Origin of the sequence: Dyadobacter psychrotolerans, assembly GCF_004349265.1 — a bacterium.
Classification (GTDB): Bacteria; Bacteroidota; Bacteroidia; order Cytophagales; family Spirosomataceae; genus Dyadobacter; species Dyadobacter psychrotolerans.
Genome location: NZ_SMFL01000026.1, coordinates 1 through 50278, shown reverse-complemented (window position 1 = coordinate 50278; position 50278 = coordinate 1). Strand labels below are relative to the sequence as shown.

The following is a 50278-nucleotide window of genomic DNA, read 5'->3' as shown; positions in this document are numbered from 1 at the left end:
TATTTAGGTTCATTTGAATCTGCAGACTGTAATACTGTCAGTGGTTGGGCCTGGGACAAGAATTATCCCAATGGGGAAGCTTTAACAGTTGAACTCGTAGAAGGCAATACTGTTTACGCAACCGCTATTGCTGGTACTTATAAAGATTATGTAAAGACTGCTGGCTACGGTACTGGCAATTATGGTTTTAATATACCCTTACCAGTAAGTTTAAAGGATGGGAATACACATTCGTTATCAATACGTATTAAGGGGAGTACTACTCTTTTACCAGGTCCTGCAAGAGCTGTTGCGTGTGGATCTGCAACTTCGCGGCAGTCTTTTTCAAGCAATACTATCCAAACTATTGAGAAACAGGAAATTAGTTTAGGGCTTGCTTGCTTCCCTAACCCGACCGATGGTATAATATATATCAGTTATGGAACAAGTGAGGGGCAAGTATCGTTGTTATCAATTTCAAACATTGTAGGACAGGTTGTGTGGAAGATGCCGGTAGTAGGAATTGGCCAAACCCATGGACAATCATTTGATTTAAGTACACAGGCTGATGGTATTTATCTTCTTAGGCTTCTAATTGATGGTAGATCAGAGGTCAAACGTATTATGCTTATAAAAAAATTATAAAGGCGAATTGAATTATGGCTTTCTTTCATACCGGTCTTGCGGCAATTTTATAAGACTCCGTCGAACAGCTTTTATTAGGTTAAAGCGTATAAAGAAAATGTCATTTAGCCAATTGAACGTATGCTGAGGTGGCTCCAAAAAGCGGCACAAATTTTTGCACATCGTGATGCAGAATGAGAGTAAGCAGTCGGCTGTCCCCCTGTTTTTTTCTTAGAGGTATAATATAGAGACTACTAATTCAGTTTCCAGCGATTTGGAAGAAGATCTGAGAATTTACCTTCGTAGTTTGGATCGTTCATTGTTCGAAGAATGTCCAGTAGCCAGTCTTGTGGATTTACATCGTGCTTTTTACAAGTCGCAAAAAGAGAGTAAATTATAGCAGCATTTTGCGCGGTCTCATGCGTACCTGCAAAAAGGAAGTTGCGCCGACCCAGGGCAATGGGTCTGATCGCATTCTCGATTTGATTATTATCGATTTGCAAATCTCCATGAAGAGCATATAGTCTCATGCTTTCCATAAGCGGAAGCGCATATCCTATCGCTTTTCCAATAGGGCTCTGCGGCAGTACCTTGGGATATTCACCCTGCATCCATTCGTGTAATTGGGTCAGGATCGGCAGCGATTGCGTCATCCTTTTTTCAACAATCTCACCTTCACTGAGTGGTGGCGTATGTTCACGGATTTCCTTTTCAATCCCGTAAAGTTGACCTATAGTTGCGACCGCCCAACTCGCTCTTTCGCTGTCATATTTAACCGCTTCATCGAAGCGACGGCGGATATGGGACATACAAAAGTAATGATAGATAGATTGATTTTTCTCAAAAAGGCTCTGATATACATTGTATCCATCAGTCTGGATTACGCCGGAAAAGTCTTTTAATATTTTTTCCGGCCCGGTTTTATTGCGGCCCGGACAATAGTCAAAGAAGACAAGTCTATCCGCAGGCGCATGATAAGCCCACAGGTAGCCCTTGTGAGAACTCCCTTTCTTTCCACTGTTTTCCAGGACCTGTATGCTGGTCTCGTCAATCTGTAAATACAGATTGGTCAACACTTCACGCTTCAAAGCATTGTAGATCGGTTCCAGGGATTTACATGCTGCATTGGTATTATCTGTTAGTGTCGCAGGCGGGATTTTCATCCCTATGCGCTCGAACATTTGTTTTTGCCGGTACAAGGGCAAATGATCCACGAACTTACTGGTAAGAAGATGTGCAAGGACAGATTCGTCAAAAAGACCTCGTTTGATTGTCCGGGAGGGTATCGGTGCAATCAGTACACCTTTTGCATCTGAATTAACAGGATCTTTCAGTGCCCATTTCCGGCGGATAATTCTTCGAACCTTAAAAGAAGCAGGAATCATTACCAGTATTTCAGTCACTTCCTGACCGATTATTTTATAATCAGTCAGATCACCTTGTGGATCGATGATGATCTCTTCTCTTTCCAGCCCATCTGGCAATACCATTCTTGTGCGCCCTGCTTTCAGGCGCTTTTCGCCTTGCTTGTCTTGCTCCTGGTTAAGCCTCTGAGCTTCACCAGCGGTAAGCTCTTCGGAGTTTTGTATGTCCTCAGATGTAGCACCCAAAGGAAACAGGTCAAGTTGTCCTTCCAAGTGTTTTTTAACTCTGTTATCGGATCTTATTCCAAATAGTTTTCGGCGTAATTCATTAGCATCCAGCAGCGCCAGCCTAAGTTTTTGCTCGGTTTGCTCCAGCTTCTGCTGGGCCTGTTCATATAGCAATTTATAGTCTGGTTCGGCTGTGATCATACTATAAAAATACGCAAAAAAAGTGGCTTATCAACGTGTGAAGGCCACTTTCTAAAAAATATTATGCACTTTTTAATAGATGGACAGTTGTTTATAACGCTTGCGCAGCTGAACGGATTTTAACTTAACACCTTGTAAAATCAGCGTCAGTTCCCTTGTAGAGATCAGTAATTTTTTATCTGACGGGCGCTCAAAGGTACCTGCCTCTAATCGTTTTGAATAGAGTGCGTAGCCGTCGCCATCCCACTGTAGCAGGCGCACCTGATTAGCCCGTTTTCCGATAAATACAAAGACATCACCTGATAGCGGGTTCAGCTTTAAACCGTTCTGTACTAGACCTGCGAGCGAATAGAATCCGCAGCGCATATCCACAGGGTGGTTGTACAAGAAGTAACGTGTCGAAGAAGATAAAGACAGCATCGGTTAAGCCAGCAATGCTTTTACCCATGCGGGCTCTGGTAACTCATAGAAAATCAGCGCACCTTTATCAGTTAGCCGTAGTTCGGCAAGTGGTTGAGAAGACTTTACTTCGATCTTATCAACTTTCATTTCAATGAACTCATGCTTGGGAAGAGCACTGGCTTTAAACTTTTTGGCCCAATACCAGAATGTCGAATACTTGATTGACTCCTGCTCGCAGAATACACGAGCACCTTTGCCGCTACTTTTCCATCGAAGATAGAGCTGGCGATATCGTTGTTGGGATTTGTGTTGTTCTTTTTTCATATCTCAAAGCTCAAATTGGTGGTTAGCCCTGAAAGATGGATATAGGCGATTGCTTACGAATGAGAGTTCAAAAGGGGATCAAGACCACAAGGAGTTATGACGCTGATTTTAAGCAGGAAGTAATAAGGTTGCTGGCTTCCGGAAGGAGTGCCAAGGAAATTTCAGAGACGTTTGGAATTGCTGAAAATCTTCTTTATCGTTGGAAGAGAATGGCAACTATGAAGACAAAAACAACCATTTCCCCAGCCTTGTAAGTCAAAGTAAAATCAGGACGACACAAGTATTACTAATGAATTAATTTTTCACTCGGACAGAGGTATCCAATATGCCTGTAATGAATTTAAAAGCTTATTGGACAAAAATAAGCTTTTAATAGAAGCATGAGCCGGAATGGGAATTGCTGGGATAATGGTGTGCCACGAAGGCTTTTTAGAAAGTTCGAAAGACGACTAGAAAGTCATGCTGCATAAATGATGAGGGAAGGCCCCTCGAAGTCTGGGTACAGGCCCTGGCTTCAAACCACCACGAGCTGCTAAGATCAAAAGTCTTGGTAGTGAGCGTCGTTGGAAAAGGCATAAAAAAAAAATGTCAGGTAAGAATTAAGAAGATGAACGAAAGTGAACAGTCGATGACATATCGAAAAGCAATTCAACTAACGTCAAAACCGGGAGGCGTTGTTATTCCGGGACAAATCCAGACAATACCTGTTTATGGGCTGGGTGGCGTTCGGTGTAGAGGCTGCATGATCTTAATTCAGGCTTTTATGTGGAACGTGGGAACCTGCTGGTTTAATGTAAAGGGAAGAGGTTCCGAATGTTATGGAACTGCAAGTACCAATGTGAACCAGAGGGGCGGAGTAACCCGTAGTAGTGAGGAGATCTGTGAAAGCAGATGGAGCGAAGGGGTTACGTTATTCGGTCAAAACTATTAGTCAACCAATAAAGGGAGGAACTAAGAGTAATGGCAAGGTCATTTAATATCAGTAGGCAAATGGTTTGGGATTCCTATCTTAAGATTAAGGCTAACAAAGGTTCAGCTGGTATTGATAGGCAAACAATGGATGATTTTGAAAAAGACCTGCGCAAGAATCTATACAAAATCTGGAATCGGTTAACATCAGGAAGTTACTTTCCCCCAGCTGTCCGCAGAGTTGATATACCGAAAGGATATGGTAAAACCAGACCACTTGGTATACCGACTATTTCTGATAGGATAGCCCAAATGGTTGTGAAGGATATCTTGGAGCCTATCATAGATCCAAGTTTCCATCATGACTCGTACGGATATCGTCCTGGAAAGTCTGCACTGGATGCTGTTTCAACAGCAAGACAGAGATGCTGGCGGGATAACTGGGTTCTGGATATGGATATTCGCGGTTTCTTTGATGCAATCGATCATTCTTTGGTTATGAAAGCGATATCTACCTTCACTAACGATCGGTGGGTGCTGCTGTACATTAGAAGATGGTTGGAAGCAGATGTCATGTTTCAGGATGGTACTGTGGAGAAAAGGACAAAAGGTACACCACAAGGAGGTGTAATCAGTCCACTTTTAGCCAACGTATTTCTTCACTTTGTATTTGATAAATGGATGGAAAAGCAATTTCCAAACGTTCATTTTGAAAGGTACGCTGACGATATCGTTGTGCACTGCCGCAGTTACAAGCAATTAAAACTAGTGGAAAGTAAGCTAAGAGATCGCTTCCATGCTTGTAAACTGGAATTATGTACGGAGAAAACCAAAATTGTCTATTGCAAGGATTCGAAACGTACGGAAAACTTTGAGTGCTGTAGTTTTGACTTTTTGGGATTTACATTTAGACCAAGAAGTACTCGCAATCAAAAAGGTCAGTTTTTCGTAAGTTTTTCACCAGCTGTATCGCAAAAGAAATTAACCTTAATGCGGAGCACGATCAGAAGCCATCCTATCATTTCAGGAAGCTACAGTAACAGTATCGAAGAGTGTGCCCATGATTTAAATCCGTTCATTCGAGGTTGGATTAATTATTACGGTAGGTTCGGAAAGTCTTCATTAAAAGCTCTTTATCGCTATATCAATGATAAGCTAACAAGATGGATAATGAGGAAATTCAAATCTTTACAAAGAGGTATCACACGAGCGGGGAAATGGTTGAAGAATCTGTATTTGCAAAATCCTAACTTATTTGCACACTGGAAACATTTCAAGTGGGTGACTGAATAACAAGAGCCGTATGAGTCGAGAGGCTCACGTACGGTTCTGTGAGAGATTTAGGGGTGAGATTCCCCTTTATCTACTCGACCAGTTGCAGAAAGCTTTTTTAAGACTTTAAAAGCAGAATGTGTTTACCAAAATAAGTTTATAAATAAGCAGCAGGCAGCAGTAATTGTATTCGAATATATTGAAATCTGGTATAATCGAAAAAGGCAGCATTCAGCTCTGGGATATGTATCTTCAACAGAATTTGAAGAATTTTTAAATAAACAGAAAATTGCAGCTTAACCTCTTGTCCGCTTAACTATTGCAATTCCAGTGATGCTGTTATAATGCCCTCGCCATTAGCATGGGCATATTTGTAACAGACATATCGCTTCACATAGAACTCAGCAGAAATCATATCCAACACCTCAGTGACCTCTTCTCCGCTTATGGTGCAGCCGGTAACAGCTTCCGTGGGTTCAATAATGATGATTTCACGGCGTAGGTTCTCAGGAAGCATCATTCTCACCGTGCCTTTTTCACGTTTTTTTGCAGGAGCTTTTTCCTTGGTGGATATTCCGGAGCAAAGAGAGCCACTTATTCCGGACAACTTGAGCCAGTGATTCCGGGAACTTGAGCCATCTTATCGGAAAGTTTTTACAGCAATTCCGGCAACTAGAGCCAATCGGTACACTGACATTCCGGCATAATTGAGCCACTTGTGATTGTCGGTCAAAGTTATTCCGGGAAAGTGAGCCAGTGAATTTTGGTATTGAAGTAATTATAACCACCATCTTTTGTGAAAAACAAAGCAACGGATGGCAAACAAAGTTACTTCAATGCAGACACTGCGCATGATCATACAGATGCTGGATCGGAACATTTCGGAACGTAAAATATCCAGGCAACTCAATCTTTCCCGTAACACGGTTAAATATTACCGTGAACGCTTACTTCAAAGCGCACACAGCTTCAAAGAACTGCAAGCCCTTGGCGACGCAAGTTTGTCTGCTATTCTATATTCTGATACACCTTCGGTTCAGGATGAAGACCAAAGGAAGGAGGATTTTCGGCAGCAAGTACCTTATTTTCTTTCTGAACTCAAACGTACCGGCGTAACCCGTCAACTTCTCTGGGAGGAATATTTTGAAAAACATCCTGCGGGATACCGCTATTCCCAATTTTGCCATTACCTCAATGAGCTTAGCAAAGTTCTGCAACCTAGTTTCCATGCGACTTACAAGTCTGGGGAAATGGTCATGACGGTCCGCCGCGCGGTGGACTTTGCGGGCAGCATGATGCATTATTTTGACAAGTCCACCGGTGAGCAAATAAGCTGTCCTGTGCTCGTTTGTGTACTACCTTTCAGTAATTTAACTTACGTAGAAGCGCTGCCGAATGCCAGGCTTCCTTATTTGCTGGCAGCTTTGAATAACTGTCTTGGGTATTTTAAAGGTGCCCCATTGTCTTTAAAGACGGATAATATGAAACAGGTCGTTCAAAAGGTCAATCGTTATGAGCCGACTTTTACAGAGCTTATGCAGCAATGGGCGTTGCATAACAACATGGATCTGGTTGCCGCAAGGCCATATAAGCCAAAAGATTATGTGTAAACTTTTAATATGTAAACTACCCATCACAACTCGCTCTTTTTTAGCAACTTATTGATTAAATAGTTTACATAAAATTTCACTCTTTACCAAGGCTCTCTAACCAATCCAGTAAACCCTTATTACTTTGCCACACCGGTAGTTCAGTTGATTGAGGCGTGAGACTTGTTTTTTCAAGTGCTTCTCGTTTTTGCCTGTTATCTATCCTTGCATATATCTCGGTAGTTGTGACGGATGCATGACCAAGGAAGTCCCTGATTGCGAATATGTTTACTTCACTTTGCTGAAGTAGCATTGCCTTGGAATGACGAAGAGAATGAGGGCTAATACCGGCTGGGATAATGGATGGATCAATTAATCGTGCCGTCATTGAATATTTCCTGATGATGGCTGTGATTCCCATCCGAGTCAGTTTGTCTCCCCGTCCATTGCTGAACAATGGATAGTCAGTCGCCTGGTCACGAAGCAATCCATTTTCTTGCATGTACCGCTTCAGTATCGCTGTCATCGGTTCAGAAATAGGTACCAAGCGTGTCTTATTGCCTTTTCCTTTTATCGTAAGCAATGCGGGCTTGCCAAAATTAATCCTTGATGGAACCAGGTCAGCAATCTCCTGAACCCTTCCTGCGCATTCAAACATTAGGGATATTAGCACCTGGTCACGCCTCCCTTTCCTTTTTGATGTGTCAGGCTGGGCCAGCAGGAGTTTTACACCGTCAGCGGTCAGGTAGATCACTTCCGGGGTATCGCACTTTTTGATTTTTAAAGAGAGTATGGACTGCCATTCTTTCAAGTGATCCGGATATTTATAGGTAAGAAACCTAAAAAAGGAATGAAGTGCAGCCAGTCTGGCATTCCTTGTGGAGATGCTGCAATGCCTCTCGGCCTCCAGCCAACCCAGGAATGAGATTATCCGCTCGCGGGTTATATCCTTGAACTCAATCCGGTCCGCATTAATTCTGTGAGCATCTCGCATATAGGTCAGCAGAAGGATTATCGAGTCACGGTATGCACTGACCGTATTGCGGGAGTATCCTCTTTCATCGACCAGGTAGCTTACCATGAACTGGGTCAGGTATTTTGCAAAGGATGTCTGTTTCATGTTATCACTGGTGATTTAGTTCAGAGAATATGTAAGAACAGATGCTGTCGGTTTTTCCCAATAATTCAGGGTACATATCTGAGGTCATCCGGACATACCGGTCTGTGGAAGCCAGTGACTTATGACCCAGGTAGGTTGACAAAATCGGCAGGATATAATAAAGATCCTTACCTTCTTTAAGCAAATGTGCCAGTGATTTAATACAGAAGGTGTGACGCAGGTCGTGGATCCTTGGCCCAATGATCAGACCACGGTGCTTAATACCCGCTATTTTCAATATTTTTGTCCACCATCCGCAAAAGCCGTTTGCCCGACAGTAACATCCGTTCAATTTAACAAAGAAGAAGTCACTGTTAGCCGGCAACAGTTTTCGGTACTTCAGGTATTGTTTGCATATGTCTGACATTGCCTCTGTGAAGGGTATCAACCTGTCTGTGCCATTTTTGGTACTCCGCAGCGTCAGATAATTTTGTTCCAGATTTACATCATTTATCCTCAGGTTTACTGCCTCGCCAATTCGTATTCCAGTTGAGCAACGCATCCGTATTAATGCGGGAAGCACCATGATATTGGTACGTGCATGCCTGTCATAAAGAGCCAGCGAATCACACGCGGCATAGATGGCCTTGATTTCTTCGTCGGAAAAGATGTATGGAACAAACTGATCTTGTCTGGGGCCTGCTACCAGTGGCGGAATATAGGTTTCATAGCCCAGGTTGGATAAGTATACCGCGAACTGACGAAGGAAGCAGTTACGGTGGCTCCAGGTGTCTGTTGCCTCATTGGGGCGTCTGTTGCACCATTCCGTCGCCATTTCCGCAGTGATGATTATGGTACGCAATCCGTTACCGAAGGCAACTCTGTCAAAGGCAAAAAGACTGAATTTGCAGCTTTGGGATTTATAGCCAAGGTTATTGCGCATGGCAATAAAATCCCGGATCAATGGCGCCAGCACGCCACGTTGCAGATTTTCCCTATTCATAAAAAGCTCCTTTATTCTGAGTATAAAATTCTTCCGGCAGCGAGGGAACTTCCAAAGCGCATTGCCTTAGCGTCTGGATATCTATCCTTAAATAACACATCGAAGTTTGGATGTTGGCATGGCCGAGAATGCTTGATATGACAGGTATCGACACTTGGCTTTCGAGAAGCATACTGGCCATGGTATGTCTTAGGGCGTGCGAGCCATGTTTTCTTTCCCCGACTTTGATGCCGGATTGAAGTATAGCCTGGGTAGCTATTTTGGATACCCGTTTAGCGTCAATCGGAGGGTGCGGAAAGAGCTTTTCCAGGAAAACGAAAGGCGACTTGGAGGAAGGGCGGCTGTATCGGATGTAATCAATCAAGGCTTCCCCCACATCTGCTGGTAAGGGGAGCCGGAGAACTTCTGTGGTTTTCCTTTGCTTGAATGAAATGATGTTCTGCGACCAAAGCAGGTGGCTGAACTCTAGCCCACTAATGTCCGAAGCGCGAAGACCAAGCCGTACCGCTAACAGGACCAGTGCATAATCCCTTTTTCCCATTAGTGTACTTCTATCAATGGAGTCAAGTATGGTTGTTATCTCAGCTCTGGTATAAACTGATGGAAGTTTTGCTTGCTTCTTGTAATTATCCCTGGGAATCACAAAGAACAGGTCTTTGGCGGTTTTTCCCAATCCAAACAGGTAGCTTAAAAAGTTACGTATGATCGATAAGGCAAGGTGCTTTGCTCCAGCAGCATCTGGCAGATGGGTAGTTAAGTAATTTACAATGGTAATCGGGGATAAAACTTTAATTGAGGTGATTCCGCTTCTATGAAGATATTGTTGAAAGCAATAAAGGTACCAGAAGTAGCTTTTCGTGGTCTTTTCACATATCCTTACCGACTTCTTGTATTCAATATATTGTCTGATAAGTTCGCCGACCTCTCCATCCAATACCGCCGCAGGACGTCGGTTTATAACCTCAATCATTTTGCCTGTCTCGGCAAACTGCGCAAGGCAAAGCGCGCACCGATAACAATGTTTCTGATGATGGGTAAGATCCGAAATCGTTTTGTCGCCGTAGGCTTCACTCAGATAAGCTGCTACTGTCTGCGAACTGAAATTCCTTAACTCCTTACAATCCATGTAAACTTTGATCCGGTTCCAAATCCATAGATAAATGGAGATTGTCTGTTTGCCCCTGCCGATATCCTTAAGATAGTCGGACGCGGCTTCTGTTAGCTCCTCGAAGGAGGAATAGTACCTGTTCATTGTATGAGCGTTTAATTTATGCATCATTGCATGATGGCAAGCTCAACAATATTATGTAAACTTTTAACAGATTAAACTACTCACTAACAACACCTTATATCTAAATTTACACATATCAAAAGTTTACACATTATCCTGATTATGTATAATTACACATAATCAGGATAAAGCGCCGGCTGAAGGTCATGTAAAAATCGCCTATCAGCGCATTTACGCTCCATTACGAGATCGTATTTTTTTTAACATTGATGAAGTCAACGCCGCTATAAGAGATCAGCTTGAACTACATAATGACAAGAACTTTAAGGAAAAAAATTACAGCCGCCGCAGGCAATTCAACGAACAGGAACAGCATTTACTTCAGCCGTTGGCAGACAATCCGTTTACCTTAAAACACAACACTTCTGTCAAAGTCCAGAAAAATTATCATGTTACTCTGGGAGAAGATTGGCACCATTATAGCGTTCCGTACCACTATGTAAGCAAACAGGTAAATATCATTTATGATACCCAGACCGTGGAGATTTTCCTGGACCACCAACGTATTGCAGTTCATAAGCGCCTTTATAACCAGCACGGTTACACAACCGTTAAAGAACATATGCCTGAGAACCACCGCAGTTATACACAGCAAATGGGCTGGGATGGTGACTACTTCCTGCGGTTAGCATCACAGGTAGGCCCATGTACGCACAGCTTTATGGAAGGTATTTTAAAAGGAAGACAGTTTACTGAACAAGCATTTAATTCATGCCGTGGTATCCTTCGACTGGGCAGTAGTTACGGCAATAATCGCCTTGAATCAGCATGTCAAAGGGCACTACCTTCAGGCTCATTTAGCTACAAAACTCTGACGAATATCCTGGCCAATAATCTTGACAAAGCTCCCCATTTAATGCAGACAACCTTATTCCAGACGCCTGATCATGAGAATATCAGGGGTGCAGGCAGGGGCATATGAATAAAATGTCCTTACGAATCAATTGCCTCACTTAAACACAAATAAAAATGAATACAAACAAGACCTGGGAAGAGTTACGACAACTAAAATTACAAGGAATGGCTAGCCGGTACTCCGCCATTCTTGAACAGCGGTTACACCAGCAGCTCGAAGCACATACCATGGTGGCAATGCTTACGGAAGCTGAATCAGAACAACGAACCCAACAGCGTACCCAGATGTATCTCAAGCTTGCCAAACTGCGGTACAGCGCATATGTCGAACAGGTGAACTGCAAGCCGGAAAGAGGTATTACGGCTGAACAACTGATTAGGCTAAGCGACTGCAGTTTTATAGAAAAATCCGAAAACATATTGATCACTGGGGCTACCGGCTGTGGTAAATCCTATCTTGCTTGTGCACTCGGCAGGCAAGCCTGCGTAAAAGGCCATAAAGTATTTTACTATCCCATGAACAGATTTATAGAGCAACCGCGCGGCGGCCGCTTGCATTGGCCAGGCTGGATGGAAGTTACCTGAAATGGCTCAATCAAATTGCACGGGTCAAACTCCTGATCCTCGATGACTTCGGCTTGCAGCCGCTTAGCCACGACATCAAAATGGCACTACTGCAAATACTTGAAGACCGTTACGCTTTCGGATCTACAATCATAACCGCACAGATGCCCGTAGGCAACTGGCATCCTACTTAAATGATCCCAGCTTAGCTGATGCGATATGTGACAGACTGACAGCAAACGCGCACAGAATAAATCTCGAGGGAGCTTCTTTGAGAAAGATAAAAAACAGCTAAATTTACAACACTTCAATACCAAAAAGGAACTGGCTCACTTTCCCGGAACGCTGGCTCACTTTCACCGGAATCTCCATTCCTTGGCAAAGTTAGCAGCCTGATTTGAGTTCTTCTTGCTGCGGATAGCCTGTTCCCAATTCAAATAGTTTGATCTGGTTTACATCCGTATGTACGGTGGCTAGATCTCATTCTTTTTACCGAATATATACCGCTTATATTTATCAAGCTCAAAGTTCAGGGTCTGGATCTGCTGATCTTTTTCGGATATTAATTCCAGCGACTTTTTATGTGCGGCAAGTGTCCGCTCATAGAGTAATTTATAATCCGTCGCTGCATCTTCCATTACCCGAAGATAAGGCATAAAAAATAGCTATACAACCATATGAGGTACTTTTTATGACTTTTTCTGCCTGGTTTATTGACCTAATTCACCCGTTGGTATCGTTTTCGAAGGCGAACCGAATCCAGCATTACACCTTGCAGAAAAAGTGTTAAATGCTGGCTGGTGATGGATATATCTTCGCCCTTTGGCCATTCGAAATTGCCTTTTTCCAGCTTTTTGATATACATCGCAAAGCCGTCCCGATCCCATTGTAAGAGCCGGATCTGATTAAGCCGTTTACCCAGAAAAACGAAAACATCACCGCTTGACAGATCAAAGCCCAGTTCATTGTGAACCAGTCCAGCCAAACTGTAAATACCATACCGCATGTCCGTTGGGCTCCGATACAGAAAGTACCGGCAGCTGTGAGATAAAGCCAGCATATTAAAGATTTAGCTTCTTGATAAATGAAGCGTCAAGAATTCCGAACAGCTCTATACGCGATACGGATGGAAAAGTATTGGCTGCCAGCGCCTGTTGCTTTTGCTCAATTAAATCTGGTTTTTGAACCGGTATCTGACTGAACCCACGGGTCGGTACCGCAGTGGAGGCATTCTCGCGGCGGAATTTTTTAACCCAGTAATTAAATTTATGGTATCCCATACCATTCCGATTGCAAAAAGCCTGTTTGCTTATGCCTTGCGCCTGCCACTGATCGAACAGTTCACGCATTTTTTCTATCTCATTTTTCATGAAACAAGATTGCGAACTATGCGGATCTGTTAAAATATGGTTTTATCGGACGCATACAGATATTTCAACATCATACATTTGTTGGATGTGGTCAGATATATCTTGAAAACTCATTCCCTTGCTGTATAATCCAATAATTTGAGGAGCCAGATTTTCAGCCAGGACGGTTTCGTGTTTCTTGACAATTTGCGGCGAAAAAGTAGCCTTTCTATCTTCTGGTGTAGTTAATGTAATTTTACCAGACATCGTTTTTAAGCGTTTGCTACCTTTGCCATTTCGCTTATTGCCGGATTCCCGCTCCTGATCACTGAGATGGGTGTTCATTTCCGACTCGAGAGCACTTGCTAAAAATGGTTGAAGTAGCGGAGCGAAAACCCCGTCTTTACTAGTTAATGATTGTCCTTTCATCAACTGTTCGAGCGCCTTATCGCGCATCTGTTCGAATTCCGTCTTTTCCATTTTCTGTAGTAAAGTTAAAACTTTGAGACAGAGTTCATTTTACAGTCTCTAAACCACGTCAGAAACTAACTTAACTAGAATAACAATATGCTGGCACTTTCTTATTCTAGCTACTAATTCTTATTCTAGTTACGAATGGTCGCTTCATCCAATACAACAGATTTCTGTGGATTGGCAGTCTCATAATTATTAAACCACCTTGAAAAATAAAAGATCAAGGTTTCGCATTTTGAAATAACACGTGATATCCAGCCCATTCGACTTTGAAACCGTTGTTGAAACTGTTGATGGATGGATATTGAGTCAGGAAATATGAAATCGGTGCGTAGGTCTGTATCTATTCTTGGCTTGTATCTTCTGTCCGAACCTGTAGTATGCGTAGCACGCTCCCCAAATCCGATATTATACACTTTTGACTTCACGGGATATAACGTCAATCCTCCGGTACGAAATTGATGATAAAACCATCTTATAGCCCACGAATCAAGTTTTCCATTTAACTGATTATCCAACATCTTATTTAAGTCCGATCCTCCGCGTGCAAAGTTTCTTCTTGCTTGTGCATCAGCAGCAAAACTATGATAATCACTCACAAGCCAATCTACTGTATTCCATCTATTTGACCAAGTAGCCCATCCCCAAGACCAACCTCGGTTTAGTAAATAATTCTCCTCGCCGTCTATTTCTCCCAAGTCAAAAGAATAACCGGAGATTGAAAATACTTTATTATCATATTTATATCTTTCCAAACTTTTATTCATGAACGTTAAAAAGTTAGGAGTTGTTAATAAATCATCTTCAAGAACAATTACTTGGTCATGCTCTTTGAGTACCTGATTCACACCATTTATGATTGACTTTGCAAGTCCTTTGTTTGATTGTGCTTCGCAAACGGAAATACGTCGAAACCCGTCAATGGTTTTAATATAATCTCTGATCTGCCCTACTACAATTCGGTCTTTCTCATGTTTAGCTGCATCTGAGAAAATAAATAATTCGCTTTCGGGCGCTAAGACGTTAAGTTGCAACGTAGCGACTGTTTGTTTCAATGTGTCTAATCTGTTGTAGACAAATAAAAGTACTGGGGCTAGTGTCATCGATCTGTGGGTAAGGCTAAGTGTTATTTAAAGCATTGATTTTGACGTGGAGTATTACACTAAGTTGAGATGTAACTTCTGAACACAAAGTTAACATTTCTACTCTACAAAGTAATACTACAAAATTATAGTTTTGTGGTATAATTTGAAGAAAATTTCTATGTTTTTAAGAAATACTTTGAAGTTGTTGGCTTATCAGTGTCTTTGACACTGTCCTACATGCGCATCATAAAATGTTGTAAGCCTACCGCTGATCGAACAAATAGGTAATATCTCTAAATTCGGTAGCACTGTGAGCAATACGGACTATTATAGACGTGAAGTATTGATAAGGAAACGAACAGGATACTATTTAGACCTAATAAGGAATCCACAACGTAAATCAACTTGTTTTGTGCCGAAAAGCAGCGAAATTAGATTTTTGCTGGTAATGTACAATCCTTTGTAACGCAATCCTGCACCCACTGCTAACCCGGTATATTCCTGAATAGTAAGTGGCAGGAAAAACGTCATATCTGCTTTATCCCATCTAGGGATAACATTCACCGTTGCAAGATTATACAGGCTACCGGTAATACCCTTTTTTCTCAGACTGGTAAGGATGTTTCCGCTAATCGAAATGTTGGGAGAAAAAATGTAATCAGCTTGTATTCGTAAAGTTGTAGGTAGTGGCACCTTATAAAGGTCATTATTGTTTTTTGTTGGAGTAAAAAGTTCTGGATAAGTGTCGAAAACTCTGGCGGTTTCGCTGAAAGAAGAATTTTTGAAATTATTATTAAAATACAGACGCTCGGAACTGGATATATTAATATCATAAGACTTGCTGTAAATACTATCTGCTTTATATCTTATTGATCCAATGTCAGTTATTGATATACCGATTCTAAACTTATATGCCTGGATGGCAGTTTTTCTAAAAGAGTAACTGAGACCAAAATCTGCCCCCAGACTGGCCTTTTCAAATCGGAAAAAATTTGTTAGCCTAATTTGGTCTAGTAGTTTTCCTCCCGATCTCGTAGCAACCTCACCTTTGGAATTTGTTAGATAACTATAAATATTTGTTGTATTCAATATGCCCTGAAAATCAGAGACATCAATTGAAGTATGACCGATGCCATTTATGAAATTTAAGGTAGTGCCGAAAGAAATTTCGTGCATGTTAGATTTAAAAACCTGGTAAGCAGCTGATAAGCCAATTTCATTAAAAACGGCTATGGAAGTACGCATGGGTTCAGACTTAGGAATGACATGTGGATATTCCTTCACCTGTTTCACAACTTCACCAATTTCGGAAATCAGACGACCATTGACTTCCGAGTAATTGGCGTGAAGCCGACTTCTTGTCGACAACCCCATTGCCAATTTATCTGTGAGATTGATAGACAACGAGGGACCCAGTACCTCTACAAGCCCTAACCCTGAGGATACTTTTGATTCCCCTAATATCTTCCGGCGAAAAAAATCTGCATTTATTCTTCCTAAATTCGCTGTGGACAAAGAAGCGGTATTTGACCCGGCTGATACCTCAAAATACATTACATTTGCTGACCAAGCCTTACTTTTACCCAATTGCAGCAGTGCCGGATTTTCAAACGCGTTGAGGATGCCATCACTCGCACTGCCTCCACTTGAAAAAGCCTGGGCATTAGCGAATTGCGACAGAAGAATGAAAGCCATAGCAAGAAACTTGCTCATATGTTTAATATATAAGAGTTACAAATTAAAATCATCAATGTTTTTTTCTTAAACGTTATGAGCTTATCCAAATGCTTGCTTTGCCAGAAAGATATCGTTAAATATTAGAATTAGTCTACAATCCTAAAACATGCATTTTCTGTTTCCGAAATCAAAACAATTAGTCAGCGCACGGTTTTTAAGTATTCCATATTCTGTAAGAGATTCTTGCTAAAAAAGTTCCATGCTATTTATATCGGATAGTAATTGCTAACTATTGAATCAATTTTCTTGTCCCAGGTTTGTTCTTTTGCAAATGTAAATGCTCCTATACTCTTTTGTTGTAACAGTTCTGGATCCTCTGATAATTCTAAAACAGCATTACGTAAAGAGTCTATTGCTATTTCCGGTGTTTCGCAATCGCATTTAGTACCCCTCTGATCAGATACAAGAATTGCCTGACCATGGAGGTTGATCGTGATTATAGGCAGACTGTAAGCCATCGCTTCAACCAGTTGGGCAGGACCGGAATCCCTTAACGAAGTGAAAATAAAAGCGTCATGAGATTTATAGTAACCAATTACATCTTCGTAAGGAACTTTACCCATCCAAAATACTGTGTCGTTTAGTTGGTAATCTTCAACTTTGTCTAAAAATGCGGATTTCATTTCACCGTCTCCTACAACAGACAAGGTTATTCCCGGGAAATCCTTTAGTGCTTTCATGACTTCAATCACTAGAAGTAATCCTTTACGAGGCATAAATCGACCAACCCATAATAATTTAAGTTTGCCACGTTCTGTGTTTCTTCGAATATGCGATGCAGGAATAAACCAGTTTGGTACTGTGGCATCAAATGATAACACTACATTTTTAGCTCCTGCCTTTTGCACCATTCTCATTGTATCCGGATTGGAGGAAAGAACAACCTGAGCCTCTTTTAGCATTTTTTTACATGCTGGATTATATTTTAATAACCATTTTGAAACTTTTTCTCTTTTAACTTCAGCATCCCAATGATTCAGGAAATATTTTTTAAATGCTTCTGGAGCAACTTGACCGCCACCTGCTGGCCCAAATATGAAGGGGATACCAAGTTTGTATATAAAAGATCCCATTTGCGTGCTTCCCCAGGTTACATGGTGAGCAACATCAAAAATTATCTTTTTGCTTAAATGTTTACATGTCCTGTAAGCGGTGTATTGCCATATAATATAATATAAATACATTCCCGGCGTAGAAGACGCAAAAAGCTTTTCAAAACCAAAAGGAAGTGTGACATAATGGAAGGTAACATTTTCTATTTTAGGTTTTTTGTCAATATTTTCTTTTCCGCTGGATCTTGTGAAGCAGTGTATCTGATAACCTTTCTGTGCAAGCCCGCTAACCCAGCTCCAACCATTTCCAGGTTCGGAACCAAGTGAGGGATCACAAGCAAAAGCAAATAATGCTATGGTCTTCATATTGTTTTTAGTTGACGTGGAAAGTTTTAAGGGAAATTGGGCCATTACCTTGCAGAAACAATACATTATAAGTTGCAGAAGGTCTCATACTAGGGGAGGTATTCAATATACTTTTTAATTTAAATTCTTGGTTTAAAATATGCCTTAAATAGAAGAAAGAGAAATACAGAGTTAGTAACCGCATATCGCTTAAAGAGCCGCCTAGGCTCTTGCATTAACCTATAAAGCCATTCTAAACCTGTATCTTGCATCCATTTTGGCGCACGTTTTTGAGTGCCTATCATTACTGGAAGCGCTCCGCCAATTCCTATCATAGAGGCATTTATCCGCCCTCGCATAGACGCCATCCAATTTTCTTGTTTTGGACATCCCAAGGCTACAAAAACGAATTTCGCATTACTTTCATTAATTTGATTTAATACAGTATTTGTCTCATTCTCTGTTAAAGGGCGAAACGGCGGACTGTACATTCCGGCAATCTTTAACAGAGGATACTTTTTGAGGCAATACTGTTCCGTTGCTATTAACATGTCTTTGGTGCCTCCATAAAAATAAACAGGTATTAATTTTTTTTCCGATTCCAATAGTAAGTCTGGTAGTAAATCCATACCGGCTACCCTTTCCTGACGGACTCCGTTTAATAATTTAAGAGCTACCGTAAGCGGAACTCCGTCCGGTGTGATCAAATCCGCTCCGTTGACGACCTCTGCGAAAGAAGAGTCTTTATATGCTTCTACAAGCATATGCACATTTGCTACGCAAGTGTAACTAGACACACCAGAAACCGCCATTTCAATAAGCCTATCTATAAACGATGCGTAAGGGGCGATAGTGATATCTATACTAAATAATCTCTGCTTTATTTTAGGTAACATTACCAAGTTTTAGATATATTAATGGAGCCACCTAATGAATTGTCGATCAAATACCCTCGATCAATTGCGATAATTACGCCGAGGCTGTAGCCATTTTTTAGTAACCTGCTAGTTTCAAGAAGACCAGAAAACTGGTTTACTTGGTAAAAATAGGGTGGCTTATTATAAACTATTTTGCCTCCAACAGATTTTGCTACCGGGCTCGTTGAATAAGTACCATAATTCCATGAATATGTCATTAAAGCTTTAATATCCCATTGTCCGTAGGTCCAGATTGATCCAGAATGGATCGCAACTACCCGATTATTAGAGAAATATTCAGTGGCATTTTGAGGTAAATCTTCACGTATTTCATTTTTGCTGGTAATCAAAGCATTTCCTATATTTTGCCCTTTGTAGGACCATCCTTTATAATATAAGTAATTGTTATAATAATCTTCTGCGCCAGAGGGGGTTGCCTTAGAATCCGCTTCCCCTCCCTGACTTTTCGAGTTAAAGAATTCAAACAGAATCTTTTTTAAGAAGAATTTTTTGTATCGTTCAGTTTTGTTGTTCTTTAAACTTAATCCCCATAACCCATCTTTTATGTTTGTGAGATGATATAGACCACCAATATCATAGAAAAACTGATGATATCCTGTAACAATAATGTCATGGCCGTTCAAATTATAATTGAATTCAACTGCTTGGTCAATCGTCCCCAGTTGATTTCCTATTTTAGAAGTTAGAACAATTTGGTTACCATATGCCTTGCCTAAAAAAACATACTTGTATGTTTCTAAATTAGATAGTTCGTAGCCTTGCGGGAAAATTTTTTTTTCATTACCCCACATCACCTGATGATTAAATCCACCATAAATTTTAGTCTTCCAGGCTGGTTTGCCCAACCTTGCATAAAATGATTTTTGATGATAATATGCTTTAATAGTATCCACGGCATACGGAATTTGTGATGCAGTTCTTAAACTATAGTTACCCAACCAGCCATGTGACAAATTTCCTTTTATTGAAAATAGTTCTTTGGTAAATGGAATACTCCAATATTCTGGAATGCTAATTTCAATCTTTGGAATTCCTAGGGAATTGCCTGATACAGCAAAAGCACCGCTTGATAGCGTTGAATCTACTAACCCTGTTAAGTCCCGAGACCTCCCCGCCTTGAGCTGAAATATGCCTAATCTTACCTTTACATAGCTTTGAACGAGAATAGCATCAATCTTGGTACCAGCGTTCAATCGTCCCTCAGCGGCTGCACCCCAATCAAGTAGCTTTTTTTGCCCCGCAGGATGGTAATTTTTCAAAATCATGCCTGATACAGAAGCGGATGCGCCACTTAATGGTATACTTCCATATTGTTGACTTCTCATCCAAAATGGAACGGAATTGTGGGAGGTAGCAATACCATTCACAGATATAAACCCGTGAAGTTGTTTATTAGGTAACATAGTTAAAACCGGATTAAGAGTATCTGTATTAATTCCAGATGAATCTTGCCCAAAGCAATTAACTTGTAGAATGATGCATATTAATAATACATATCGCATAATTTAAAAAAACGTTGAGTTAACTTTCAATATAACTATGAGAGTGAAGACAAATCACAATGGCAAATTTGTAATTTCAACTGAGCAAGTCCAATTGAGCAGTTGAGCACTATTTTTCAATTTAATGAATTTTTAGTTTAGAGTTCGATTTGGTCATTTTAAATGATTAAACAGATTTTTATTCCAATTATATTCTAAATCAACCTAAGTATCGATTTAATCGCACTAACCTTCGTTGTAAAATCTTTTCATCAGTTTAAGATGATTTTCCAAATCTTCTTTATTGTCAAACCGTTCACGTATCTTTTTTGCTGGATTTCCCCCATAAATTGAATAGGGTTCAACATCCTTTGTGACGACCGCCCCTGCGGCGATGATTGCGCCATTATTAATTGTAACACCACCCATGACTGTTACGCCATAACCAATCCAAACGTCGTCACCTATCTTTGTAAGTAGATCAGTGCCCTTCCAATTATAGTTGCCGTCTCGAATTGCCGGTGCTTTCCTAATAGGGATACCCACATACTGAAAATGATGATCATATTTGCCAACTACTCCCACTTTATTTGCTACAATAACATAATCTCCTATCACACAATCAGTTTCGATAAACGAATCCCTTCCAATATAAAAGTCTTTGCCTATGACCAAAGTTTTTCTTGCCCACAGCCGAACTCTTGCTCCCGCATGAAAGCCTTGTCCTATACTGTACTTGCGCCATCTTATCTTGACAAAATACAAGTCTCTCAAAGTCTTTATAACTCCAATAATTACTCCGAACATAACTGTTGTCTAATTGGTAAGATTTATAAATAGCTTGTCCATATACTCATCAAAAAACGAAAGCATTTTTGATGAGCGTATTTCCTTCATTTCTTCGACAGGCATTATATCTTCCAGTTTGTCGTCCAAAAGTTTACCTAACTCCACAGTATCATACGGACTAAATAACTCACCATTATCACCAGGACTTATAAGGGATGAAGCTCCTGCGTTCGTTGAACAAATTACAAAAGCACCGGATAATAAAGCCTCGTTAACTACTGCGCCAAAAGGCTCATAATGACTTGCAAGTACAAATATTTGTCCGATATTATACCAGGCAAGTAAATCATCTCCTTCGTACCTACCAACGAAATAAACATCTTTTTCAATGCCTAGCTTACTTGCTGATTGCTGCAATGACATTTTTTCTGATCCTTCTCCAATAACTATGAGTTTAATATCCTTATGTACCTGACAAACCATGCTAAATGATTGTATAAGTCTATCAACTCCTTTTTCGGGAGCCAACCGACCAACAAAAAATACACATTTACAACCAGTCAACGAGTGCTGTTGGATCAATCTATTTGTAAATGGTAAAACATTCGTTAAGTTATTTCGAAAAATTTCTCCCTTCGCTATAATTGGAAAGACAAGCACCTTTCCAATTACAGTAAATTGCAGTTTGTACCAATCAGCAACATTCTTGTTTGGAAGTATTATTCCATCCAATTTACTAATTAAATAATTACGCATTGATTTTCTGGCACCGCTGCATGTTTCAGCAATGTGTAGACTGTCATCACAAATTGTAAAAAGTTTAAAATCTTTAAAATATAACTTTTTAATCAAGAAAAGCGAGATTGTTGTCTGGCTGTACTCGTATGTGAAAACTATATCCGGATTAAATTGACGAATTGCGCGAATAAATCCCCATCGAAAAGCTCTAACTCCAACATTTAACCCGCTATTGAGGTATTCAGGTGTAAAATCCAAAAGATTACGGAGTCTTTCCTGGTCGAATTTCTGGTCAAGATGATTTTGGTAAATAAAGTAGAGTTTTAGATCAAATAGTTCATTTAGTTTATTCCAGAAATCAACTCGGTATGGAGCCAGAGACTGATGAAAGATAAGTAACTTTTTCTTTTTCATTTTAGATTTTTTTCCTCTGGTTATATATCTGTGGTATTAGTGCTCGTAAGTTTATTGTAAATAAATGGAAGGCCGCCATAAAAAAACCATGATGTCTGTTTTCAAAAATAAAAAGCTGCAGTGGATTAGAATCGCAGGAAGATTTATAAAGATGTTTGAATCTTTGTGAGACTGGTACTTTTGGGGAGCACCATTTAGGGTAATCCTCATGCTTTTCACAGGTTCCAACATACAAAGGTGATATAAATAGCCCTATGTTTTCTTTTGCAGCTCTCCTCCCGTAATCCATATCGCCCAAGGCGTGATGGAAATTATTGTCCAGAATACCGATTTTTTTTACAACAACATTAGGTATCAGTACACAGTTTCCGTTGAAAAAGTCACAACTCTGTAACTCTCCATTAGGTTTCAAAAGCATATTTCCTATTTTGGAAAATCCGCCATACGTTATATCATTGCCAAGCTTTGAACAAGTACTTCCACAAACTATGCTTTCTTCGCGGCAAGAATTATAAGATTCAATCAAGACCTGAATAGCATTCGGAAATAGGAATGTATCATCATTTAGCCATAAGTAAAAATTGTATTGTTTCTTTGCAATTGCAGTTTTCCAGGCTAAATGCATGCCTCTGTTCCAGAAAAGATTACCAGAACCTTTAATAACATTGACAAATGGGAAAAGCAATCTTATCTTATCTTCGGTTCCGTCTGAACTGCCGTCGTCAACTAAGAAAACCTCTAGGGAAGCTCCCTCAGGTAAAATGCAACTGTAAAGGCAATCTAAACATCTGACTGTATCCTGTACACGATTATGGCACGTGAGGAGTAAAGCTATTTCTTTCACTTTTATTAGAGGTTATCTCAATTTGGTTCTTAATATTACTTCAATCGTACTGGCGAATGTCCTACAGGTAGCTGATCATCCTAGTCTAATACAAATATATCATGAAAGGAAATCACAATAACGCTTCTAAAATGGGTATATTACAATAACAGGGTTCACAAATAGATTAACATTAAGGTACTTTAAAAACTCTACAAGACTTTAATTATTTTGATGATCTCAATTAAATTTATTATTAAACAGTAATAATTGGTTCATATCATTGATAACCGCTAGTAAAATATTCTTTTCAAAAAATATATCTAATAGCAAAATTTTTACTTATGAAGAATTAATTCATGTACATTTTTGCCTGACATTTTTTTCTTAGTGACTTGAAAGCAATTTGCGCAAATAATAAATATAATCCATGGCGCTGTTCCCGATAGCGAGTTATTTAAGGACCCTACTAGAACAAAGGCAGCTAAAACAAAGATCTTTTGTTGCCGTGAATAAAATTGGAGGTATTTTTTGACCAAATATGACAATGTAATGATTAATGGAATTCCAAAAAAAATTCCATATTGTATTATCCAAACAATGTATGAATTTTCAACACCACCGGCTCCTAGTAATTTTGTGATAACTAAATAATTCGCGGGATTCCCAAACCAAAAATCGTAGTCCATTATATAATTAAAGGCTTCAAGCACATTCAGTCTGGTCTCGGCGCTTCCGTCCATTAGTTTTTCTTGATTCACCAATCTACCACCTAAGGATGTGAGGAACATTAAGTAATAGGTTCCATATAATAACGGAATGATGCAGCACACAACTAACACTAACTTGTGCAATGTTTTTTTTCCTTTACTTTTATACAACAAATATAAATAATAAATCCCCAATGCACCCCATATTAGGCTAGCACCTCGAGCATTGAAACATAATATAGCAACGACGCCGAGAGTTAAGCAAAAAAGTTTAAATAATGTATGAAACTTGTGTACTAATATAAATGATACAATGATCGATACACATAATGCATTCATAAGTGGATGACCAAGAAAGGCGGAGCTTCTAAAATCCCATTTTTGTATTTCAACATATATATTTTCTACTTCCTCTGTGTATGGAAAGATATTTATGCTGAATATTCTTTCGTAGATCGCCAACAAACATTCGAGAAAAAAGAAAACCAGTGTGATCGTTTTAATTTTCTGCTTTACATCCTGTTTCTGGATTTTAAGTAACATACTCAAAATCATAGGTATCATCAACGCAAAGAAAGTTAGTCTAAATGTGTCAAGGTTACCTTCAACAGCTTGAAACACCACATATATCAAACTTATCAGAATGATTGTAATCTCTTCTCTAAACATTCCAAATTGTAATGTTTTCCTAACAAGTAAAAATTCATAAAAGAAAATCAATAATATTACAGCAGAAGAAGTCAAGCCAACCTGCTGTATACCAATTACTGGCGCTGTTGTTGTTGTAATCAATAAGCATAAAATTACACCGAGGTATAGCAAGTAATTTTTCATGTAGAATGAACATTTTTTATGAATTTCGCTGGATTACCAGCCCAAATCTGGTTGTCGGGAATATTTTTTGTCACAACAGAACATGCGCCTATCACTGCATTTTTACCAATATGGACACCTTTTAAGATAGTGCTGTGGGCACCAATAAAGACATTATCCTCAATAAAAATAGAAGCCTTAGCTTTTAATTGCATATCAATAGATGGATTTTGCCTCACCATAGGGTCCAACGAATGAAAATCTGTATCGTAAATACATACCCCACCACCAATTTTTACATTATCTCCAATTGTAATACTTTGGTGACAAACAATAGCTGCCTGAGAAATACCAACGTGATTGCCTATCAATAAGGTAGCACCTTTATCTACAAAAAATGTACATTTTTGTGGACGGCCAATTGGATTGCTTCGTACGTCGTTATTCATTTTCAAATCTCGACCCACACGCATCTTTCCACCGCGAGCTATCATCACAATAGGTATCCCACTTGTGACCAGGTTTTCAAAGTCTACCAAATTAACCCAAAACAAAGTGTTTGTAATAATAGTGTTTAGTATCCCTGTCATGGTATACCAAACAATTAAGATCGCTTTATATAAGATCATATTGTTTACGCTGCTAATTAATTAACCTTAGAGTTTACCGAGAGATGATCTACTTCGAATCCTGAATAATTGTATCATAGTATCCCTCATAGCTGTCAACCACGGCCGAGGCTGAGAATCTCTCAGAGACGTTATAAAAGCCCTGACTTGAAATTTCTTTGTACTTTATCTTGCAAGTTAATATCTCAATAGCCTTATCAGCAATATTTTGCGCTTTGGACACATCGACTAATAACTCCGGATTATTTATTACCCAAGGAACAGCACCTGATCTTATCCCCCCGATAACTGGTAGGCCTAAAGCCATTGCCTCAATTAATACTACGCCAAAGGACTCCTCAAGAGATGGATGAATCATCAAGTGCATTTTCTTGAGCTCATTTAGAAGAGTTTCATGAGGTACTGGTCCGTGGTAGAAAATACCTTCAAGCCGCATAGGTTTGGCGCTTTTGTTAGCTAAACCGTACATTTCACTTCCATTACCAAATAAGTGTAGAATTGCGCCGGGAATTTTGTTTTTAATTAATCCGAAAGCTTCTAATCCTATGTCACCGTTTTTACGCTTATCCCAGCCATTCATAATCATGACAATATTGGGATTTAAAAGTGAGTTAATTTTTTCGTCAACGTATTCATTTATTTTGTCAATGTTGAACAACATCACTACTGGATTAGGAATTACTTTGAGGTTCTTAAATCTTTTTTGTGCGTAATCAAGCATGTAAGGTGAAACTGTTGACGCAAACTTCAATTTTTTTAAATTTATTTCCGATAATATTAGCCTCCCAAATCGATAAATATTTCTCATATATTTAAAAACTTGATAGGGATTGTCGTGTATTGTTATTAGTTTGGGAATATTAATTCCTGCAAGCGCCCCCGCGAACTCATAAGACCAATGCGCATGAACAAAATCTGGTTTTTCGTTTAGAATCGCACTTTTTAACCTCCTTTGTTCAAAAGCATACAAATCTATAATTCTGCCAAGCTTACTTTTATTGAAACGCAAAGTATGCTCGCGAGCGGGTACTACAATCCATTTAAAATTTCCGTTATGGAATTCTCTGACTTCATAATTATGGTCAATCGCGGTTGTGGTCGTTATTGATATTACATTATGTCCTCTATTTAACAACTCCTTTATTACTACACCTAAAAAAGGCGCTCCATAGTAACCGTCCGGTAAGCTTGTTAGATCACGCACGTTGAGTAGTTTGCCAATAAATGATTTGTGAGTAGGCCCAATTATAACTATTTTCATAATAAAATTATTAATTTACCAGTAACAGGCACCTTCCACGTTGTCCGCAGTCTCAGGCCTATTTTCTGGGCTAGGATAAATCCAGTAATCGTTCATAAGTGCGGCATATTTTCCTTCCTGTCCTAATTCATCGATCCCATACAAAGGTGCTTCCCACCGTTTTCCTTTGATACCGAATAACAGCTGAAGCGATCCTCCCATGTGAACGGCTTTTTTGCCTTTACGTTTTATATAGGAAGCTAGCGGAAAACCATAGGCTCCCGCTCCAATCAAACAAATATCGAAATCTACATTGTCGATTTCTGATTTCATGTAGGCTAAGGCATCAAACCAAGAAGCAAAAGTTGAAGTTCCACCGATACTTTGAACAGCTTTTATGGTGATTAATTTAAATGCGGGAAGAATATCCTTATTTGTGAAAAGATGTTCTCTTTTCTTGTATTGCTTTTGAATATCAGATTCAAAAGGATGGATTACTAAAATTTTTTTGCCTGTCAGCGCTTTAGTCCATGGCACATTACTCCAAAATGGATCTAAGAAAATACCTTGAAATAAAGTCACATTTTTAAGCTCCTTCTTAATGTATATTTCGTTGTCTAACCAAGATGCCAACATGTCCAACTCCTTTGTATCATCAATCATCATGTTACAAAACCTCTCCATGTTGTGAGAGGTGGTAGGGAAAAAACCCGACCATTGCTCCATGTGTTTCATTATCGATTTATCCCACCACCAGTCATGTTCTAAACCTCTTATGTAATCCCATATATTGGAGAGACCGCGGCTTACCCCCAGACTATTGATAATCGCCGACAACTCAGTCGCACCATACCGCGCGATCATAATTGGCTTATTAGAATTTAGCAAATTTATAATATTCTGGGAAATAACATTTGGATCCTGTTCCCTTTTTAGTTTTTCTAGACGAGGAGGTCCCAGTAGCGCTTTACACGCACGCGATAAATTCTTGATAAAGACCTTAAATAGAGGTATGTCGGAAATGTTAACTTTCATCGAATGTTCAATTTGACTTTGGTTTTCTCGCTATTGCCGGTATACCAATTAATAACATATTTGTTTCCAAGCAATCCTTATTTACAACAGCATTGGCCCCGATGATACACCCATCAGCAATATAAATTTTACCATAGATTTTTGCACCCGGACCAATATAAACATTGTTACCGATTGTAGGAACTGCATCATCAAATCCTGGTGTTGCACCGATGTTTACACATGCATTGATAGTGCAGTTAGTTCCGATACGTGCCCTTCCATTGACTACGATTGTACCTCGATGTGCTATTCTTAGGCCTTCACCAAAACAGTTAGGGTCAATTGTAAATCCCAGTTTGCACGATAGTTTTTTAAATAGTCTGGCTGCGAAAAACTTTTTTAATTTCCATAAAATATTTTTTTTATTTAAATTATATAAATATTCGCATTTCCTCAACTGGATTTGAAATCTCCATATCTCCAAGTCAATGTTGTAGGGATTTAAAGAGATTGAAATCTTATTTGTTTCTACGATATTTAATGCCTTTTTGTCTTCGCTTAGAAAATGTTTATATGAGTCTTTTGAGTTAATCATTGTATAACGTGTTAGCGAAATTTTTGTGTATTTATACTTTACAGGCAGTTTAAGTAGGACAATCTGCATCTTGGATTTCATAATAAGATGCAGGTTACTCACCTTCGTAACTCAAATTTACGTTCAACATGGTAATACGTGTCACTATATTAATCTATACATAGCACCGAATATAATTGTAACTTTCAAACCAAACAATCCAGATATTTCTATGTATTGAAGATTCCCACATTGTATGAACAAAAAAGTTAGAAAGCTTAATTTTTTTAGATTTAATTAGTTGTAAAATGGTTAGTCTAGATTTAGTTTACCTTCTGCAAGAAATTCGAATGCTGTCCAAAGCTTTTTTTACCTTGCGTTTGAAAACCAATAAATATTTTTGCGTAAAGCTAATTATTAGCTTTATGCAATGCTACTAATTGGCTATTTTGCACACAGATTATCAAGTAAAATTAGGTTTCCAGCATTCTATATCTGTAATAGTGAATATTCGAAATAGAATGATAATACACTAACTACTAAATTTCTTTAAGTAATTAAAAATTAGTGATTTTTCGTCCTTTTTAAGACCGAATATTAAAAGAGTTAAAAAAAACGATATACTGCTCAAAACGATAACTACAACTAAACGAAATAGACTAGCGGGCAAAAAGTAAACTGGTATTACGGAAATAACAGCTACTGTGACAAAACTACAAATGCACCTAATTATAACATCATTCGCAAATGTTCTAAAACTAAGACCCAAATTTAGTTTAGAAAAGTAAAGTTTATTAAGTCCTGCCGTAACTGAATATACTATAAATAAAAAATAAATGGTCGTAGGTCCATATCCTTGTACAAACAAGAAATATGATACTATAACAGGTATCAGCCATAAAATAGCTTCGAATATTTGAAACTTTTTTATATTTCCTTCCGCAGAAATTGCAGAATTTAAATTGTAGAATAACTGGTCAACCAAATTTCTTACCAATAGAAGTCTACAAAATATTACCGCAAACTCAGGTACATTTTTAAGCCAAAGATCGAAAATATATGGCATTTCTATCAAGGTTGGTATAAAAAAGAATAATAGTAGAAAAAAAGATATTCTACTTCCAGTCATAGTCGCTTTCAACATTAATTGGCGATTTCCGGCTCCTTCGCTTTTGGCGATCATTGGGTTTAGCGCCTTTTGCATAGTACTCGCAAATGCTCCTAGCTGACCGCTCACTTGATTAGCTACTCCTTGTGCGGCATTTACTTTAGTACCAAAAAAGGAATTAAGTAGAATACTCTGTCCGTAATTACTAATCATACTGCTTGATGCTCCAAAAAAAGACCAGCCTCCGAAACTATACATTTGCTGAAACAGCTTTTTGTCGAAGTGTTGCTTAAAATTAATCCTGGTTTCAGTATATTTCCTGTGACAGTATACGCGACGGATAATCAGTAAAATTATTGCGGATAAAGCACTCAAAAACCCATATGTCATAAGTTTGTCATATGGAGTTGCATAGCTTATAAACAAGGCAATACTTAACTTGAATAGAGCATCTATGGTACTTATAACGGCGAATGCTAGCATGTTTTCATGAGCATTCAGTACTGCATCGTCGGGTACGGAGATTATTGTGAAAAGAGTACTAACAATCATGCATTGAAAAACCCATCGAGCGGCAAACAATCTCTCAGGTGATATTTTTAATATTCCATCGAATAGGAAATGTCCAGCACCCTCCAAAAGCACGAATACCAATATGGCAATAAGTAAGTGTAATACTACACTTACATTGTAAATATTTTTTGACTTACTCAAGTCCCCAGCACCTTCCGCATAGGACATAAATCGTTGGGTAGCCGTTGCCATAGCGTTATTTAGAAAGGTAAGCATCGATATCGCTCCGGCCACCACGTTAAATATTCCAAAGTCTTCAACTCCAAGGGCTCCTAATATTAGTCGCGTACTATAAAGGGATATGAACACCGTCACGCCCATTCGAACATAAAGTATTCCAGTGTTTTTTATTACCCGATTAACTGCACTCATTTTACTAGGAATGATGGTATCTTGTTGAGTTTAATAATTTCAAAATTTAATAGCTACTCGAAGTAATTCAAAATTCCAAATCCTTCTTTCAATAACAGCTGGTCTTTTTGGAACAACTTCAAATCTGAACTTGCCATGTCTTCTATAAGCATATCCAGTGTGTGCTTCGGCTTCCAACCAAGTTTCTCGTCACATTTTGCTGGGTTTCCTATCAAAAGTTCTACTTCGGTAGGGCGGTAATATCTTGGATCTATTTTTAGGACGGTCGTGCCGATTTTCAGCTGTTCTCCTTCAGTGATGCCCAGTTCGGTAAGACGTGCTGAATCAATAGCGGAAATGATTCCAACTTCGTTTTCTGCTTCGCCGGTGAACGTCAGTTCCACGCCCAGGAAAGCAAATGTTTTACGGATAAACTCACGAACACGCGTGGTTACCCCGGTTGCAATTACAAAGTCTTCTGGTTTTTCCTGTTGTAGGATTAAATACATCGCTTCAACATAATCCTTTGCATGTCCCCAATCGCGCTGAGAATCAATATTACCCATGTAGAGACAATCCTGAAGTCCCAATACAATTTTGGCAGCAGCACGTGTGATCTTACGTGTTACAAAAGTTTCGCCGCGTAATGGTGATTCGTGATTGAAGAGAATACCATTACAGGCAAACATATCATAAGCCTCTCGATAGTTTACCGTGATCCAATAAGCATACATTTTTGCCACTGCATAAGGAGAGCGTGGATAAAACGGTGTAGTTTCTGATTGGGGAACCTGCTGAACCAGACCGTACAATTCAGACGTCGATGCCTGATATATTTTTGTTTTTTTAGTCAATCCCAACAAACGCACCGCTTCAAGAATACGTAGTGTACCGATACCATCGGCATTAGCGGTGTATTCAGGAAGCTCAAAGCTTACCTGTACATGGCTCATCGCCGCAAGGTTATAGATTTCGTCCGGCTGCACTTCCTGGATGATCCGGGTAAGGTTCATTGAGTCAGTAAGATCGCCGTAATGCAGGATGAATTTTGCATTGTTTACATGAGGATCTTCGTAAAGATGATCAATACGATCTGTATTAAACAAGGAACTTCTGCGCTTAAGACCGTGCACGGTATATCCTTTGCTTAATAAAAGTTCTGAAAGATAGGCGCCATCTTGTCCGGTCACCCCTGTAATTAATGCTACTTTTGACATGATTGTAGAAGTTTTATAAATTTATGTTTAGCTATTGGCTGCCTGCTGATCGCATTGGGCCAGCCTTTCAATGATTAATTCTAAACTGCGTAGGTTTCCTGATTCTTTAAAAAATCCTGGTAGGCCAAAGCGACCCCTTCAGGAAGTTCAATCTTATGTTTCCAACCCTGCTCATGGAGTTTGGATACATCCATTAACTTGCGGGGTGTGCCATCCGGTTTGGACGTATCCCATTTTATCTCACCTTCAAATCCGGTTGTTTTCGCAACCAGTTCTGTCAGTTCTTTAATCGACAGGTCTTGTCCGGTTCCGATATTTACCAGCTCACGGCCATTGTAATTTTTCATCAGGAATATACAGGCAGCTGCAAGGTCGTCTGCAAAGAGAAATTCTCGTTTTGGAGAACCCGTTCCCCAAGCTTCAACAGTAGGTTTGTTTTCTTCTTTAGCCTCATGAAACTTACGAATCAGGGCGGGCAGAACATGGGAGTTGTGCAGATTATAGTTGTCTCCGTAGCCATAAAGGTTCGTGGGCATGACACTAATGAAGTTAGAACCATACTGATCGTGATAAGCTTCACAAAGTTTGATCCCTGCAATTTTAGCTATGGCATACGGCTCATTAGTTTCCTCCAGCAAGCCGGTTAGCAAATAATCTTCTTTTAATGGCTGCGGAGCCATTTTAGGGTAGATACATGAAGAGCCCAAAAACATCAGTTTTGCTACCTTATGTACATGCGCTTGATGAATGATGTTTGCTTCAATCATCAGGTTTTCGTAAATAAAGTCTGCCCGGTATGTATTGTTGGCAACAATTCCACCCACTTTGGCAGCAGCGAGAAAAACATATTCCGGTTTTTGGGCTTCAAAAAAATCAGCCACGGCCTGTTGGTTGCGTAAATCCAGCTCAGAAGAGGTGCGGGTGACAATGTTGTCGAACCCACTGGTAAGCAAAGCTCTTTCGATGGCAGATCCCACCATGCCACGATGACCTGCTATATAAATTTTTGAGGTTGGCTGCATGTCTTAATTTTCAGTTTATCAGATTTATTAACCGCGGAGTTTTTGGAGTCAAGACGGCGTAACACGGAGATTTAGTTAACCAATTCTGGTTTTTCTCTCTCTAGTCTCTCGTATATCTTCTTAACATCCTGAGAGCTTGTTTTAGCCAGGACAAGAATAGCATCACTGGTTTCGACCAGTACAATGTTGCTTACTCCTAAAAACTCAACATGTTTTTCGGAGCCAACAACACAGTTATTGTCCTTGAAACGGTGAATTTCTCCCTGTCCTTCCCAATGCTCCCAGATGGATTCAAAAGATCCCAGATCAGACCAGCCAAAGTTAGCCTGTACAACCTTGATCTTTTCGGAACGTTCCATCACGGCATAGTCAATACTTTTGGATGGAATCAACATGGTTTCGTTTTCCGGCAAAAGCCCTTCCAATCGTCCTTCGTAACAGTTTAGCGAAGTTTCCAGTATAGCCGGTTCAAATTTGTTCAACTCTTCCAGATAGATACCTGCTTTAAAGCAAAACATACCACTGTTCCACAAAAAGCTACCGGAATTTATAAAGTTTTGAGCAGTCTGTTCATTTGGTTTTTCCCTGAAAGACAAAACTTCGTTACCGTTGTATTCAATATAACCATAACCCGTTTCCGGTTTGGTAGGGGTAATGCCAAAGGTGACCAGATTTCCCTGCTCTGCCAAAGCAACCGCTTCTGAAAGAGCAGCAGCATAGGCGGCTTCGTTTGTAATGATATGGTCTGAGGGTGTTACCAGCAAGATATCACCGGGCTGGGCGGCAAAGGCTGCAAAAGCAATCGCTGCTGCGGTGTTACGTGGTGCCGCTTCAATGATCTCAGTGAACTCATTAACCCCGGCACGCATCATGTCTGCCTGAGATAGGAGGTAATTGTCTTTGTTTCCTACTACCAGAATCCTGTCGACAAGTGATTTACTCCTTTCGGCAGTCAGCTGAAATAGCGATTTTTCTCCAAACATCGGAATGTACTGCTTGGGCATTGATTTGCGGGAGACAGGCCACAAACGGCTGCCGACTCCTCCGGATAGTATGACGTGGATAATGCTCATTTTTTTGCTGTCAGCTTTTGGCAATCGGCCGTCGGCATCATTTTATAGTTAATAACGTTGAGTATTTGTTGTTGTTAAGATCGAAAAGTTAAAACCCCGTGTGACAGAACACGTAGCCAAACATTAAAGCTTAGCGCCGTATGCGTTTTATCTCTCCGTCCTCTGCGTGAACCCTTTAAGCAGTGACACCCGGGCTTACTACTTCTCTTCCGATACTGTAATATGTAAACCCATTCTCGCGCATGGTTTCCAGTTCGTATAAATTTCTTCCGTCAAAGATTACTTTATCCTTTAACAGTTTGCTCATTTTCTCAAAATCCGGTGTTCTGAATTGTGGCCATTCGGTAAAGATCATGAGTGCATCTGCATCGTCCAGAGCAGCGTAGGCTGTGTGGCAATAGGTGATGTTAGGGATCAGCTTTTTCACATTGTCCATCGCTTCCGGATCGTATACTGTAATGTTTGCGCCTGCATCCAACAGTGCCTGAATATTTTCCAGGGCTGGTGCTTCGCGTATGTCGTCTGTGTAAGGTTTAAATGCCAATCCCCAAACGGCGATAGTTTTCCCTTTCAGGTTTCCATCAAAATATTCAGTTACAACGGGAAGCAGTTTTTTCTTCTGATCATCATTTACAGCCATCACGGATCTTAATGTACGGAAGTCATAGCCATAATCTGAAGAAGTTTTGGCCAGAGCTTGCACATCTTTTGGGAAACAGCTTCCGCCATAACCAATACCCGCAAACAGGAAGCGTTTTCCGATGCGGCTATCTGTACCGATACCTCGGCGGATATCATCCACGTTCGCACCCACCTTCTCACAGAGGTTGGCGATTTCATTCATGAAAGTGATTTTTAGCGCAAGGAAAGAATTAGCTGCATACTTGGTCATTTCTGCTGAACGCTCATCCATAAAAATGACCGGATTACCCTGACGCACCAATGGCGCATATAGTTTTTCCATTACCTTTTTTGCCTTTTCGGAAGTGGTGCCAACCACTACACGATCAGGTTTCATAAAGTCCTCAACCGCTACACCTTCCCGAAGGAATTCGGGATTGGATACTACGTCAAAGTCGATGGTTGCATTAGCAGCGATGGCGGCGCGTACTTTTTCGGCCGTCCCGACCGGTACGGTGCTTTTATCAATAATGACAGCGTAATTCTTCAAGATTGGACCCAGATCATTGGCTACACCCAAAATATATTTTAAGTCGGCCGACCCATCTTCACCTGGAGGAGTAGGGAGGGCCAGGAAAATGACCTCTGCATCTTTAATACCTTCTACTAGATCGGTTGTAAATTTTAACCGGTCTTCGGCTATGTTCCGATCAAAGAGCACATCTAACCCGGGTTCATAAATGGGTATCTCTCCCTTTTGAAGGCGGGCAACTTTGTTGGTGTCTATGTCGACACAGGTTACTTGGTTACCGGTTTCGGCAAAACAAGTTCCGGTTACAAGTCCGACATAGCCGGTGCCAATTACTGAAATTTTCATAGGTTAATTATTTAAAAATTGTTCAGAACAGAATCTGGTCTTTCCGGAATGGCTTCGATGAAGATACGAGCATAACTTTGTAACACTACACCTGCGGAGGGTGTGCAAATTAGGATCATTTTAATAACGTTGAGTATCGGGTTCTTTTAATTTCTTAGAGATATATCCGAATCAAATTTTTCGTATCTATTTGAAAAACTGACTATAGCATATTCGAAAATAAGACTATTTAAAGATAATTGCAATTTTTAAACAAACAAATTTGATAAATACAATCATAACTTTTTTAAGTTAAGCATGTATACGTTTATTATTAAGTTTCCGGCGGCTTACTTATTAGATGATATGAGACTTTACAACGAAGGCCCCGTGTAACGGAACCTTCGCAACATATTAACTATTTGTTACCATCTTTTTCAACCTCTTTCTAAGATCACCTTTACCGGATTTTTCATCGGTATAATAACCATAACCATAGCCACCGTAACCATAACCATAACCATAACCTGCACCATATCTTACGCCGTTGAAAATGATCGAGAGATTAGCAAAGCGTCTTGCCCGCTGCAACTCACCAATCCGTTTGAGGTGATCCCTTAACGTATAGTTGAAACGGACAATGTATAATGTTGCATCTACATGGTCGGCAATAAGAGCTGAGTCCGTCACCAGACCAAAAGGAGGTGAGTCAATCAGGATATAATCATATTGCTGGCGAAGCTCTGCCAATAAAGGCCCCAGTCTGCCATTGCTTAGAAGTTCAGCTGGGTTGGGCGGTATAGGTCCGCTGGTTAGAACGTGGAATTTTGGGTGTACACCGGTAGTCTGAATGTAGTCAGCATAATTTCCCTGTCCGATCAGACAGTTTGATGCTCCGGTCTTATTAGGAATTTCAAGGCGCTGATGTAATGTCGGTTTACGCAAATCCAGCCCGATCAATAATACTTTTTTATCCGAATAAGCTAAGCTAGCTGCTAAATTAACACTGACAAAACTTTTACCTTCTCCACCGATGGAGGAGGTAAACATCAAAACACGGCAGGTCCCGTCGCCCAGATATTGAAGATTAGTCCGTAATGCCCTGATCTGCTCTGCAACGGCGCTGCGGCTTGTCATGCGCACTATTGCATCCTCCTCTTTTCGCTCTTTGGTCGCTTTCATTAATCCTATTTCACCAAGCACAGATGCATGTGTAAGGCCCTCAACTTCCTCTCTGCGCTGAACGGTATTGTTAAGCATAAACAATAGGTTGATTAACAATAGAGGAATGCCTATACCCGCTGCTGCGGACCCTAACCATATTAATGACCTTTTTGGCTTAATAGGATTGAAAGTAGATATTGGTGCATCGATTAGGCGACTATCTGTAACAGTAGAGGCATATGCAAGGGCGGTTTCTTCACGTTTCTGAAGCAAGTAAAGATAAAGTTCTTCCTTGATCGATTGCTGACGTTTGATGCCTACAAACTCGCGCTCTTTTTTCGGAATACTTCTCAGCCCCGCAGAAAACCGGGTATTTATACCTTCCAGATTCTTTCGGGTGACAGCCATCCCGCGCTTTAAGTTCTGAACGTTCTCACGTATGGATTGCCGGGTTCCTTCCAGTTGAGTATTGATTGTTTCCAAAAGGGGGTTTTTAGAAGTAGTGGTCCGGGCATATTTTTCACGCTGCAATTCCAGTTCATTAAAGCGTGTTAAAAGCGATACTAAAACTGGATCATCGATCATATAAGTAGCGGGAGCCACCGCTCCCTCACCGGCGTTACTGATATAACTATCGACGCTCTCAAGAATGCTAATCTTGGTATTGACCTCATTTAGTTTAGAATCATTTTCTTTGATATTCTCGAGAAACAACTGCGACTCCGCGCTGATATCTGTTATTCCTTGGTTTGTTTTGTATGATTCCACATCTTTCTCCACATCGCCCAGTTCACCAGTAATCAAACCTAGACGGTTTTCAATAAATTTCAGTGTATTACTGGCCTCGCTATTTTTGTCACTCAGTGAGGATTGTACGTAGACATCCAACAACATATTTAATACATCTTTTGAGCGCTGGACGTTAACGTCCTCGTAGGTAAGTTCCAGAACTGTACTTTTAGCATTTGGCTGAGAAACGGTTAAACGTTTAAGCATATTTTCAGCCATTGCCTTGGAATCAGCAAAATGGACCGACATATCTGTAATTGCCGCTTTGCCACCCTTCAAGACGACGAAGGCGCCCCACGGATTGTTAAACCGCTGACCAACTTTGAATATTTTATCCTCATCATTGAAGCGGAAATGTATGCTGTCTGTCATGTGTATCACAAGCGGGTTTTGCATACCATAAGGCGTTATCACTTCCGGTTTAATAATGACAGGGGTGTTCTTATAAAGTGTAATTGTGCGAATTCCATCTTCGGTACTATATGCAACGTCCAGGCTTAGGTTTTTAATCACCTGCTCCATGATGGAGTGCGACTTAATAATTTCCAATTCGTTTTCCAGGATTTTATTACCTCCAAATTGTGAACTCAATTCTGACAATATATCACCCTGTGCACCACCCAGACCCTTGTTTTCATCTTTGATCAACAACGTGGTGTGGGTGCTGTAAATAGGTTGTGTCACATGCAGGTAGTAATAGGCGCATGCCAATCCGATAAGAAGAAAGATCGGGAATAGATACCAGTATCTGGCGTACATGCGTATGTACTTGTTAATATCAAAGCTTTGTTCGTCCTCCGAAAATTCTGGCTGTACTCCGTTGAGATTATTGTTCATAAGTTAAGATGCTATGCTGTATACTCTATAATCGCTTCCCTAAAACAGGAACAATTATTTTGCAAGATTAAAAATAAGGATCCCTAAGGTGCTGATACCTCCCACAATAGTAACTATCAGTGGAACAGTGCGGATACGGCTATCGGTATCCAACATTCTGGACTTAACAGGTTCTACATAAATTACATCATTTTTATGCATATAATAATAAGGTGAGTTAAATATCTCTCTGGATGTCAGATCTAACCGCGCATACTCCCGTTTTCCATTTTCCTCCCTGATAACCATAACATTGTTTCTATTTCCGTAAATAGTCATGTCTCCTGCAAGACTCAAAATCTCTAAAATGGTGATTTTTTCATCAGGTATAACATACACCATTGGATTAGCAACCTCTCCGAGCACGGAAATCTTAAAATTCAAAGTACGAACAATCACACTAGGCTCTTTAAGGTAACTTTTTAATCTAATTCTAATTGTATCTGCAGCGTCAGTTGTATTTAAACCGGCAATCTTGACTTTACCAAGGAGTGGTATTTCAATTGCACCATCCATGTCTACTAAATAACCAATAGGTTGTGCCTTAGTGCCGCCCATCGAGTTATAATTGGAACTTGCTGTAGTGAACAAGTTAGGCGTGTTAAAAACCTCGTTCGCTTCCATATTCAAACTTCCAACAACAATCGTCAACAGGTCGTTTGGCTGAATAAGCGGCACGTATTTTTGAGTAATTTCTTGAGAGGAGTATCGTAATGAATCTCCTTGAAAATATACAATTGTTTTGGGAGAAACGCAGGATGTTGTTCCTCCGATCATCGCAATGAAGCAAGTCGCTAAAAAAAGATAATAGATACAGGTTTGTTTCATGAAAAGTTGAGTGTAATAATGTTATTATTTCGTTAGATGTAGTTTGTGTGAACTTTAATTTGGTGTAAAAATCAAATTTTACTTCATTGTTTGTCTGCTTTAAACACAGGATCGATTACAACTTTGAGTTTTGATTTGATCAGTTTATGATCAATCTTATTATAGTCCAAAATGGCAAAAAATTTAATTCTAGGACAAATATAGAATAAATTCAATTATGATCATCAAATATTTATAAGTTTCTCATTTTGAAAAGGATATTTTTCAAGCCATTTATTTCCCTGGAATTTGCGGATCATTTCTAAATGCTGCATTCTGTGCGCGTCAGTACCTAAAAAGGTGATTAGCCCATTCTTTAAAAGATATTCAGCCATTTTATGAACATTTTCGTTATAGTAACTTCCTAATGATAAAATATTTACCTGAAGCTCGCACCCCTGGTCACAAAATTTCTTGTAAATGGATGGATCTGAGTAGAAGTAGGTATATCTTTCCGGATGCGCTAGTACGGGCTGGTAACCTTTCTGAAGAATCAGAAACAACGTCTCGGAAACATTCAATAACGGAGTAGAGTATGGAAGTTCAACCAATAAACGCTTTCCGGGTAAAGTCATAAACTCTTCACCATTTTCAAGAAGGGTCGTGAAGTGTTCGTCGATGAAATACTCTGCGGCAGCGTCAATCTGAACGTTGAGCCCCGCAGCTTTAACAGCCTGCCGGACATCTTCTAAACCTGCATTGATAATTTCGGGCGTATTTTTGTAACAATCCCACATTACGTGCGGCGTGGTAACAATTCTTGTGTAACCAAGCTCCTGAAACTTGCGAGCCATCGCAACTGATTGTTCTATGGTTTCGACACCATCATCGATTCCGGGAATGATGTGAGAGTGAATGTCTACCCCGATACGGGACAGGCTGACATTGTCACTATTTTTTTTGTTAAATAACCAGTTGAGCATAATTTTTCGGTTAATCAGTTTCTCGGCATCGAGGGTTGAAATGACGAAAGTTCTTAAACCGGAATTTTGTGTTGAGCAAAGTTGAACAAATTTAAGTTAAAAAAATCGTCAGTTTACAGAATTTAATGCGGAATAATTTCAGTGAAGCGTTTTACTGTAAAATAGGATTATTCTTTTGTACGATTCGATTACAAAAGCTGATTTAGCATCGACCTAATAAAAAATCCTTCCGCAAGCCTGATATTTTAAATTGCTTTACGCCAATTCCACAAAAGTTTTATTCCCCGTCCGATTCTAAATGTGAATAACAACAATTTCTAAACCAATTCATTTCAAAACAAAAATGAAGAAATAATATTACAAAATTTGTAGAATAGTTTAACATCTTTTCTATTACTTGCTTGTTAAATTGATTGTGGCTATAAATGCAGCAGGCGGCATAATTAGATTTAGGCGTGAGCCCGGGCTTCCCATGGACTGTAAACGTCTTGTCTAGTGCATGTGAGACATTTGTCGTGCGAAATAGAATTATTAAGAAGTAGCGTAAATAAATTAGCGATTAAGGGGCCAAGCTTTTACTCAGTCCGAGGAATATGATCTGACCAGATTAGGGGGTAGCACCTACGTCCTTCGGTAGTCGAGGATTTCCGGGAAGTCTTCAAGAAAACGCTGCGCTAATGATTGCGCACCCAGCAGGGAGGGATGAAGACCATTCTGGGCAATCATTTCAAACGTAAAAACCGGGTTAACTTACAAGCGAAAGCTATTAAATCAACCCGATTTTAGTAAGGATATTAGCTTATTATTTGCTATACACGAAGTATCAATAGTGAATCTTATAGCGTATAGCCAATTTTTAGCGTCGCGTAGTCCCGGTTGTGATACGTTTTTTCGTCAATCAGATGGACCTCCACAGCAATAGAAAAAGCCATAACATTTAATCCGATACGTGGGGAAACGCCGAACCGGGTACCTAGCTTCTGTTTATCTGCGACAACTTCATGAGCAGGATCGTTGTTTACAAAACGCTCACCATTTCCTAAAAAGTAGGCTCCTGCTCCCAAACCGATAAATGGAGCATGCGCGTTATTCCACAATTTTATTACATCACCGGTCAGGGATAGAGATCCAATTGGGTTTGCCTTTATTCTGTATTTACCTGATAGGTAGGAATTAGCAAATGTATATTCAGCTCTGGCGCCAAGAGCAACATAATTGTTCAACCGATAGGATGGCTCTGCTGAAACGGATAATGTTGCTACGTCGAGAAAATTGTCTTTATAACGCCACGTAGTCCCAACTCCAACCCCTAACTTCAAATTCCACCGATTTCTATATTGAAGAAAATCGGGTGACTTCTGATCATAGGTTAATGGCCGGGTATTCTCGGCCTTAGTCTGGGCATTTGCTGTCGGTAATACAAAAAAACAAATAATTATGCTGATATATTTATACATTTTATCAAGTGGTTGAATTAAGTATATCCTTACTTTAACGGGCAAGTCTTGATGTAACCGTAGTAGAATTTCGTGCCAAATCATATAGCATAATTTTTCTTTTGCTCATTTGCTTGGTAATTGTGTCCGTGAGTATACATTTATTCTTTCCTTGGCAGTCCATAACGTTATGTAACTTTCTGAAAACCCAATTGTAACAGTGCTAAGGTGCCTCAACACGCACGTGGATAATTAAAAATGCACAATTTTTTTCTTAACCCTTGGCAATAATACTTGGGACTCGAAGTAGTTTGGCTTTACGCAAAGCATGTAAAAATGTCGTTACTATTCCCAATTTTGTAGAAAAAGTCCCCAGAAGTAGGGGTGGGAAAACCAACATTGTTTACCCTTTATGCTGTCCCATAATCATCCCGAAATGATTAATAATCAGATCATTATTCAAATCAATGTGGGTGGTTATCCAGTGTAATACATTTTCAGTTGAAAGAAACAAAATGAGAAAGCGATCGCTCATCAAAAAAAATCCGTCGTACGCAGTGTGAAATTGATCACCCGGCAATCGTTGATTGCGCAAAATTGTTGTCATTCTACCTGTTAGGAGCTATGGAGAATTTTGGATTTTAGTCCTGATTTGGTTAACTTATGTGCCAATTAATTTGAAACTTCTGTCTAAGTAATTCTAGTTACCAAATAGAAGTTTGTTATATTTTATATTATATTTTATCATCCAATTGTGCTGAATGCTTCCGGCACCATGACATTGATTTTATTCAAATGGTTACTCTTGCAATTATTGACCCATTTCCGGTAGTAAGACTTGGTGTTAGGATTATTATTTCACAGAATTTTAAAGACATAAACATACTTGATGTTGATTCTTTTTTGTTATTATCTACACTACATCCCAAAACTATTCCTGATATTATTATTATCGGTCTGGGGACAGAGCGCACCTTGTTTTATGTCAAAATAATTCATGATATACGTGTACGTTTTCCATATACCCGCATCATTGTGATTGACAGATGCATCCAAGTACAACAGGTAAAAAGGTATATGGAAGCAGGGGTAATAGGCTTTGTTTCGCTACAAACAGATGTAGGTTGTTTAGTTGCTTGTTTTGAAAGGGTGTTAAATGGCAACCGCAGTATATTTGTAACCGACGCAGTAGATTACGGCAAGCGGGAAGTGATCAGTCAAAAGCAAATAAGAACAATTCTTTTAACGCAATGGGAGCGGGAGATAGCAGAGTGCTTGTGTGATGGATTGAAACCAAGTCACATCGCTGATATCGCGGGTAAGTCACGTTCATCGATCAGCGCAATCAAAAACAGAATTTTCCAAAAATTAGAAATCAATAATATCCGGGAGCTCGTGGAGTTAATGCGGCCATGATCGGTGTAATGACGGTATCTTTTTCCGACTGGTAAACAGTCAATATTGCTAATTGCCGAAGCGGCGAATACCGTAAGAATTCGATGAATTAAAAATTTCGTTTGGCAACATACAAATTAATCGCCTACCCACGGATTCGACTTTGGACCTATCTCAGAGTATGGAATGCGTTTTAAGCCAAATGTGCTCAGATAGGAACTATCTAAAAAACTAATCAGGCTCTTATCATTGCTCTTAATCGAGGTGTTATTTTCTGCCACCTGAATAGATTTATCTCTAAAAAAGACTTTGTCGCAGTCAATCAGCAGATTATTCGTAATCGTGTTGACATCTGCACTTTCTCTTAAAGTTTTAAGGGCAGGGTACCTTGATTGATAAAGCTCAGAATTTATATCCACCTCCTGATATAATTTCTTTTGGACAAGAGATGAATCCAGCATTTTCAGCCACCTTTTTTCACCCCATGTTGAAAAGCTGATTCCTGCTGGGCATTTAAAAAACACGTTGTTTTCCACGGTATTGTCTTTGCCGCCATGAATTTGGATAGCCCCGAAATTAACAGCGCCGCATTTTTCAAAAATGTTTCCATAAATGCTAAAACCAGAGATCATGTCATCGAGTCTTACGCCTGCTGCTCCGTGACGTGTCCCACCTGAAATATTTGCCCAGTGATTGAATCTGACGGTGTTGCCGCGGTAGCTTGGATTTAAGAAAACGTCGAGTCCACCCTGATCATCAGATTCATTTACCACCTGGCTTATCTGGTTATATTCGATGATATGGTCATTTCCTTCCAGGCGAAGTGCGGATGAAGAAGAGTTTCGAAAACGATTATGGCTTATTCGGTGTCCACACCCTTGTAGATGCACCGCAGGCTGGTAGGTTCTTTTAAAAAGTGAAAAGTCTTCCACGATTGTATTTTCAACATAGTGCCCGGAAGGGCTCAGAATTTTACGATCACCTCCGGAGATCTTAATCCCGCCACATCCCAATGTGCGCAGCATACAAGCTGACACCCCGTTCGCCTTTCCTTCCTGGATTGAGATACCATCTACGCCAAACCGTTCAATTCTACATTCAGAAATCATGCAGTTGGTACTTTCTTTGATATTAATCGCACTGGCTCTGCTTTCCTGAAAAGACAGGCCTTTTAAGAACAAATTGACACAATCCTGCATTTCTACCATGAAGGGCGCGGAAAATACAGACAAACTGACCTGGGCCTTTGCCGGGTTTATTCCCGCGGGTGGAATCCAGTACAATAATCCGGACTTTCGATCCAGATACCATTCCTTCGGAGCATCTAGTTCGCACAACAAATTCAAACCAAAATAACGAAGGCTGTCTCTGTAACCATAATTATGATAAGGTTCTTTGATGTGTACCGTCTTGGTGACAGTATCGATTCGTGCAACCTTTTGATACTGCTCGCTCCAATCCCAATACCAATAGCCTTCCATACGGGGATCGCTTTCAAGCGCCCAGCGGTCCTGACGTATGTCGAGGTATCGAAAATCTCCTTCCTTTGTGCCTCGGCTGGAGATATAGGTTGCCGGCAAGGGGGTTTTGCCGTTAACCTGTCCAGCTTTTGTAAATCCGGAGTTTGGCCAGCGGGCTAATGTCTGTGGCTGCTTGTTACAGAATAGCTCGGGATGAAGACCTATATCTGTCGGGTCTCCAAAATCAGAAATTCCGGCTAGTTTCAAATCCGTGAAATATACTTTGCCAGCTGCGTTTGGATCCAGTCTTTTTAGTATTTCTCTATCTTTAAGAATAGCCCAGCCATTTAGTTTACGACTCCCGGTAATTATGGGCTGCTGGCCTTTTTGAGCCTGATAAACAACCGAAGCTTTTTCACTTCCTGAATCCTCTGCTGAAAATAAAACCGGCTTTTCCAAAGCATAGATGCCGCCACCAATAAAGACTCTGACTGGCAATTCCCGGTTACCTTTGCGAAGAACCCGTATCCGCTGTTTTGCGCCATCCAGGGATTTTAAGGGCTGATCTTTACTGCCTTTGTTTGAATCCAGCCCATTAGGCGAGATGTATAATTGAATTTCCTGCTGAGCTAAAACAGCATTACCAATTATATTATTTTGATCCCTGCTATTTGCCGCGTAAGCTATCTTGAAGCTAAAAAGCAAAAATAGAGAACTTTGGAGTATCAGATGTTTATTTTTCATAAGATTTATTTGATCGTTCACCGCTAAAAGTAAAAGAAGGACGCGTTGCAATTTACTGAACTCATTTCAGGCATTCCCATTTTTTGTGTAGATACTTGCAACAGTGATTGCCTTGATCACGTAAACATTTATGAGCACAAAATGACTTGAAGCCTTCATCGTGATTCTTATGAGACTATCGCTACTATTACCGATTCTAATCCTAGTCAACGCTGCGAATGCATCAGCCCAGGTGGATTGCAGTAATATCGGATTTGAACAGGGCACAACGGCGGGCTGGTCTCTTAGTTACGGGACAGTAGTGGATGTTAATCAAAAAGTAGTCTATCAGGGAGAAACCTCCGGCACACAAGGGACTGAGCACTTTGTGACCAGCAGCGGCAACGATCCGAAAATCCCGTCCATCCCAATGGTGGCTCCGGGTAGCACGCATTCGATCCGGATCGGCAATACAAGTACAGGAACACACTTTACAAGAATCAAAGCCAATTATCTCGTCACGCAGGATAACACACTTTTTCAATACCAGTTTGCCGTTTTGCTTCAAAACACTTCCGGAACAGGTCAGGCTGCGCATGCAGCGTATCAGAAACCGGGATTTAACATTCAGATTTATGACACCAACGGCGATGAACTGACCTGCAGCAGTTATGACATCCAACTTCAGGGTGAGAGTACAGTCGATGGTTTTTTAACCTCAGGTGATATACAGTACCGCCCATGGACAACGGGCGCGATCGATTTAAGAAACTATGTTGGAAAAACGATCACTATCGTTGTAACCGCCCATGGCTGTACACAGAAGGGCCATTTTGGTTATGCCTACTTTGACGCCCAGTGTTTAAAATCAGAGATCAAGGCTTTGTCTTCCTGCCCGGATGAAAATGGAGACATGACCCTTCAGGCCCCTGAAGGATTTGGCAAATACACCTGGAATACCGGTGAGACGACGCAAAGTATTAAGGTCAAAGCCAATCTGGGTGATAAATACAATGTAAAACTGGTGCCGCTGGCCAGTCTGGATGAGTCCTGCGCTTTGCAGCTGGATTACACTATCCAATATAAAAAAATGACCGCTTCCTTAAACCAGACCATCTGTGAAGGGGAGCAGGTGGCAGTTGGCGATACGGTTTATAAAACGTCTGGAACCTTCATTCGCAACATCAGCCGCTCCAACGTATGTGACAGTACCGTTACCCTGACTCTTATCGTAAATCCCACCGTAAAATACACCCAGAGTCTACGGATCTGTGAGGGAGAAAGTGTGGCGGTGGGCGATACGGTTTACACCACACCCGGAACCTACATCAAAAACGTTCCCCAGTTAACCGGCTGTGATAGCGTAGTGACGACCAAACTTGAAGTTGTACAGCTGGCCTTGTCTGTAACACCGGATCTTTACATCACCGCCGGGGACAGCGTTCAGGTACATGCGCTGGCTGAGCCTTCGGGAAGTTATGAGTATGTATGGAAAACGCAGAACAGCCTTTCCTGTCAGAGTTGTGCGGATGCCTGGGCCAAACCACTGGTTTCTACTTTGTATACCGTCGCGGTAAGTGACACAGCTCATGTATGCAGTCAGCAAGGGCAGGTCAGGATCGCTGTCAAACCCTGCGGCATTGAAATCCCTGACGCTTTCTCTCCCGGAAATGATCAGCTCAATGAAGTCTTTTATGTTTTTGGTAACAGCTGCGTCAAGCAGATTAAAGAAATGTGTATCTATAACCGCTGGGGTGAGGTGATCTACCAGAAAGAGAATTTTGCTGCATCGGATCCCGCTTCGGGCTGGCAGGGAACTTACCACGGGCAGATTAGTCCGCCGGGTGTGTATCCTTATAAAATTAAAGTGGAGCTTAATTCGGGAGCAATGCTGAATTATAATGGGGTGGTGAATCTTTTGAGATAGGTGAAGGCGGGTGGGGCAGGAGGGATGGGACAGGTAATAGTCAGGGGTTGTCATGTTTGGTCAGGGTTGGGGAAACGGCGTTGTTGGTTTGTAGGGGTTGATTTTACGAGACGTTCCTATGGAACGTTGCTGTTATTTCGTGATCCGTTTCTACCGACGAGATGTTCCTACGGAACATTTTCGGGCATCTGTAAAACCTGGGATTATGGTTTTTAAAATTTGAAACGACAATGGGTTAAAACCATGTCCCATTCGGGACATTTCGTTGGTAGAAATCCATTAACATGAATTGCATTCTCGTTCCTTCGGAACGTTTCGTAACCCCTTAACGACAAAAAATAATCCTCACCCGCGAATACCCGGATCGAACAGAACAGTAGACTCAAACATAATTTACTTTTCACTTCATAATCTCGTGGTTTCAAGGTAATTTACCTTTGTTTTGGCTGGCTTAAATCTGCGTATGATAAAAAGACTACTTTCCTTATTTGTGGTGTTATCTGTTGTTCTGCCGGCCTTGGCCCAGGTGGATTGTAGTAACGTAGGCTTTGAAAAGGGTAACACTTCTGGCTGGGAGCTGAGCTACGGCACGGTCACGGATAATGACGCCAAAACCGTCTATCAAAATGAGCTTTTGGGAACGACCACTGCTGATCATTATATTACCAGTTTATCGGATGGTAATGACAGACTGATTCCTTCTATTCCGATGGTTGCGCCAGGCAGTACGCACTCGATCCGGATTGGCAATACCGTCGAAGGCGGGCATTTTTCCCGGATAAAAACAGATTATTTCATCACGGCTGACAATACGCTGTTTCAATATAAATTTGCCGTCGTCCTTCAAAACACCATCAACGGCGGGGCGAATCATGCCCCTTATCAAAAGCCTGGTTTTAACGTTCAGATCTATGACAGCAATGGCCAGGAGCTTTTGTGCAGCAGTTATGACATCCAGCTTCAGGGCCTTGACGCCGTAGACGGTTTTACGACCTCGGGAGATTTGCAGTACCGTGACTGGACAACCGGCGCGATCGATCTTCGGGCTATGATCGGTAAAACCATCACGATTGTCGTCACTGCGCACGGCTGCACAAGAATGCGGCATTTGGGCTATGCCTATTTTGACGCCGAATGTCTTAAATCAGAGATTCGCTCCGCCTCGGATTGTCCTGATGAGAATGGATTTATGACGCTTCTGGCTCCGCAGGGTTTTGGTAAATACACATGGAGTAATGGACAGACCACGCAAAGCATCCGTGTTAAAGCGAGGCTGGGTGACGAGTACAGTGTTAAGATGGTGCCGCTGGGGTCGCTAAATGAATCCTGCGCGCTGCAACTGGACTACAAGATCCCCTACAAAAAAACAAGCGGCTCGGTTGATAAAACAATCTGTGAGGGAGAACAGGTCGCTGTCGGCGATACGGTTTATAGAACTACGGGTACTTTTATCAGAAACATCAACCGGTCCAATGTCTGTGACAGCACCGTCACGCTCAGACTGAAAGTAAATAAGGTCGTCAAATACACCCAAAACAAATCCATTTGTGAAGGCGAGAGTCTGACTGTGGGCGACACGGTGTATACAACGCCGGGAACCCATATTCGTAACGTGCCGCAGATCACAGGCTGCGATAGTATTGTCACTACGCATCTGACGGTGGTGCAGCTCGCTTTGAGCATGACACCGGACCAGTTTATAACCCAGGGCGATAGCGTGCATATTCTTGCTCTTACAGAGCCGGCCGGCAGCTTTGAGTATAGCTGGAAAACAGAGAACAGCCTTTCCTGTCAGGATTGTGATGACCCATGGGCCAAACCCAGGGTTTCGACCCAGTATGCCGTCTCAGTGACCGACCCGGGACATATCTGCAAACAGGACGGACAAGTGAAAATTTCGGTTAAACCTTGCGGAATTGAAATCCCGGATGCTTTTACTCCTGGAAATGATGGTCATAACGAGCTATTTTATGTCTTCGGCAACAGCTGCGTCAAACAAATCCGGGAAATGGTCATCTATAGCCGATGGGGTGAGGTGATTTTCCGAAAGGAGAATTTTGCAGCATCGGATCCCGCTTACGGATGGCCGGGCACCTATCAGGGCGTTATCACCGCATCGGGCGCTTATCCTTACAAGATCAAAGTCGAGCTTAAATCGGGAGAGCTGCTCGATTACAAGGGGGCTGTGCATTTGATCAGATAGGAAGTTTACAGTTCACAGTTTTAAGTACAAAAGGAAGGCAGGGGGAGTGGGGGACATAGTTTACAGTTTTTAGTTAACAGTTAACGCAAGGTGTTCGTGGGTGATTTAGAGTAGACAGTTTACAGATTTTACTTGTTAGTTTATCAAACAACAATTTCATGAAACAGCAACTAAAACTATTATTTCTCTTGTTTTTGACTACTCCTGTTTTTGCTCAGGACGGCTGGGTCTCTATATTTAACGGCCAGGACCTGACAGGCTGGAAGGTAGGGGCGAACGCTTCTTCCTTTTCCGTAGTTGATGGCGCGATTCAGATCGCAGGACCCAGAGCGCATCTGTTTTATGAGGGCGCTGTGAAAAACCACATGTTTAAAAACTTTGAATTTCAGGCCCAGGTCATGACCAAACCGGGCGCGAATTCCGGGATTTATATCCATACGGCCTATCAGGAAGATGGCTGGCCGTCGCAGGGTTATGAGATTCAGGTCAATAATTCGCATACCGACTGGAAACGTACGGGAAGCTTATACGATATTATGGATGTGAAAGAAACCTACGCCAAAGACAACGAGTGGTATACCGAATACATCAAAGTTGAAGGAAAACACATCACCATCAAAATCAATGACAAGGTTGTCGTTGATTTTGAAGAATCCGATCCGGATAAAAGAGCGGTCAATGGTAAAGGCCGGATTTTAAGCAGCGGCACCTTTGCGCTGCAGGCCCATGATCCGAAAAGTGTGGTGCTCTATAAAGATATCAAAGTAAAACCGCTCACTGAGTAATAAAATAATGTAAGTTAAAGCCACAGGAAAATACGTCTGTGGCTTTTTCGTGCCTTAATTTGTAATTTCCTTTCAGGTCAGATTAATTTATCTTATGGAGAATGCCGTTTCCTTTCATTCAGTACTGGAGCGCTTTGCTAAAAAAGGCGGTGAGTTTTATATGATCGTTCCCGACGAGGTTGCCCGGCAGTTTGTCACGGGCCGAAAACCGGGGCGTGTGCGGTGCCGGCTAAATGATCAGATCGACTTTCAGTGCGCAATCCGGCCGATGGCAACCGGGGCATTTTACATTAATCTGGCCAATGAGATCAGAAAAAAAGCAAAGATCGTTTTGTCAGACAAGCTGTCTGCTACGGTAGTCAAAGATGACAGCGAGTATGGCCGGGACATGCCCATTGAGCTTACAGAGCTGCTCGAACAGGACCCGGAAGGTTTTGAGCTCTTTCAAAATCTGCTGGCCAGCCACCAGCGGGGCATTATTCACTATGTGGATTCAGCCAAATCCGTTCAGCTCAGAATTGACCGGGCAGTCAAAATGATCAACCGTTTGAAAATCTAATATAAGAAAGTATTTACTGTCGGGTATACCAGCAGTGGCTGCTAAAACAGACCAGTCACGTCAAAGATAACTTGGGCGCTATTCAAACTATCAACCCTTACCTGGATCACATCGCATTCGGTTGATGGCCATGTACATTGTATCCGGCCTACCAACTACATATTTGTTAGTTGCTGAACTTTGTTAAAGTTTTGCGGATATAGGTCGGTAATGTTTTTATGATTGATTGTGGAGATGTTTAGCAGGGTGTTTTTTAGCCAATTGTAGGGATTGATATTATGTTTTTTGCAGATCGCGAAGAAAGAGTATATCATGGCAGCTCGCTGTGCAGCATCATGTGATCCGGCAAAAAGATAATTTTTCCGACCTAGGGCCAAGCCACGTAAGGAATTTTCAATTTGATTATTGTCGATCAGCAGATTCCCATCATGTAAATAC

The 50278-nt window shown here is 40.6% G+C and carries 47 protein-coding genes and 2 pseudogenes; 14 read left to right on the top strand and 35 right to left on the bottom strand.

Going from position 1 to position 50278, the window contains the following annotated elements; translation table 11 throughout:
- Positions 1–624, top strand: a 624-nt coding sequence (locus E0F88_RS32765; RefSeq protein WP_131962895.1) for a T9SS type A sorting domain-containing protein, incomplete at its 5' end; no start/stop codon positions are given.
- Between the two features lie 233 nt (positions 625–857).
- On the opposite strand, the gene tnpC is transcribed toward E0F88_RS32765, so the two are convergent.
- From tnpC to tnpA (E0F88_RS32750), 3 genes are all read right to left on the bottom strand, one after another.
- Complete coding sequence (gene tnpC / locus E0F88_RS32760; RefSeq protein WP_131962893.1) at positions 858–2396, bottom strand: IS66 family transposase; 1539 nt, start codon at positions 2394–2396, stop codon at positions 858–860.
- Between the two features lie 72 nt (positions 2397–2468).
- Positions 2469–2816, bottom strand: coding sequence for an IS66 family insertion sequence element accessory protein TnpB (gene tnpB / locus E0F88_RS32755; protein ID WP_131962891.1), 348 nt, complete (start codon positions 2814–2816; stop codon positions 2469–2471).
- 3 nt (positions 2817–2819) lie between these two features.
- Positions 2820–3122, bottom strand: coding sequence for an IS66 family insertion sequence element accessory protein TnpA (gene tnpA, locus E0F88_RS32750; RefSeq protein WP_131962890.1), 303 nt, complete (start codon positions 3120–3122; stop codon positions 2820–2822).
- Between the two features lie 59 nt (positions 3123–3181).
- Between tnpA (E0F88_RS32750) and E0F88_RS32745 the strand changes: the two genes are divergently transcribed.
- The 4 genes and pseudogenes from E0F88_RS32745 to E0F88_RS34965 form a co-directional block, all read left to right on the top strand.
- The gene (locus tag E0F88_RS32745) at positions 3182–3376 is read left to right on the top strand and encodes a transposase (RefSeq protein WP_165940238.1); all 195 of its coding nucleotides are present in this window, start codon (positions 3182–3184) and stop codon (positions 3374–3376) included.
- A gap of 353 nt (positions 3377–3729) precedes the next feature.
- Complete coding sequence (locus E0F88_RS33925; protein WP_165940237.1) at positions 3730–4053, top strand: hypothetical protein; 324 nt, start codon at positions 3730–3732, stop codon at positions 4051–4053.
- Between the two features lie 29 nt (positions 4054–4082).
- Positions 4083–5324, top strand: coding sequence for a group II intron reverse transcriptase/maturase (ltrA, locus tag E0F88_RS32740; RefSeq protein ID WP_165940236.1), 1242 nt, complete (start codon positions 4083–4085; stop codon positions 5322–5324).
- A gap of 87 nt (positions 5325–5411) precedes the next feature.
- A pseudogene (locus tag E0F88_RS34965) lies at positions 5412–5603 on the top strand (IS3 family transposase); the annotation flags it as partial.
- 16 nt (positions 5604–5619) lie between these two features.
- Here E0F88_RS34965 and E0F88_RS32730 read toward each other — a convergent pair.
- The gene (locus E0F88_RS32730) at positions 5620–5910 is read right to left on the bottom strand and encodes a hypothetical protein (RefSeq protein ID WP_131962886.1); all 291 of its coding nucleotides are present in this window, start codon (positions 5908–5910) and stop codon (positions 5620–5622) included.
- A gap of 208 nt (positions 5911–6118) precedes the next feature.
- Here E0F88_RS32730 and E0F88_RS32725 point away from each other — a divergent pair, with 208 nt between their 5' ends.
- Positions 6119–6913: a DDE-type integrase/transposase/recombinase gene (locus E0F88_RS32725; RefSeq protein ID WP_131962884.1), complete on the top strand. Its 795-nt coding sequence runs from the start codon at positions 6119–6121 to the stop codon at positions 6911–6913.
- Positions 6914–6989: 76 nt separating this feature from the next.
- Here the strand turns inward: E0F88_RS32725 and E0F88_RS32720 are convergent, their stop codons facing one another.
- Genes E0F88_RS32720 through E0F88_RS32710 form a run of 3 tightly spaced genes read right to left on the bottom strand, consistent with a single transcriptional unit; the run spans position 6990 to position 10246 of the window.
- A complete protein-coding gene (locus E0F88_RS32720; RefSeq protein ID WP_131962882.1) occupies positions 6990–8012 on the bottom strand; it encodes a tyrosine-type recombinase/integrase in 1023 nt (340 codons plus the stop codon).
- A gap of 4 nt (positions 8013–8016) precedes the next feature.
- Positions 8017–8994: a tyrosine-type recombinase/integrase gene (locus tag E0F88_RS32715; protein ID WP_131962880.1), complete on the bottom strand. Its 978-nt coding sequence runs from the start codon at positions 8992–8994 to the stop codon at positions 8017–8019.
- A complete protein-coding gene (locus tag E0F88_RS32710) occupies positions 8987–10246 on the bottom strand; it encodes a tyrosine-type recombinase/integrase (RefSeq protein WP_165940235.1) in 1260 nt (419 codons plus the stop codon). The genes E0F88_RS32715 and E0F88_RS32710 overlap by 8 nt, the downstream gene beginning before the upstream one ends.
- A gap of 367 nt (positions 10247–10613) precedes the next feature.
- Between E0F88_RS32710 and E0F88_RS32705 the strand changes: the two genes are divergently transcribed.
- From E0F88_RS32705 to E0F88_RS34625, 3 genes are read left to right on the top strand one after another with little or no spacing between them, the layout of a single operon-like run.
- Positions 10614–11207, top strand: coding sequence for a Mu transposase domain-containing protein (locus E0F88_RS32705; RefSeq protein WP_131962876.1), 594 nt, complete (start codon positions 10614–10616; stop codon positions 11205–11207).
- A gap of 47 nt (positions 11208–11254) precedes the next feature.
- Entirely contained in the window at positions 11255–11725 is a 471-nt protein-coding gene (locus E0F88_RS34630) for an ATP-binding protein (RefSeq protein WP_262709918.1), read from the top strand.
- Positions 11698–11898 (top strand): ATP-binding protein, encoded by a 201-nt coding sequence (locus E0F88_RS34625; protein WP_262709917.1) that lies wholly within the window; start codon positions 11698–11700, stop codon positions 11896–11898. Before E0F88_RS34630 ends, E0F88_RS34625 begins: the two co-directional genes overlap by 28 nt.
- 279 nt (positions 11899–12177) lie before the next feature.
- Here the strand turns inward: E0F88_RS34625 and E0F88_RS32695 are convergent, their stop codons facing one another.
- The 26 genes and pseudogenes from E0F88_RS32695 to E0F88_RS32570 form a co-directional block, all read right to left on the bottom strand.
- Positions 12178–12360, bottom strand: a complete 183-nt coding sequence (locus tag E0F88_RS32695; protein ID WP_131962874.1) for a hypothetical protein — start codon at positions 12358–12360, stop codon at positions 12178–12180.
- Positions 12361–12422: 62 nt separating this feature from the next.
- Positions 12423–12764, bottom strand: coding sequence for an IS66 family insertion sequence element accessory protein TnpB (tnpB, locus tag E0F88_RS32690; RefSeq protein WP_131962872.1), 342 nt, complete (start codon positions 12762–12764; stop codon positions 12423–12425).
- A gap of 1 nt (position 12765) precedes the next feature.
- Positions 12766–13074, bottom strand: a complete 309-nt coding sequence (gene tnpA / locus E0F88_RS32685; RefSeq protein ID WP_131962870.1) for an IS66 family insertion sequence element accessory protein TnpA — start codon at positions 13072–13074, stop codon at positions 12766–12768.
- 57 nt (positions 13075–13131) lie between these two features.
- Positions 13132–13533: pseudogene (locus E0F88_RS32680) on the bottom strand (transposase); the annotation flags it as partial.
- 125 nt (positions 13534–13658) lie between these two features.
- On the bottom strand, positions 13659–14630 hold the full coding sequence (locus tag E0F88_RS32675) for a glycosyltransferase (protein WP_131962868.1): 972 nt from the start codon (positions 14628–14630) through the stop codon (positions 13659–13661).
- 348 nt (positions 14631–14978) lie between these two features.
- On the bottom strand, positions 14979–16325 hold the full coding sequence (locus E0F88_RS32670) for a DUF5723 family protein (RefSeq protein WP_131962866.1): 1347 nt from the start codon (positions 16323–16325) through the stop codon (positions 14979–14981).
- A gap of 230 nt (positions 16326–16555) precedes the next feature.
- Positions 16556–17767, bottom strand: coding sequence for a glycosyltransferase family 4 protein (locus tag E0F88_RS32665; RefSeq protein WP_165940234.1), 1212 nt, complete (start codon positions 17765–17767; stop codon positions 16556–16558).
- A gap of 119 nt (positions 17768–17886) precedes the next feature.
- A complete protein-coding gene (locus E0F88_RS32660) occupies positions 17887–18642 on the bottom strand; it encodes a WecB/TagA/CpsF family glycosyltransferase (protein ID WP_131962862.1) in 756 nt (251 codons plus the stop codon).
- Positions 18642–20087 carry a capsule assembly Wzi family protein gene (locus E0F88_RS32655; RefSeq protein ID WP_165940233.1) on the bottom strand — a complete coding sequence of 482 codons (1446 nt, stop codon included), beginning with the start codon at positions 20085–20087 and terminating at the stop codon, positions 18642–18644. The genes E0F88_RS32660 and E0F88_RS32655 overlap by 1 nt, the downstream gene beginning before the upstream one ends.
- 324 nt (positions 20088–20411) lie before the next feature.
- The gene (locus E0F88_RS32650; RefSeq protein WP_131962858.1) at positions 20412–20972 is read right to left on the bottom strand and encodes an LbetaH domain-containing protein; all 561 of its coding nucleotides are present in this window, start codon (positions 20970–20972) and stop codon (positions 20412–20414) included.
- A gap of 9 nt (positions 20973–20981) precedes the next feature.
- A complete protein-coding gene (locus tag E0F88_RS32645) occupies positions 20982–22106 on the bottom strand; it encodes a glycosyltransferase (RefSeq protein WP_131962857.1) in 1125 nt (374 codons plus the stop codon).
- Position 22107: 1 nt separating this feature from the next.
- On the bottom strand, positions 22108–22950 hold the full coding sequence (locus tag E0F88_RS32640; protein ID WP_165940232.1) for a glycosyltransferase family 2 protein: 843 nt from the start codon (positions 22948–22950) through the stop codon (positions 22108–22110).
- A gap of 317 nt (positions 22951–23267) precedes the next feature.
- The gene (locus E0F88_RS32635) at positions 23268–24473 is read right to left on the bottom strand and encodes a hypothetical protein (protein ID WP_131962853.1); all 1206 of its coding nucleotides are present in this window, start codon (positions 24471–24473) and stop codon (positions 23268–23270) included.
- A complete protein-coding gene (locus E0F88_RS32630; protein WP_229213983.1) occupies positions 24470–25042 on the bottom strand; it encodes an acyltransferase in 573 nt (190 codons plus the stop codon). Before E0F88_RS32630 ends, E0F88_RS32635 begins: the two co-directional genes overlap by 4 nt.
- Before the next feature lie 88 nt (positions 25043–25130).
- Positions 25131–26342, bottom strand: coding sequence for a glycosyltransferase family 4 protein (locus E0F88_RS32625; protein WP_131962849.1), 1212 nt, complete (start codon positions 26340–26342; stop codon positions 25131–25133).
- A 15-nt stretch (positions 26343–26357) separates the two neighbouring features.
- Positions 26358–27356, bottom strand: coding sequence for a hypothetical protein (locus tag E0F88_RS32620; protein WP_131962847.1), 999 nt, complete (start codon positions 27354–27356; stop codon positions 26358–26360).
- Between the two features lie 7 nt (positions 27357–27363).
- On the bottom strand, positions 27364–27933 hold the full coding sequence (locus E0F88_RS32615; RefSeq protein WP_131962897.1) for a serine O-acetyltransferase: 570 nt from the start codon (positions 27931–27933) through the stop codon (positions 27364–27366).
- A gap of 511 nt (positions 27934–28444) precedes the next feature.
- On the bottom strand, positions 28445–29965 hold the full coding sequence (locus E0F88_RS32610) for an MATE family efflux transporter (RefSeq protein ID WP_131962845.1): 1521 nt from the start codon (positions 29963–29965) through the stop codon (positions 28445–28447).
- 53 nt (positions 29966–30018) lie between these two features.
- Positions 30019–31161, bottom strand: a complete 1143-nt coding sequence (gene gmd / locus E0F88_RS32605; RefSeq protein WP_131962843.1) for a GDP-mannose 4,6-dehydratase — start codon at positions 31159–31161, stop codon at positions 30019–30021.
- Between the two features lie 80 nt (positions 31162–31241).
- Positions 31242–32183, bottom strand: a complete 942-nt coding sequence (gene fcl / locus E0F88_RS32600; protein WP_131962841.1) for a GDP-L-fucose synthase — start codon at positions 32181–32183, stop codon at positions 31242–31244.
- 71 nt (positions 32184–32254) lie between these two features.
- Entirely contained in the window at positions 32255–33256 is a 1002-nt protein-coding gene (locus tag E0F88_RS32595; RefSeq protein ID WP_131962839.1) for a mannose-1-phosphate guanylyltransferase, read from the bottom strand.
- Positions 33257–33431: 175 nt separating this feature from the next.
- The gene (locus tag E0F88_RS32590) at positions 33432–34754 is read right to left on the bottom strand and encodes a UDP-glucose dehydrogenase family protein (protein WP_131962837.1); all 1323 of its coding nucleotides are present in this window, start codon (positions 34752–34754) and stop codon (positions 33432–33434) included.
- A 393-nt stretch (positions 34755–35147) separates the two neighbouring features.
- A complete protein-coding gene (locus E0F88_RS32585) occupies positions 35148–37523 on the bottom strand; it encodes a GumC family protein (protein WP_131962836.1) in 2376 nt (791 codons plus the stop codon).
- 54 nt (positions 37524–37577) lie between these two features.
- Positions 37578–38390, bottom strand: coding sequence for a polysaccharide biosynthesis/export family protein (locus tag E0F88_RS32580; RefSeq protein WP_131962834.1), 813 nt, complete (start codon positions 38388–38390; stop codon positions 37578–37580).
- 224 nt (positions 38391–38614) lie between these two features.
- Entirely contained in the window at positions 38615–39352 is a 738-nt protein-coding gene (locus E0F88_RS32575) for a tyrosine-protein phosphatase (RefSeq protein WP_131962832.1), read from the bottom strand.
- An 836-nt stretch (positions 39353–40188) separates the two neighbouring features.
- Positions 40189–40809 (bottom strand): hypothetical protein, encoded by a 621-nt coding sequence (locus E0F88_RS32570; RefSeq protein ID WP_131962830.1) that lies wholly within the window; start codon positions 40807–40809, stop codon positions 40189–40191.
- Between the two features lie 774 nt (positions 40810–41583).
- On the opposite strand from E0F88_RS32570, the gene E0F88_RS32565 reads away from it, so the two are divergent.
- Positions 41584–42204, top strand: a complete 621-nt coding sequence (locus E0F88_RS32565) for a LuxR C-terminal-related transcriptional regulator (RefSeq protein ID WP_131962828.1) — start codon at positions 41584–41586, stop codon at positions 42202–42204.
- A 116-nt stretch (positions 42205–42320) separates the two neighbouring features.
- Here the strand turns inward: E0F88_RS32565 and E0F88_RS35010 are convergent, their stop codons facing one another.
- On the bottom strand, positions 42321–44387 hold the full coding sequence (locus E0F88_RS35010; RefSeq protein WP_131962826.1) for a right-handed parallel beta-helix repeat-containing protein: 2067 nt from the start codon (positions 44385–44387) through the stop codon (positions 42321–42323).
- Between the two features lie 169 nt (positions 44388–44556).
- Between E0F88_RS35010 and E0F88_RS32555 the strand changes: the two genes are divergently transcribed.
- From E0F88_RS32555 to E0F88_RS32540, 4 genes are all read left to right on the top strand, one after another.
- Positions 44557–46293, top strand: coding sequence for a T9SS type B sorting domain-containing protein (locus E0F88_RS32555; protein WP_131962824.1), 1737 nt, complete (start codon positions 44557–44559; stop codon positions 46291–46293).
- Between the two features lie 463 nt (positions 46294–46756).
- Positions 46757–48496, top strand: a complete 1740-nt coding sequence (locus E0F88_RS32550) for a T9SS type B sorting domain-containing protein (RefSeq protein WP_131962822.1) — start codon at positions 46757–46759, stop codon at positions 48494–48496.
- A 158-nt stretch (positions 48497–48654) separates the two neighbouring features.
- Positions 48655–49281 (top strand): 3-keto-disaccharide hydrolase, encoded by a 627-nt coding sequence (locus E0F88_RS32545; protein ID WP_131962820.1) that lies wholly within the window; start codon positions 48655–48657, stop codon positions 49279–49281.
- A 94-nt stretch (positions 49282–49375) separates the two neighbouring features.
- Positions 49376–49840: a YdeI/OmpD-associated family protein gene (locus E0F88_RS32540; RefSeq protein WP_131962818.1), complete on the top strand. Its 465-nt coding sequence runs from the start codon at positions 49376–49378 to the stop codon at positions 49838–49840.
- A 155-nt stretch (positions 49841–49995) separates the two neighbouring features.
- Here E0F88_RS32540 and E0F88_RS32535 read toward each other — a convergent pair.
- A partial coding sequence (locus E0F88_RS32535) for an IS66 family transposase (protein ID WP_165940228.1) occupies positions 49996–50278 on the bottom strand: 283 nt, incomplete at its 5' end.

Excerpts from the sequence above, each read along its gene's own strand:
- tnpC (WP_131962893.1), bottom strand. The coding sequence starts at position 2,396 with ATGATCACAGCCGAACCAGACTATAAATTGCTATATGAACAGGCCCAG.
- tnpB (WP_131962891.1), bottom strand. The coding sequence starts at position 2,816 with ATGCTGTCTTTATCTTCTTCGACACGTTACTTCTTGTACAACCACCCT.
- tnpA (WP_131962890.1), bottom strand. The coding sequence starts at position 3,122 with ATGAAAAAAGAACAACACAAATCCCAACAACGATATCGCCAGCTCTAT.
- E0F88_RS32745 (WP_165940238.1), top strand. The coding sequence starts at position 3,182 with ATGAGAGTTCAAAAGGGGATCAAGACCACAAGGAGTTATGACGCTGAT.
- E0F88_RS33925 (WP_165940237.1), top strand. The coding sequence starts at position 3,730 with ATGAACGAAAGTGAACAGTCGATGACATATCGAAAAGCAATTCAACTA.
- ltrA (WP_165940236.1), top strand. The coding sequence starts at position 4,083 with ATGGCAAGGTCATTTAATATCAGTAGGCAAATGGTTTGGGATTCCTAT.
- E0F88_RS32725 (WP_131962884.1), top strand. The coding sequence starts at position 6,119 with ATGGCAAACAAAGTTACTTCAATGCAGACACTGCGCATGATCATACAG.
- E0F88_RS32720 (WP_131962882.1), bottom strand. The coding sequence starts at position 8,012 with ATGAAACAGACATCCTTTGCAAAATACCTGACCCAGTTCATGGTAAGC.
- E0F88_RS32715 (WP_131962880.1), bottom strand. The coding sequence starts at position 8,994 with ATGAATAGGGAAAATCTGCAACGTGGCGTGCTGGCGCCATTGATCCGG.
- E0F88_RS32710 (WP_165940235.1), bottom strand. The coding sequence starts at position 10,246 with ATGAACAGGTACTATTCCTCCTTCGAGGAGCTAACAGAAGCCGCGTCC.
- E0F88_RS34630 (WP_262709918.1), top strand. The coding sequence starts at position 11,255 with ATGAATACAAACAAGACCTGGGAAGAGTTACGACAACTAAAATTACAA.
- E0F88_RS32695 (WP_131962874.1), bottom strand. The coding sequence starts at position 12,360 with ATGCCTTATCTTCGGGTAATGGAAGATGCAGCGACGGATTATAAATTA.
- tnpB (WP_131962872.1), bottom strand. The coding sequence starts at position 12,764 with ATGCTGGCTTTATCTCACAGCTGCCGGTACTTTCTGTATCGGAGCCCA.
- tnpA (WP_131962870.1), bottom strand. The coding sequence starts at position 13,074 with ATGAAAAATGAGATAGAAAAAATGCGTGAACTGTTCGATCAGTGGCAG.
- E0F88_RS32675 (WP_131962868.1), bottom strand. The coding sequence starts at position 14,630 with ATGACACTAGCCCCAGTACTTTTATTTGTCTACAACAGATTAGACACA.
- E0F88_RS32670 (WP_131962866.1), bottom strand. The coding sequence starts at position 16,325 with ATGAGCAAGTTTCTTGCTATGGCTTTCATTCTTCTGTCGCAATTCGCT.
- E0F88_RS32665 (WP_165940234.1), bottom strand. The coding sequence starts at position 17,767 with ATGAAGACCATAGCATTATTTGCTTTTGCTTGTGATCCCTCACTTGGT.
- E0F88_RS32660 (WP_131962862.1), bottom strand. The coding sequence starts at position 18,642 with ATGTTACCTAAAATAAAGCAGAGATTATTTAGTATAGATATCACTATC.
- E0F88_RS32655 (WP_165940233.1), bottom strand. The coding sequence starts at position 20,087 with ATGTTACCTAATAAACAACTTCACGGGTTTATATCTGTGAATGGTATT.
- E0F88_RS32650 (WP_131962858.1), bottom strand. The coding sequence starts at position 20,972 with ATGTTCGGAGTAATTATTGGAGTTATAAAGACTTTGAGAGACTTGTAT.
- E0F88_RS32645 (WP_131962857.1), bottom strand. The coding sequence starts at position 22,106 with ATGAAAAAGAAAAAGTTACTTATCTTTCATCAGTCTCTGGCTCCATAC.
- E0F88_RS32635 (WP_131962853.1), bottom strand. The coding sequence starts at position 24,473 with ATGAAAAATTACTTGCTATACCTCGGTGTAATTTTATGCTTATTGATT.
- E0F88_RS32630 (WP_229213983.1), bottom strand. The coding sequence starts at position 25,042 with ATGACAGGGATACTAAACACTATTATTACAAACACTTTGTTTTGGGTT.
- E0F88_RS32625 (WP_131962849.1), bottom strand. The coding sequence starts at position 26,342 with ATGAAAATAGTTATAATTGGGCCTACTCACAAATCATTTATTGGCAAA.
- E0F88_RS32620 (WP_131962847.1), bottom strand. The coding sequence starts at position 27,356 with ATGAAAGTTAACATTTCCGACATACCTCTATTTAAGGTCTTTATCAAG.
- E0F88_RS32615 (WP_131962897.1), bottom strand. The coding sequence starts at position 27,933 with ATGATTAACTCAAAAGACTCATATAAACATTTTCTAAGCGAAGACAAA.
- E0F88_RS32610 (WP_131962845.1), bottom strand. The coding sequence starts at position 29,965 with ATGAGTGCAGTTAATCGGGTAATAAAAAACACTGGAATACTTTATGTT.
- gmd (WP_131962843.1), bottom strand. The coding sequence starts at position 31,161 with ATGTCAAAAGTAGCATTAATTACAGGGGTGACCGGACAAGATGGCGCC.
- fcl (WP_131962841.1), bottom strand. The coding sequence starts at position 32,183 with ATGCAGCCAACCTCAAAAATTTATATAGCAGGTCATCGTGGCATGGTG.
- E0F88_RS32595 (WP_131962839.1), bottom strand. The coding sequence starts at position 33,256 with ATGAGCATTATCCACGTCATACTATCCGGAGGAGTCGGCAGCCGTTTG.
- E0F88_RS32590 (WP_131962837.1), bottom strand. The coding sequence starts at position 34,754 with ATGAAAATTTCAGTAATTGGCACCGGCTATGTCGGACTTGTAACCGGA.
- E0F88_RS32585 (WP_131962836.1), bottom strand. The coding sequence starts at position 37,523 with ATGAACAATAATCTCAACGGAGTACAGCCAGAATTTTCGGAGGACGAA.
- E0F88_RS32580 (WP_131962834.1), bottom strand. The coding sequence starts at position 38,390 with ATGAAACAAACCTGTATCTATTATCTTTTTTTAGCGACTTGCTTCATT.
- E0F88_RS32575 (WP_131962832.1), bottom strand. The coding sequence starts at position 39,352 with ATGCTCAACTGGTTATTTAACAAAAAAAATAGTGACAATGTCAGCCTG.
- E0F88_RS32570 (WP_131962830.1), bottom strand. The coding sequence starts at position 40,809 with ATGTATAAATATATCAGCATAATTATTTGTTTTTTTGTATTACCGACA.
- E0F88_RS32565 (WP_131962828.1), top strand. The coding sequence starts at position 41,584 with ATGGTTACTCTTGCAATTATTGACCCATTTCCGGTAGTAAGACTTGGT.
- E0F88_RS35010 (WP_131962826.1), bottom strand. The coding sequence starts at position 44,387 with ATGAAAAATAAACATCTGATACTCCAAAGTTCTCTATTTTTGCTTTTT.
- E0F88_RS32555 (WP_131962824.1), top strand. The coding sequence starts at position 44,557 with ATGAGACTATCGCTACTATTACCGATTCTAATCCTAGTCAACGCTGCG.
- E0F88_RS32550 (WP_131962822.1), top strand. The coding sequence starts at position 46,757 with ATGATAAAAAGACTACTTTCCTTATTTGTGGTGTTATCTGTTGTTCTG.
- E0F88_RS32545 (WP_131962820.1), top strand. The coding sequence starts at position 48,655 with ATGAAACAGCAACTAAAACTATTATTTCTCTTGTTTTTGACTACTCCT.
- E0F88_RS32540 (WP_131962818.1), top strand. The coding sequence starts at position 49,376 with ATGGAGAATGCCGTTTCCTTTCATTCAGTACTGGAGCGCTTTGCTAAA.